The 56699-nt window shown below is 66.7% G+C and carries 48 protein-coding genes, 1 tRNA gene and 1 pseudogene; 35 read left to right on the forward strand and 15 right to left on the reverse strand.

Annotated elements, in window-relative coordinates; all coding sequences use genetic code 11:
- Nucleotides 1–6: 6 nt before the first annotated feature.
- The 5 genes from ACE3P6_RS07785 to ACE3P6_RS07805 all read left to right on the forward strand — a co-directional run bounded on the left by ACE3P6_RS07785 (nucleotide 7) and on the right by ACE3P6_RS07805 (nucleotide 16582).
- Nucleotides 7–83: transfer RNA gene (locus ACE3P6_RS07785), tRNA-Met, on the forward strand.
- Nucleotides 84–653: 570 nt separating this feature from the next.
- Entirely contained in the window at nucleotides 654–3698 is a 3045-nt protein-coding gene (locus ACE3P6_RS07790) for a hypothetical protein (RefSeq protein ID WP_374393476.1), read from the forward strand.
- Nucleotides 3699–3708: 10 nt separating this feature from the next.
- Nucleotides 3709–9723: a DEAD/DEAH box helicase gene (locus tag ACE3P6_RS07795; RefSeq protein ID WP_374393479.1), complete on the forward strand. Its 6015-nt coding sequence runs from the start codon at nucleotides 3709–3711 to the stop codon at nucleotides 9721–9723.
- Nucleotides 9724–9737: 14 nt separating this feature from the next.
- The gene (locus tag ACE3P6_RS07800) at nucleotides 9738–15572 is read left to right on the forward strand and encodes an AAA family ATPase (protein ID WP_374393481.1); all 5835 of its coding nucleotides are present in this window, start codon (nucleotides 9738–9740) and stop codon (nucleotides 15570–15572) included.
- Nucleotides 15569–16582, forward strand: a complete 1014-nt coding sequence (locus tag ACE3P6_RS07805) for a hypothetical protein (protein WP_374393484.1) — start codon at nucleotides 15569–15571, stop codon at nucleotides 16580–16582. The genes ACE3P6_RS07800 and ACE3P6_RS07805 overlap by 4 nt, the downstream gene beginning before the upstream one ends.
- A 157-nt stretch (nucleotides 16583–16739) precedes the next feature.
- Here ACE3P6_RS07805 and betA read toward each other — a convergent pair whose 3' ends face one another.
- The 7 genes from betA to speB all read right to left on the reverse strand — a co-directional run bounded on the left by betA (nucleotide 16740) and on the right by speB (nucleotide 23555).
- Entirely contained in the window at nucleotides 16740–18425 is a 1686-nt protein-coding gene (gene betA, locus ACE3P6_RS07810; RefSeq protein ID WP_374393486.1) for a choline dehydrogenase, read from the reverse strand.
- A gap of 79 nt (nucleotides 18426–18504) precedes the next feature.
- Nucleotides 18505–19962 carry a cytosine permease gene (locus tag ACE3P6_RS07815; RefSeq protein ID WP_374393489.1) on the reverse strand — a complete coding sequence of 486 codons (1458 nt, stop codon included), beginning with the start codon at nucleotides 19960–19962 and terminating at the stop codon, nucleotides 18505–18507.
- A 1-nt stretch (nucleotide 19963) separates the two neighbouring features.
- On the reverse strand, nucleotides 19964–20134 hold the full coding sequence (locus ACE3P6_RS07820) for a hypothetical protein (RefSeq protein WP_374393491.1): 171 nt from the start codon (nucleotides 20132–20134) through the stop codon (nucleotides 19964–19966).
- A 66-nt stretch (nucleotides 20135–20200) separates the two neighbouring features.
- A complete protein-coding gene (locus ACE3P6_RS07825; protein ID WP_374393494.1) occupies nucleotides 20201–21091 on the reverse strand; it encodes a polysaccharide deacetylase in 891 nt (296 codons plus the stop codon).
- Nucleotides 21088–21822 (reverse strand): SDR family NAD(P)-dependent oxidoreductase, encoded by a 735-nt coding sequence (locus ACE3P6_RS07830; protein ID WP_374393496.1) that lies wholly within the window; start codon nucleotides 21820–21822, stop codon nucleotides 21088–21090. Before ACE3P6_RS07830 ends, ACE3P6_RS07825 begins: the two co-directional genes overlap by 4 nt.
- Nucleotides 21819–22580: an SDR family NAD(P)-dependent oxidoreductase gene (locus tag ACE3P6_RS07835; RefSeq protein WP_374393500.1), complete on the reverse strand. Its 762-nt coding sequence runs from the start codon at nucleotides 22578–22580 to the stop codon at nucleotides 21819–21821. The genes ACE3P6_RS07830 and ACE3P6_RS07835 overlap by 4 nt, the downstream gene beginning before the upstream one ends.
- Nucleotides 22581–22583: 3 nt before the next feature.
- Nucleotides 22584–23555: an agmatinase gene (gene speB, locus ACE3P6_RS07840; protein WP_374393560.1), complete on the reverse strand. Its 972-nt coding sequence runs from the start codon at nucleotides 23553–23555 to the stop codon at nucleotides 22584–22586.
- Between the two features lie 97 nt (nucleotides 23556–23652).
- Here speB and ACE3P6_RS07845 point away from each other — a divergent pair, with 97 nt between their 5' ends.
- Nucleotides 23653–24585, forward strand: a complete 933-nt coding sequence (locus ACE3P6_RS07845) for a LysR family transcriptional regulator (RefSeq protein WP_374393502.1) — start codon at nucleotides 23653–23655, stop codon at nucleotides 24583–24585.
- Nucleotides 24586–24624: 39 nt separating this feature from the next.
- Here the strand turns inward: ACE3P6_RS07845 and ACE3P6_RS07850 are convergent, their stop codons facing one another.
- Both ACE3P6_RS07850 and ACE3P6_RS07855 read right to left on the reverse strand, forming a co-directional pair.
- On the reverse strand, nucleotides 24625–25920 hold the full coding sequence (locus ACE3P6_RS07850) for a PLP-dependent aminotransferase family protein (RefSeq protein ID WP_374393504.1): 1296 nt from the start codon (nucleotides 25918–25920) through the stop codon (nucleotides 24625–24627).
- Nucleotide 25921: 1 nt separating this feature from the next.
- Nucleotides 25922–26242: a DUF1330 domain-containing protein gene (locus ACE3P6_RS07855; protein WP_374393506.1), complete on the reverse strand. Its 321-nt coding sequence runs from the start codon at nucleotides 26240–26242 to the stop codon at nucleotides 25922–25924.
- Between the two features lie 131 nt (nucleotides 26243–26373).
- On the opposite strand from ACE3P6_RS07855, the gene ACE3P6_RS07860 reads away from it, so the two are divergent.
- Nucleotides 26374–26832 (forward strand): Lrp/AsnC family transcriptional regulator, encoded by a 459-nt coding sequence (locus ACE3P6_RS07860; protein WP_374371347.1) that lies wholly within the window; start codon nucleotides 26374–26376, stop codon nucleotides 26830–26832.
- Here ACE3P6_RS07860 and ACE3P6_RS07865 read toward each other — a convergent pair.
- The 5 genes and pseudogenes from ACE3P6_RS07865 to ACE3P6_RS07885 all read right to left on the reverse strand — a co-directional run.
- Nucleotides 26829–29177: a transketolase gene (locus tag ACE3P6_RS07865; RefSeq protein WP_374393509.1), complete on the reverse strand. Its 2349-nt coding sequence runs from the start codon at nucleotides 29175–29177 to the stop codon at nucleotides 26829–26831. The two genes, ACE3P6_RS07860 and ACE3P6_RS07865, sit on opposite strands and share 4 nt — an antisense overlap.
- Before the next feature lie 127 nt (nucleotides 29178–29304).
- Nucleotides 29305–30075 (reverse strand): hypothetical protein, encoded by a 771-nt coding sequence (locus ACE3P6_RS07870; protein WP_374393511.1) that lies wholly within the window; start codon nucleotides 30073–30075, stop codon nucleotides 29305–29307.
- 33 nt (nucleotides 30076–30108) lie between these two features.
- Nucleotides 30109–30273, reverse strand: a complete 165-nt coding sequence (locus ACE3P6_RS07875) for a hypothetical protein (protein ID WP_374393513.1) — start codon at nucleotides 30271–30273, stop codon at nucleotides 30109–30111.
- Nucleotides 30263–30997, reverse strand: coding sequence for a hypothetical protein (locus ACE3P6_RS07880; protein ID WP_374393515.1), 735 nt, complete (start codon nucleotides 30995–30997; stop codon nucleotides 30263–30265). The genes ACE3P6_RS07875 and ACE3P6_RS07880 overlap by 11 nt, the downstream gene beginning before the upstream one ends.
- A 97-nt stretch (nucleotides 30998–31094) precedes the next feature.
- Nucleotides 31095–31199 (reverse strand): annotated as a pseudogene (locus ACE3P6_RS07885) (glycosyltransferase family 2 protein); the annotation flags it as partial.
- A 267-nt stretch (nucleotides 31200–31466) separates the two neighbouring features.
- Here ACE3P6_RS07885 and ACE3P6_RS07890 point away from each other — a divergent pair.
- From ACE3P6_RS07890 to ACE3P6_RS08025, 28 genes are all read left to right on the forward strand, one after another.
- Complete coding sequence (locus ACE3P6_RS07890) at nucleotides 31467–32171, forward strand: SDR family oxidoreductase (protein WP_374393562.1); 705 nt, start codon at nucleotides 31467–31469, stop codon at nucleotides 32169–32171.
- Nucleotides 32172–32225: 54 nt separating this feature from the next.
- Complete coding sequence (gene fabD / locus ACE3P6_RS07895; RefSeq protein ID WP_374393517.1) at nucleotides 32226–33155, forward strand: ACP S-malonyltransferase; 930 nt, start codon at nucleotides 32226–32228, stop codon at nucleotides 33153–33155.
- A gap of 11 nt (nucleotides 33156–33166) precedes the next feature.
- Complete coding sequence (gene fabG / locus ACE3P6_RS07900; RefSeq protein WP_374393519.1) at nucleotides 33167–33904, forward strand: 3-oxoacyl-[acyl-carrier-protein] reductase; 738 nt, start codon at nucleotides 33167–33169, stop codon at nucleotides 33902–33904.
- A gap of 150 nt (nucleotides 33905–34054) precedes the next feature.
- The gene (locus ACE3P6_RS07905; protein WP_128515501.1) at nucleotides 34055–34288 is read left to right on the forward strand and encodes an acyl carrier protein; all 234 of its coding nucleotides are present in this window, start codon (nucleotides 34055–34057) and stop codon (nucleotides 34286–34288) included.
- Between the two features lie 254 nt (nucleotides 34289–34542).
- On the forward strand, nucleotides 34543–35490 hold the full coding sequence (locus ACE3P6_RS07910) for an arginase family protein (RefSeq protein WP_374393521.1): 948 nt from the start codon (nucleotides 34543–34545) through the stop codon (nucleotides 35488–35490).
- A 169-nt stretch (nucleotides 35491–35659) separates the two neighbouring features.
- Nucleotides 35660–36919 carry a beta-ketoacyl-ACP synthase II gene (gene fabF / locus ACE3P6_RS07915; protein ID WP_374393523.1) on the forward strand — a complete coding sequence of 420 codons (1260 nt, stop codon included), beginning with the start codon at nucleotides 35660–35662 and terminating at the stop codon, nucleotides 36917–36919.
- Nucleotides 36920–36921: 2 nt separating this feature from the next.
- On the forward strand, nucleotides 36922–38100 hold the full coding sequence (mltG, locus tag ACE3P6_RS07920; protein WP_374393525.1) for an endolytic transglycosylase MltG: 1179 nt from the start codon (nucleotides 36922–36924) through the stop codon (nucleotides 38098–38100).
- A 193-nt stretch (nucleotides 38101–38293) separates the two neighbouring features.
- Nucleotides 38294–38623, forward strand: coding sequence for a hypothetical protein (locus ACE3P6_RS07925; RefSeq protein ID WP_374393527.1), 330 nt, complete (start codon nucleotides 38294–38296; stop codon nucleotides 38621–38623).
- On the forward strand, nucleotides 38616–39911 hold the full coding sequence (locus ACE3P6_RS07930; protein WP_374393564.1) for a DNA-packaging protein: 1296 nt from the start codon (nucleotides 38616–38618) through the stop codon (nucleotides 39909–39911). The genes ACE3P6_RS07925 and ACE3P6_RS07930 overlap by 8 nt, the downstream gene beginning before the upstream one ends.
- 90 nt (nucleotides 39912–40001) lie before the next feature.
- Nucleotides 40002–41180, forward strand: coding sequence for a phage portal protein (locus ACE3P6_RS07935; RefSeq protein ID WP_374393529.1), 1179 nt, complete (start codon nucleotides 40002–40004; stop codon nucleotides 41178–41180).
- Entirely contained in the window at nucleotides 41177–41422 is a 246-nt protein-coding gene (locus ACE3P6_RS07940) for a hypothetical protein (protein WP_374376883.1), read from the forward strand. Before ACE3P6_RS07935 ends, ACE3P6_RS07940 begins: the two co-directional genes overlap by 4 nt.
- A gap of 4 nt (nucleotides 41423–41426) precedes the next feature.
- Nucleotides 41427–41987 (forward strand): HK97 family phage prohead protease, encoded by a 561-nt coding sequence (locus tag ACE3P6_RS07945; protein WP_374393531.1) that lies wholly within the window; start codon nucleotides 41427–41429, stop codon nucleotides 41985–41987.
- A gap of 91 nt (nucleotides 41988–42078) precedes the next feature.
- Nucleotides 42079–43275 carry a phage major capsid protein gene (locus ACE3P6_RS07950; RefSeq protein WP_374393533.1) on the forward strand — a complete coding sequence of 399 codons (1197 nt, stop codon included), beginning with the start codon at nucleotides 42079–42081 and terminating at the stop codon, nucleotides 43273–43275.
- An 82-nt stretch (nucleotides 43276–43357) separates the two neighbouring features.
- Entirely contained in the window at nucleotides 43358–43954 is a 597-nt protein-coding gene (locus ACE3P6_RS07955) for a hypothetical protein (protein WP_374393534.1), read from the forward strand.
- Nucleotides 43951–44289 (forward strand): head-tail adaptor protein, encoded by a 339-nt coding sequence (locus tag ACE3P6_RS07960; RefSeq protein WP_374393536.1) that lies wholly within the window; start codon nucleotides 43951–43953, stop codon nucleotides 44287–44289. The genes ACE3P6_RS07955 and ACE3P6_RS07960 overlap by 4 nt, the downstream gene beginning before the upstream one ends.
- A complete protein-coding gene (locus ACE3P6_RS07965) occupies nucleotides 44286–44681 on the forward strand; it encodes a DUF3168 domain-containing protein (protein ID WP_374376878.1) in 396 nt (131 codons plus the stop codon). Before ACE3P6_RS07960 ends, ACE3P6_RS07965 begins: the two co-directional genes overlap by 4 nt.
- Nucleotides 44682–44715: 34 nt before the next feature.
- Complete coding sequence (locus ACE3P6_RS07970; protein ID WP_197645748.1) at nucleotides 44716–45129, forward strand: phage major tail protein, TP901-1 family; 414 nt, start codon at nucleotides 44716–44718, stop codon at nucleotides 45127–45129.
- The gene (locus ACE3P6_RS07975) at nucleotides 45129–45449 is read left to right on the forward strand and encodes a gene transfer agent family protein (protein WP_374393539.1); all 321 of its coding nucleotides are present in this window, start codon (nucleotides 45129–45131) and stop codon (nucleotides 45447–45449) included. Before ACE3P6_RS07970 ends, ACE3P6_RS07975 begins: the two co-directional genes overlap by 1 nt.
- On the forward strand, nucleotides 45446–45685 hold the full coding sequence (locus ACE3P6_RS07980) for a rcc01693 family protein (protein ID WP_374393541.1): 240 nt from the start codon (nucleotides 45446–45448) through the stop codon (nucleotides 45683–45685). The genes ACE3P6_RS07975 and ACE3P6_RS07980 overlap by 4 nt, the downstream gene beginning before the upstream one ends.
- A complete protein-coding gene (locus ACE3P6_RS07985; protein WP_374393543.1) occupies nucleotides 45642–46292 on the forward strand; it encodes a phage tail tape measure protein in 651 nt (216 codons plus the stop codon). The genes ACE3P6_RS07980 and ACE3P6_RS07985 overlap by 44 nt, the downstream gene beginning before the upstream one ends.
- A 10-nt stretch (nucleotides 46293–46302) precedes the next feature.
- Nucleotides 46303–46935 (forward strand): TIGR02217 family protein, encoded by a 633-nt coding sequence (locus ACE3P6_RS07990; protein ID WP_374393544.1) that lies wholly within the window; start codon nucleotides 46303–46305, stop codon nucleotides 46933–46935.
- The gene (locus tag ACE3P6_RS07995; protein WP_374393546.1) at nucleotides 46932–47828 is read left to right on the forward strand and encodes a DUF2163 domain-containing protein; all 897 of its coding nucleotides are present in this window, start codon (nucleotides 46932–46934) and stop codon (nucleotides 47826–47828) included. Before ACE3P6_RS07990 ends, ACE3P6_RS07995 begins: the two co-directional genes overlap by 4 nt.
- A complete protein-coding gene (locus ACE3P6_RS08000) occupies nucleotides 47825–48268 on the forward strand; it encodes an NlpC/P60 family protein (protein ID WP_374393548.1) in 444 nt (147 codons plus the stop codon). The genes ACE3P6_RS07995 and ACE3P6_RS08000 overlap by 4 nt, the downstream gene beginning before the upstream one ends.
- Nucleotides 48269–52162, forward strand: coding sequence for a glycoside hydrolase TIM-barrel-like domain-containing protein (locus ACE3P6_RS08005; RefSeq protein ID WP_374393550.1), 3894 nt, complete (start codon nucleotides 48269–48271; stop codon nucleotides 52160–52162).
- Between the two features lie 239 nt (nucleotides 52163–52401).
- Complete coding sequence (gene cysE, locus ACE3P6_RS08010) at nucleotides 52402–53208, forward strand: serine O-acetyltransferase (protein WP_374371059.1); 807 nt, start codon at nucleotides 52402–52404, stop codon at nucleotides 53206–53208.
- Between the two features lie 10 nt (nucleotides 53209–53218).
- On the forward strand, nucleotides 53219–53860 hold the full coding sequence (locus ACE3P6_RS08015; RefSeq protein WP_374393552.1) for a lysophospholipid acyltransferase family protein: 642 nt from the start codon (nucleotides 53219–53221) through the stop codon (nucleotides 53858–53860).
- Entirely contained in the window at nucleotides 53857–54801 is a 945-nt protein-coding gene (locus ACE3P6_RS08020; RefSeq protein WP_374393554.1) for a phosphatidate cytidylyltransferase, read from the forward strand. The genes ACE3P6_RS08015 and ACE3P6_RS08020 overlap by 4 nt, the downstream gene beginning before the upstream one ends.
- The gene (locus ACE3P6_RS08025) at nucleotides 54798–55433 is read left to right on the forward strand and encodes a CDP-alcohol phosphatidyltransferase family protein (RefSeq protein WP_374393556.1); all 636 of its coding nucleotides are present in this window, start codon (nucleotides 54798–54800) and stop codon (nucleotides 55431–55433) included. Before ACE3P6_RS08020 ends, ACE3P6_RS08025 begins: the two co-directional genes overlap by 4 nt.
- An 84-nt stretch (nucleotides 55434–55517) precedes the next feature.
- Here the strand turns inward: ACE3P6_RS08025 and ACE3P6_RS08030 are convergent.
- A partial coding sequence (locus tag ACE3P6_RS08030) for a 2-oxo acid dehydrogenase subunit E2 (protein ID WP_374393558.1) occupies nucleotides 55518–56699 on the reverse strand: 1182 nt, incomplete at its 5' end.

The raw sequence follows: 56699 nt of genomic DNA on the forward strand, positions 1-56699 counted from the left end.
CCCTGGCGCGGGGTGGAGCAGCCCGGTAGCTCGTCAGGCTCATAACCTGAAGGTCACAGGTTCAAATCCTGTCCCCGCAACCAATACCGCAGCCCGTCCGACCTACAAACTCTCCGCTGAAGAGTTCGCTTCACGGTCGAACCTCGTCAGGCTCATAACCTGAAGGCCGCAGGTTCAAATCCTGCTCCCGCAACCAAAAAGCCACGCGTTGTCAAACGCTTATACGCCGCCCGCCAAGGGCGGCGTTTGCGTTTGCTGCCATCCCGCCGCAACCTTGCAGGATGAAGACGGAGTCGGACGGGACGGGCCTGACCGGCGCTTCCGGCACCAAGCGGGGGTTCCGCACCATGCGGTCAACAACGAGCGCCGTGCTTAGCGCCCTGCCTGATCGCAGACGCCTAGGTCTCCGCGGAGAGCGGGAATGGGATCGAACGGCATGGCATCGTCAGCGAGAGGCAAGCGAAATCCGACCGCAAGGGTGGCAGTTTTTGTCACCCAATTGGCCTATGACCTGAGGAACCAAGCCATGTCCTGGAAGGCAGCCGCTTTTGGGTCTGGATTGCCGGTGACTGAATGGATAAATCTTAGGTAGAGTGAGGAAAAGTCATGCAATTAGAGATTGTTGTTCGGGAAGATTCCGGAAGTTGGCCCGCTTGATCGACCTCCTCCTGGCGCGCCATCACCTTTCCGCCCCGGATGGTCGCCCCTTGCATTCCTATGGCGCCACAGACGCGGAATTTGCTGCGCTGGCGGCGGCCATCGCCCCTGAGACGGGTCGCCTGCACACGGCACCGCTTTTCGTGCTTTGGGCAGTCGAGCAAATTCGGCGCAACTACGGGTCCGGTAGCCTGACGTGGGACTTCCTGCTGTGCCGAATGGACCTGTCGGGACGTCGCGACCTTGGCATCAAATGGGTTGCCGATGGCCTGGCCTTCTGGAAGCGCCCGGTCCGGCGACGCGCAAGCGACAATACCACCCTGTATCTCTACTCCCTCTTGGCCGAGGGTGGATTGCCCGATGCGTTCCTGGCCCGGGGCAGCGGCTATGCCTCGGCCGTCCTGGGGGCCATCGGCGATATCGAGCGGGAGGCCCTGGAGCCGGGGGATATCGGAGCGCTCGACCGGATCGCGGCCTTTCGGGGCACTGGCTTGCCGGCGGCCTTGCAGGGAAAGGATTCGGTCGACCTGCTGCGTGATCTCGCCATAGCCTTTGTCGAGTTGCGTCGCGAGTTGCCGGATTTGCTCGACATCGAGGCGGCACAACTCTGGCTGGACCGCAACCGTCAAGGCTGGGGGGATCGCCTTCCCTTGCGCCTGTCGCAGGAGGCACGCCAAGCCATTCTTCTGCCGGCCCTGTCGCGGCAGATCGAGCGTCCCCGTGGAGGTGTCCTTGCCCAGAGGCTCTTGATGCCCACGGCTGGCGGGCGGGCCTGGGCCGGGGTCCTGCGGATTCTGCGGGGGGGCCTCTTGCCCTTCGGTCTCTTGCCCGGGGCGGATCGGACCCTGGTACTGCGCCTTGTGGCGGCGGACGGTTCGAGCTTTCGGGCCAGTCCCGACCTCGGCGGTTGGCGGGTCGAAGCCGCACGCGATCTTCTTCTGGCGCTGGAGCCTTGGGTGCCCGCCATGCTTGCGGCCTATGCCGATGGCGTGGCTTTGGGCGACGCCGTGATCGACCCCGGCCTGCCGGAGCCCGGCGAATGTCCGGTGTTGTGGCGTCGCGAGAGGCCCGGGTCGGATCAGGCCCTGGTCCCGGCGGTGGGTGGGTCGAGCCGCGGCGACCGGCTTTGGCTCTTGACCGCGGTTCGACCGGTCGGTGACGCGGGGGTCACGCTCCACGACCCGTTGCCAGGGCCCGGGGGGCAGGTCTGGCCAGTGTCGGGGACGGGCAAGGTCGGGATGTTGTCGATCGCTACCGGGGCCGATGAGGACGCACCCGAGGCCCGCCTTCTCATTCTGGCAGAAACCGCGCGCGCGGGGCGGGTGGACAACGGCCTCCCCGCTTATGTCGGCTCGCCGCGCATCCTGGGCGCGCGCGGGGACCTGCCGCTGCGCGATGTCACGGCGGAGGTTCGCGTGACCTCGGGACGCGGGCTTGCAGTTCAGCGGTTCGACTGGGTCGATGCAGGTGAGGTCATCGCCTCGACCCTGGCGGTGTTCCTTCCGTCCGACCTTTCGGTGGCCTTGCGTGAAGACCCGGCGGGCCTTGATGTCGCGGTGCGCGGACTGCCCCGGGACTGGCGGCTGGCCGTGCATTCGGGGCGTGGTCGGTATGTCCTGCCTCTGGGCCATGATCGCATGCCGGCGGGCTTGGCCGAGGCCGACCAGGGCGAAATCACCCTTGAATTCTTTGATGCCCAGGGTCGAAGCTTGCGCTTGATCAAGCCACGGCCGACCCTGGACCCCATGCTGCTGGACGCGGCGGGGCAACGCGTGACCGCTTCGCGCCAGGTGTCGCTGCGCAGTCTGCTCGGTTGGCGTGGCGTGCTGCCCCGAAAGGGAGTCATCGAGCTGCGAATGCCCAAGGCCAGCCATCCCGTCGCGTTCGGAGAAGGCGGCACGCTGCGGCTTGCGGCCTGGCGGCCCTTGTTGGCGCAGGTGCAGGCCCTGAGCGGAGCGGACGGGCAGGTTGACTTGCGCCTGCTGACCGATCGCTCCTCGCCCCAGCTCAAGATCTCACGCCATGATTGGCAGCCAACGCGACAGGGCAACTGTTTCGACCTTGGCCCGGTGCCGGTCGATCTGCATGCCTCGACGGTCCGGACCCCGGTGACGACCCGGCAGACGACGGCGTCGGGAATGTTCGATCCCTCGGCCTGGTTGGCTGATGTTGCCGATCTCTGGTTCGTGCAAGGCCGGTCCGAACACGGCGTGATGCGCCCCTTTCCCTATGGTTCCGGGCCTGTCGCACCATCGACGCGCGATGCAAGGATTGCGACATATCTTGCAGCCATGAGCCGGATGATGGCGGAACCCCGGAATGCCGGCTGGACCGATCTGGTCGAAGTCCTGGCGGCGGCCCGCGCGGGTGGGGATTGCGGCTCGCTCGACCAGGCCCAGGCCTTGGGCTCGGCTCCCGAGGTCGCCGTGGCACTGCTGTTCCGTGCCGCGCCGTTCGACATCGCCGCAGCGCTTGCACTGGAGACCGAAGTCCCGATCTGGTGGCCTGCGGTCCCGGTGACGGCTTGGGCCAAGGGCATGGGCGCCGGGTTGGCGCTGGTCGAGGGTGCGCTGGTCGAGGCGGGGCTCGACCCAGCCACCATCCGCCCGCTTGCCGCCAATCACCTGGCGCGAACGGCCGGAACGGTGCAGGACCTGCGTCCAGAGCTTTCCGGCCACCTGGGCCTTGGCATGCGGGCCATTGGCCTTGACCCTCTTGCTCTTGGAAGCGACGGGCAGGCCCGCCCGCTGGGTGCCCCGAGGGATCCCAGGCGTCTTGCCGACGCGGCAAGGCAATTGGCGGCCCGCAGTCCGTATGTGCCACAAGGCGCGACGACGCTGCCGCTCCGTCATCTGGCCCAGCCTCTGGGCTTTTTCGAGGGGCTGAACCCCCTGTTGGCCGCTCCTCTCGTCGTGGCCGAGGTTGCCTTGGGGCTGCGGCCAGCCCTGACCGCGACCGAGATCCTGGACCTCCTGGCACTGCGCCACGCGGACCCGCAATGGTTCGACACGGCCTTGCCGCTTGGCCTGTCCCTCGCCTGAAAGGACCAGCATGACCGCCTCCCATCTTGCCGAAGCGCTCCTGCAACTCGCCCGTCGCGGCGCCTCTGCGGTGACGTCGCGCGCCCGGGTGGCGAGCCCGGGGTTCAATGCGACACTGAACAGGTTGCTTTCGGCGCCTCCGGGGCGGGCAGGCTCGCTATTGGCCGATCCGGTTTTCGAGGCGGCGAAGGCCTGGGCGCCGGGCCCGAAGACCATGGGAGCGTTGTCCGGCGACCTGCTGGAACCCGACCTTGTTGCCGCGCTGGCCGGCGCCACGGACTACCGGATGGCGCGCGACATGACTCCCTGGTGGCATCAGCACCGGGCCTGGGAGGCCAGTCTGCGCGAGGAAAAGTCGGTTCTCGTGACTTCGGGAACGGGCTCGGGCAAGACCGAGTGCTTCCTGATCCCGATCCTGAACGACATCTTGCGTCATCGCCGTTCCGGGGGCGGGGTTCAGGCGATCCTGCTCTACCCGTTGAACGCCCTGATCGAAAGCCAGCGCGAACGGCTGTCCGCCTGGGCTGCGGGACTGGACGGCAGGGTGCGTTTCGCACTCTACAACGGCGACACGCCCCAGACGGCGTTCAAGGCGGGCGGCAGGAAATCTTCCAAGGTCGAATTGACCAACCGCGCTGATATCCGCGCCAATCCGCCCGATATCCTGGTGACCAACATCACCATGCTGGAATACCTGCTCTTGCGCGAGGGCGACCGGTCGATCCTTCAGGCAAGCCAGGGGGCGCTGCGCTGGATGGTCCTGGACGAGGCGCATGGCTATGTCGGATCGCAAGCCGCCGAAATGGCACTGCTCTTGCGCCGCGTGCGAAAGGCCTTCGGCGTCTCGGCCACGGATATGCGCCTCATGGCTACCTCGGCCACAATCGGCGGTGGCGCCGATGCCACCGAGAAGCTTGCCGTTTTCGCCGCGGCCCTCGCGGGGCAGGACCTGGCCCGCATCGAGGTTGTGGCGGGTGTCGAACATGCCTTGGAGCTTGGGCCTCCAGGCCCTGACCTGTCCCTTGACGCTGGTGCGCTTGCGGGGCTTGACCCTGCGGCGCTTTGGTCGCGCCTTGCCCCGCACCCGCGGATCCAGGGCTTGAGGCGCGCGCTGTCGGCCGGACCCGTCTCCCTCGGGGCAGCGGCGCATCACCTTTGGGCCGATGCGTCGCGGGACGATGAGGCGCAGCGGGTTCTCGATGCCGCCGCCTTGGCCGAACACGACGGTCAGCGCCTGTTGCCGTGGCGAGCGCATTTCTTTCACCGGGCGCAAGGCGGGGTCTGGGCCTGCCTGGACGCGGCATGCCCTGCACGCGGTGCCGAGTTGTTGGCGGAGGGGGCGGCTTGGCCCTTTGGAGCCCTGTCCACGGCGCCCAGCACGTCCTGCGTGTGCGGAGCGCCCGTGGCCGAAGTCGTGTCCTGTCGTGGCTGCGGGACGCCACATTTGCGCAGCGAGGTCGTCCCGGGCGCCGAGCCGCGCCTGGCCGCCGCCCAGCCAGGCGAGAGCGACGATTTCGCGCTCGATGCCGAGCCGGAGGGGCCCCTGGTCGGTTCCGAGGCCGCGCTGATCGCGCCTGCCGGAGCGGCAGGCGCCCAGGTCTGGATTGGCCGCAATCTGAGGATCTTCGACAATGCCCCGCCGAAGGAGGAGCCAACAGTGGCGGTCACCCTTCTGGAGAACCCGCAAACCCGCCGGTGCTGCGCCGAAGCGCAGGAGCACGCGCTGCAGGATCTGCGTTTCGGTCCGGCGTTCTTTCTGGCAAATGCATTGCCGCAGGCGCTGGAGGACCTGGCGCCGCCCGAAGACAAGCCCGGCCTTCCCGCCGGGGGGCGCAAGGCGATCAGCTTCACCGACAGCCGCCAGGGCGTCGCCCGCCTGGCCGCAAAGCTGCAACAGGATGCTGAACGCAACCTGGCCCGTGCCTTTCTGTATCACGCGGTCCAGGAGGTCCAGCCAGGTGGCGACCCTGGGAAGTTGGCGGATGTCGAGGCCAATATCGCCAAGCTCGAGGCCCTGCCGCCCGAGATGCAGGCGCTGGTCGCCGGGCCCCTGTCCACGTTCAGGGCCGACAGAAAGCAGCTGCTTTCCCAGTCGGACCGCCCGTTGCCCTGGCCCCAGGCCGTCCGACGCCTGTCCGAGCACACTGACCTCACGACCTTGGCGGGCGTGGTCTGGCGGCCCCGGGCGCAGGGCACCCGGCTCTGGGACCAGCCGGAGAACCTGGCCCGCACCTTTCTCTTCCGCGAGATGTTCCGCCGTCCCAAGGTGCAGAACAACCCCGAGACCATGGGCCTTGTCCGCCTGGTCTTCCCCGCACTCGAAGCCAGGATCCAAGCAGAGGTGCGGCCCGAGGGGCTGACTGTCGAGACCGCCTTGGGTCTGGCGATGACGGCCATCGACATGGTCTTCCGTGACACTCTGGCCGTGGATATCCCCGAATGGATGGTCGCGATCGTCTCGCCGCGCTTCGGCAAGGTGAACACGATCCATTCCCCCGACACCCCGGTCGAGGCGCGCCGCACGCTCTCGCGGATATGGCCGACCGCTCAGCCCGACAATCGGCGTTTCGCGCGGCTTGTGGCCCATGTCTACAAGGCCATCGGTGGCGACCCTGCCCAGCCGCTGCACCAGGATCGTGCGGCCGAGGTGCTGGATTGGCTGTGGCGTCGCATCACGGGCGCGGCCTGCCGGCCCGACGGCAGCGGCTACCGGCTGGATTTCTCCAAGGCTGCCTTCGCGCGGGTCGAGGAGGCCTGGTTCTGCCCGCTGACCCGCCGTCCCATCGCCCACGCCATCGCCGGACGCTCGCCGTTTGATCCAGAGCGGACCATGACACGGATCACTTTCCCGCGCCTGCCCCTGGCGCGGGCCTCTGGCCTGGGGCCGACCGAGCGCCAGACTTTGAGCGATTGGGCCGAGACCGACCCGGTCCTGGCGGACCTTCGAAGGCGCGGGCTATGGAGCGACCTTCATGACCGCATCGTCACCTTTCCGGTCTTCATCCGGGCCCAGGAGCATTCGGCCCAGATCGCCCGAGCCGTGCTCAAGAGCTATGAAGCCCGCTTCAACGCGGGCGAGATCAACCTCTTGAACTGCTCGACCACGATGGAGATGGGGGTCGACCTTGCCGCCGTGCGCCTGGTGGTCAATGCCAATGTGCCACCGGCCCTGTCGAACTACCGTCAACGTATCGGACGGGCAGGGCGGCGGCGCGAGCCCTGGGCCTTCGGCCTGACCTTCTGTCGTGATTTGCCCTTGGACGCCAAGGCCTTCCAGGACCCCGGCGGCTTCCTTCGCCGCCCAATCGCCGCGCCCAGGGTCTGGCTGGACTCCGCCGCGCTGGTGCAGCGCCACGTGAACGCGGCGCTGCTTGGCCGCTGGATTGCCGAACGCGGAGGGATGAACCTGAAGTCCAGTGCCGGGGACTTCCTCGGCGCGGTCGTCGACGGCCCACCGCGTGAAACTCAGGCTCCGGTTTCGGCCTTTCTGGCGGACCTTGGTGGAGATTGGGCCAGCAGTTCCGAATTGGCTGCCTTTCTTGGCGACCTTGTCCAAGGAACCGGGCTTCAGGGTCGATCCAGCCGGGACCTGGTCTCGTGCAGTGCTATGGCCCTGGAGATGCTGGTGTCCGCCTGGCGGCGCGAGTTTGACGAATTGATCCTGCGCCGTGACGGGTCAGGCGAAGAGGCGGCCCAGGCGTTCACCTTCCGCGCCAAGCGCATGGCAGGGGAGTTCCTGCTTGGAGAGCTTGCCCGGCGCGGCTTTACCCCGGCCTATGGTTTCCCCACCGATGTCGTCAGCTTCACTCCGGCCCGTTTCGCGCGGGACGGCGACGATGACACGCCAAGTTTCGCCGCCACAGGGGCATCGCGTGAGTTGCACCAGGCGATCCGAGAATATGCGCCGGGGGCTGATGTGGTGATCGACGGCCTTGTCTGGCAATCCGAAGGGGTAATGCCGGCCTGGGGCGCCGACAAGGATGCCTCGAAGCTTGAGGACCTGCGGACACTTTGGGATTGCCAGTCCTGCCACGGGTTCGGCGTGGTCACTTCGGAGCCCGCGTCCACCTGTCCCGATTGCGGCGCCCTGACGGTGACATCGGTCAGGATCCTGCGTCCGGCCGGATTCCTGACGTCCAAGGCACCGCACACCGGCTACGAGTCCTTGGCGCACAGCCCGTTCAGCGCCCCCAAGGTCAGTGCTGGCAGGGCTGCCTGGACCGCATTGCCTGACGCAAGGGCCGGGCGCTTCCGTCATCACCCGGAGGGAACAGTCGTTTCCAGATCGAGCGGCAAACAGGGCGGCGGTTTCGCAATCTGCCTGGACTGCGGCCGGGCCGAGCCGATGGAGCAACCCCAAGCCGGGGCGGACGCGCCCCTGCCCAGCGGGATGAAACGCCACTTCCCCTTGGCGCGCTCACACAAGACGCGCCCGACGCAGGACGGCTACTGCCCGGGGGGCTATACGGCACCGCATCGGGTGCAGCGCCATGTCCATCTGGCGCAATCCTCGCGAACCGATGTCTTCGAATTGCAGTTGCCCGATACTCAACCCCCTGCTGCCCTTGCCCTGGCGGCCGCATTGCGCGAAAGCCTGGCCGAGACGCTTGGCGTGGAAAGCGACGAGATCGGCGTCAGCGCCGGGATTTCCGGCCTTGCGGTGGCGGGAAAGCGGGCTCCGGTGTCGCTGTGGCTGCATGATCGGGCCGCCGGAGGCGCGGGCCTGGTGGCGCGCCTGGGCGAGGCCGATGTCCTGGCGGAGCTTCTTGGACTGGCGGCCAACCGCCTGGCCTGTCCCGAAGAGTGTGCTTCGGGCTGCCCGGCCTGCATCCTGCAGCCTGATCTCAGCCAGAAGGATCTCAGGATCGACCGGGTGGGAGGTCTGAACCTGGCTCTTTCACTTGTCGGACTGCTGTGCTTGCCGACGGCACTCAGGGTTTGGGGCGAGGGATCGCGCTATCTGGGGGGCGGCCTCGTGCAGATGATCGACGACCTGCGCCGCGCCGGGAGCCTGTCGCGTGTCACCCTTTTCCTGCATGGCGCGCCTTCCGATTGGGACCTGCCGGGCTGGTCCATCGCAGGGCGGCTCGCCACGTTGGCGGAGGCCGGGGTGGCAGTCGATATCGCGCTGACCGATTCCGCCTTGACCGATGCGGGCTTCGATCTGTCGGTAAAGCTCTCCCTGCACCGGTTGGCAGGTCATGCGCGGCTGATCCGGCTGGCCCGCCTGCCATTTGCCGCGGATCTGCCGATCTTGTCGCAGCTCGAGGGCAGGACCGGTACCTGGCGCGGCGTCGCCCAGGCTGGGGGGACGGAAACCCTGGCCGGCGCCGATTGGGGAGCGGGGGCGACCGCACCGCTGATTATCGGTCCGATGCAGGCACCGGTCCAGGGCGTGCCGATCTCGACGGACAGGTTGTTGGAGCTTGGCACCGGAACCGGTCATGTTTTGACGCCAGGGGCCAGGCTGGATGGATTGGCCACGGGCTTCGGTCAACGCTTCTGGGAGTGGATCGAAAAGACCCTTCCCCTTGAGACGGCCGCGATGCGCAAGCTGGGGGTGGCCGAGATCACCTATTCCGACCGCTATCTCCTGACCCCAGTGGCGGTCCTGCTGCTGGCCGGGGTGGTGGCAGGGATGCCGGGGGCCGGGTCGGCCAGAGTCAGGATCGATCTTGCGCCTTCAGGCACAAGGGGCGGCGACCCTTGGCGCGTGTTCGACGGCTTCGAGCATGACCGCGACCGGGTAGCCGTCCTGGCGGCGCTGCTGCCCACCGCCCGGGTCACTTTGGCCGAACGGAAGACTGATCTTCCCCATCGTCGCGAGTTCGCCTTCACCTTGAAAGATGGGCGGCGCTATCGCCTCTTGTTCGACCAGGGCTTCGGGGCCTGGCGCGCAATCGGGTCAGAAATTCGCCATGATTTCCAAGCACTACCGGATTCTCAGGCCCGAAAGCTGTTGCGGGCGCTGTTCCGGGTCGAAGGGGGCGATGAGCCGCTGGTCTGGGATGGAGGAAAGATTTGAACGGGAGCATTATCATGAAACATGAACCATCGATTGCCGAGGTTCATCTGACCTGGGAGATTTTCGCGGAAATCTGGCAATTGGCCGTCAGTGACCGCAAGCGCCTCGCCCTGCATTTCCGGTTCATCGACAAGGCGGGGCTGCGCGAAGATGCGGTTTTCTATTCCGCAGTCCTGGAACGGATGCGGTCTGATGCCGCGTGGTGCAAGGCGCTTTTCGCTGCCTTTCAAGCCTTTCCCAAGCCCAAGGACCAGCAACGTTCTTTCGGATGCAGATCATGGAGATGGCTGAAAGGTCGGATCGACGGGATGGCATGGGACAGGGAAACCCGGACCATGCAGCCTGCTCTCGAAACCTGGCCGCCCCTGGAGCGGGAAGTCTACGATCTTTGGGCCGCATCCTTGGCGGTCGAGGATGCGCCGTCACCGGACGGCGACGAGGTGGCTTCCGAAGGTCATGACTGGAAGGCCCTTGTCCAACGCATGCAGGCAGTGCTCGACGGCATGACCCGGCCCGACCCCGAAACGGCGCAAGCCCTGGTCGCCTTGGCGGAAGACCTTGTGGTGGCCTGCGAAATCGAGGTGGCCGAGGACGAGCTGGCCGCCGCTCTCGCGCACCGCCGGGAGGAGCTGGGTCAGTCCCTCGCCGCGCTGGACTTGGCTGGGGACATAGCCGCGGTCCTGGAGGGGTTGGACAGCCCCGAGGCCATGACCGATGCCGAAGGCCTGGTGGCCGACCTGTTGCTGTTGCAGCACGCCAGTGCGCAGGCTCAGGATGCCTTCGCCAAGGCAGAAGCGCGAGATCGCGCGGTCGGTGCCGATCCTGCGGCCACGCGGCCCGAGAAGCGTGCGGCTCTTGATGCAGCCGATGCGGCCGAAGCGGCAGCAACGACCGCTCGCGACGCTTTGCGCGTGGCTGTCGCAGGGCTTCTGGCCGCGCTGAAAGGGTTGGGCGGCGATCGGGGCCCGGGCGAGACAGGCAGCCTCGAAGCTGAAGCTGGCGGACCCCAGCCCGCGGCCACGAAAACTCATGACTCTCGCGCCCCCGAACCCGAGATGACAGTTTCCATCGAGTCCCCCGTCGACGACACGGCACTCACCCCGATTGACATCAACCAGCACGGTGTTCACGCAGTCGTCCCGTCCGAGGGCAGTGCCTCGCCCTCGCCGCGCGTGTTGCCGTCCGTCCCTGCCACGGATCCGACAGACGCACCGGCGGCCATCTCGATCCAGCCCGCCCCGACCCCCGACGCGGACCCGGATAGTGATCTGCTCGATGGTCGTGCTGAGGCGGTTTCGGTCTCGCAAGTGGCCGACCCCGAGCCAGAGGAGATTGCCGCCACCTGGACCGGACGCCAGTCCCTGGACGAGGTGATGACGCAATTGCTTGATCAAGGGGAACTGGCCCTGGCCTGGCACTTGACCGACCTGGCCGAGGAAAACGGCCTGGTTCCGCCGGTGCCCTCGGGCCTTCTGAAATCCCTGGTCGCCAGCGAGGTCTTGACCGGGCCCTATGACGCTGCGGCGCAGAACCTGGGCGAATGGCTGGCAGCGTCCGTGGCCGAGGTTGAAACGGCGGAAGCGCGCGGTACGGCTGCGGGTCTCAGGGCGCGGTCGGTGGCCCTTGCGGCACTCTTGCGCCCGGCGCTGATGGCGCGCGACACCAATGCGCGCGACCACCTGCGCGCCCTTTCCCTTTCGGATGGGTTGCAGGTCTTTGCCCCGGTCGTCGTGCTGCTGCGGGAACTCCGGCGCGATCTTCAGCCCAGCCTGTCCGACCTGACTGAACTCGCGGGCGGAGAGAAGAAGCGGCGCCTGCCTGCGGCGCTGGCTGCCATCCGCGAATGGCTTCCCGGCGCGCGAAAGGCGCAGACGATGCACGCGCCCAGCGGAGTCATCCTGCACAAGTTCCTGGATGTTCATGGTGACCTCGGGCAGCTTTTCGAAGCGGCGCTGGAGGGGGATATTGCCGCTGTCGAGGCGGGTTTTGGCCGGCTTCATTCCCTTTCGACAGACAAGGAGGCCGCCGAAGACATGGTGGCGGTGGCCGAGAAGGAGATCGGCCGACCCAAACGCGATGCGATCAGGGGCATGGCCCTGGAATGGATCGTGCGCAAGTTGCGCGAGGGGGCAAACCTCTTGCTGGACTGGCGCTCCGCCTACCATGAAGACCAGGGCGGCGACACGCGGCGCAAGGCGACCCTGGAGCCGCAGGTCAACGCGCTGAAGAAGGAATTGGCGCGGGCAAGGCGCAGCGGGATGGACGACGCCGGGATAGACGCCGCCGTCCAGCGTGTCCTGGATCGGGCGGTGACCGATTTCCTGGACGTGGTGGAAGGCCGGGCGGACCAGAGGGCCATCCGCCCGACCGAAGCCCTCGATGCGGCGCTTTTGCGCTTGCCGGGTCATTGCCAACCCTACGCACCCGAGGATCCGGCGTTCAATCTTGAACGTCGGGCGCAGCGGCACGCGCTTTTCCTTGCCCTGCAGCAACCCGACAGCTTCGAGCGGGAGGAGCGCCTGGCCCTGACCACGCATCTCGCACACAACGCGATCTTGCCTGCCCAGGTCCTTGTCGAACGGCTCGAGCGCCAGGGACGCCTGACCCAGGCCGAAGTGCAGGCGCTTCGTATCGACCTCGAGAACACGCGCTATACCGCCCGTGAGACCGCCCGGATCGAGATCACCGGCCTGCGCCATGACCTGGAGCCCCTGCAAAGCATCGACCTTGCCACCTCGCCGGAGATCCAGCTTTGGCTTGACCGCCTCGGCCTGATTGATCGTGCCCTTGACGCGGCCGGAGACTACGCCCTGCCGATGAAAGAGGGTCACCGCAGCCCGGCGATCCCGCCGGATTTCCCGCATCTGGCCCGGCTCTTGTCCGAGGCCCGCCATCTGCGCGATCGGGTCCGCAACGGCATCCGCTTGGGACAACGGAGCAGGTTGGAGGACCTGGCGCGCAAACTGCGGGCCGCCGGGGCTGCCGAGCTGTCCCACGAGGCGATGCTCGTCGCCGAGAGCCTCGAGTCCCGCGACCCGATCACCGTCGAAGACATCCTGATCCGACTGCAGAACGGCCAGAGCTTTTCCCTGGCCGGCGAGGCGCAAGAAGATCACTTCAGCGCCTTCTATCCGGGCTTCGTCTCGGCCCTGACGTCGGAAGTCGATGCGACGGCGATCCAGTCCGCGATGGAATCGGGCGGTGCTGCCGGTCCGCTGGATTTCCAGGGTCTCGAAGAACATGAGATCAAGCGGGCGGTCGAACTGGACGCGAATTGGCGTGCCGTCGTCAACGCCTTCCAGCGGAGCCGCGACATCGGCATGGCCCTGCGCTCTTTCATGGAGCGGCTGGGCTTCACGTCGGTCCTCATCGAGCGGGAAACCCAGCTTTCGGCACAATTGCGCTGGATGTGGATGAAGGCTGATCGCCTTTCGGCGCAAGACTGGTTCCTGCCGCCGGTGTTCGGCTCGGAGGCGAATGGCAGCTATCCGGTCTTCCTTGCCCATCGGCATGTCGAGGATGCGCAGCTGGTCGCCGAGATGGCAAAGATCGGCCGCGATGCACCTTGCATCCTTCTGGTGCTCGGTCGCCTGTCCAAGACCCGGCGCGAAAGTTTCGGCCTGGCCATGCGCAGGGCCAAGCAGACCGTTCTTCTGATCGACGAAGCCCAGGTCCTGTACCTGACCGTCGGGGGGAACGGGATGCAGCGGCTTTTTGCCTGCGCCACTCCCTTCGGATATCTGCAGCCCTATACGACCAGCGCGGGAAATATTCCGGTCGAGATGTTCTTTGGTCGTGAAACCGAGATTGCCAAGATCGAGGGGGCGACGGCGGACGGGTGCCTGGTCTACGGCGGCCGCCAGCTGGGCAAGTCGGCGCTCTTGCATCATGTGCGTAAGCGGTTCCACCAGCCTGCAACCGGGCGCCATGCCTATTACCTGAAGATCGACGAGTTCGGCGGCCCGGTCCAGCCGGCCGCGCAGATCTGGGCGTCCATCCGGCGACATCTGATCGAGGATCAGATCCTTCCCAAGTCGGTCGAGACCCCGGAGGACATCCGCTCTGCGATCCTGGCCTGGCTTGGAAAGAGTGGCGAGCGGCGGATCCTTCTCCTGGTGGACGAGGCCGACCTTTTCCTGAGCTCCGAGTCGCGCAACGGGTTTCCGAACCTGAATCCGTTGAAGGACCTGATGGAAGAGACCGCCCGACGTTTCAAGGTTGTCTTTGCCGGCTTGCACAACGTGCGTCGCATGGCCAAGGCGCCGAATTCGCCGCTGGTGCATTTGTCCGAACCGATCTGCATCGGTCCGCTGAACACCACGCCTGACAGCAGTCAGCAGGCCCGGCGCCTTGTGGTCGAACCGATGAAGGCCGCCGGATTCTACTACGAAAATCCCGAACTGATCCACTCTCTCCTGACCCGGGTGAACTTCTACCCCTCATTGATGCAGGTCTTCCTCAAGGCCTTGCTGGAAGGTCTCTCGAACCAGTCCAAACTGCAGGGCGCCGGTCCCCGTTGGGTCCTGAAGGAAGAGCAACTCTTCCGCGGCCCATCCTCCGAGGGGATCAACAACCAGATCCGCGAACGCTTCCAGTGGACCCTGAACCTCGACCCGCGATACGAGTTGATCGCCAAGGTCCTGGCGCGACATCGCATCCTGTCGGCAGATGCGGAGGGCGGCGCGATGGCGGCAAGTGCCGTGCAGCACGAGGCCGAGATGTACTGGCCCAAGGGGCAGGAGAAACTCGGGCGTCTCGATTTCCCGGCCTTCCTAGACGAGATGGTCGATCTCGGCGTCCTGATCCGCCTGCCCGGGCCGCCGGTGCTTTACGGGCTACGGGGCGCGCAGGTGGCGCAGATGCTGGGTCAGCTGGACCAACTCGAGGACGAGATCCTGAAGATCGCCGACAAGGAGCCTCGCGTCGACTACGATCCGAACCACTACCGTCGCCGTGTTGGCCCCGATCCGCACGTCGACCGCCGTGCCCCCTTGCCTGACCAGGGCATGGCGGCCCTGTTCGATGCCAGGGGGCAAGGCGTCCGGCTGGTGATTGCCGCCGCTGCCGTTCTGGGGGGCGACCAGGCGCAGATCCTGGCCGACATGGCGGATGGGTGGACTGACGGCAAGGGGCGCTTGTCGGGCGAGGTCTTCCGCGGCCAGGATGCCGACTTGCGCCGAATCGTGGATCGGGTCGTCGGGCGCAAGGTCCTGGTCTTGCAGGCCCAGGGGCTGAAGCCCGATTGGGTCAACTGGTTGGCGGCCCATACCAATGTGCGCGAGGGGCGCCTCCTGCCGGTTGTCGTCGGGGCACCAGACGCTGTGGCCCGGCTTTGGCCGCGCGGGCTTCCGACCGATCTGGATATCTTCCGTGCCGGACCCTGGGAACGCACGATGCTGCGGGCGTGGCTTTCAGACAGCGGCCTGCAGCTCCTGGACACGTCAGAGGCCCGCGAGGTCCTGCTGGAAGTGTCTGGTGGCGCGCCGGCTGTCCTGAGCCAGATGCGCCAGGGTCTGGATGCCCTGGTCGCAGGCGGGCGCCGTGACGATATCGTCGGGCGCCTGCGCGAACTGGGGCGCGACGTCGCCTTCACGCCCGCGCAGGTCGGCCTGCCCGAGCGTCTCGTGCCGCTGTTCTGCAACGCGGCCGAACTGGTTCACGGGGATGGCCAGCAGGAAGAAGAAACCCTGGTCGATCTTCTGACACCCGACAATCCGAATGCGCGGCGCGAGATCGGGCAGATGACGGATTTGGGGCTGTTCCAGACGCCCGAACCTGCCGCCATCGGGCTTTCCCCGCTGGGCGCCCTGCTGTTTCGTGCCTGCAACCAGCCCGGGCGCCCCCGATGAGGGGTGCCGACCCCTGGTCTTTGCCCGCCGCCCGACAATTCCTGACCGAGATCGAACCTCTGGTCTGGAAGGGCGGCGCGGTCATCTGCTGTGATGCGTCGACCCCGCCAGGCCTTGCCGCCCGACTGATTACCCACCTGCGCGAGACGGTGCCGGTCGAACGCGTGAATCCGGCACCAGGTCAACTGCCTCTCGCGGTGCTTGGCGAAGCTTGTGGCCTGCCGGGCGCCACGACGGCTCGGATCGTGGCCTCTGGCCGGGTCCTGCTGATCGAGGCGCAAGAGTTGCCGGTGGCGGATCTTGCGCGCTGGGCCCATGTCCTGACGGAATTCGCCGCCTGCTTTGGCAAGGCGGACGACGGGGGGGCGCTGCTGTTTCTTGGTGACGCGGGCGTCCCGGGGTTTGGACGACTGGAGTGGAGCAGGAGGCTGCGGCGGGTCGATGCCATGATCTGGGCCGAATTTGCCGTTCCCTCGGGGCGCAATGACCTGTTGCAGCGGTTGGCGGTTGACCTGGCCGTGGAACTCTGTGGTTGGCGGCTGGACCTTGTCGCTGACCTGGTCAGCCAGCGGGTAGAGGATATCCTGAATCCGATGGGCTGGCTGCAGCGTCATGCCGACCAGGCGATCTCGGCACAGATCAGCTTCGGCCTGACCGCTTTTGCCTGCCCGCTGCATCTTCTGGCTCGTGGCGATCAGGTCGAGCTTCGCCGCCGCATATGGACGGCGCAACTGTCGGTGCTTTTTCCCTGGATCGAGGGGCACCGCCAGAGGCTGATCAAGCGCCATCGCAAGCATCTGTACCTGGACGAACATCTGAAGGCCCTCGGCGTCGCAAGCGTAGAGGATATCGAACTGGGTGGATTGCGACGCCAGTTGGGACGGGTACTGGTCCGCGATGAGGCCGAACAGGTCGCAGCCCTGGCGAACTTGCGAAATGATCTGGCGCATCGCAAGCCCATCGCGGTGGAAGACTTTCACCTTGCCATCCAGATGCGAGGCGAAGACTAGATCCGGCGGCGAAGGCCTCTGTCGAGGTTTCATCCCAGGATCCCGGGGCGAAGGGCCAGGCGATCAAACCGGCCGGGCGGAACCGTCGGCATGCGGTTGCCTTGGCCGCGACAGGACCAACAAGATCGGCAAGCGGTGATCGGCCCAGAAGCCGCACCTAGTAGACCACCGCCCGCACCGGCGCTCCGCTGCGCTGGGTCAGTCCGACGCCCGGCGCCTGACCGACCGGCGCATTCGACGGCGGCAACAGCGGCTTGCCGCGCACCATGTCGGCGGCGCGTTCGGCCAGCATGATCGTCGGCGCGTTCAGGTTGGCGTTCGGCTCGCTGGGGAAGACCGAGCTGTCGATGACGCGCAGCCCCTCCAGCCCGCGCACCTTCAGCTCGCTGTCCACCACCGCCATCGCATCTTCGCCCATCCGGCAGGAACCGCAGGGGTGGTAGGTGCTTTCCATCGTCTCGCGCACCCAGGCGTCGATCTCGTCGTCCGATCGCACGTCCTTGCCCGGGGCCATCTCCTCGCCGCGGAAACGGTCGAAGGCGGGCTGGGCGATGATCTCGCGCGTGAGGCGCAGGCAGCGGCGGAAGCCCTCGCGGTCCTCCTCGCGGTCGAGGTAGTTGAACAGGATGTCGGGCTGTTCGAACGGGTCGGCCGAGCGCAGGCGGACATGGCCCCGGCTTTTCGGCTTGTTCGGGCCGGTCAGCACCATGAAGCCGTGGCCCTTCAAGGGCTTCTTGCCGTCATAACGCATGGCGGCAGGCAGGAAGTGGAACTGGATGTCGGGCGAGCCGAGCGCGGCGTCCGAGCGGATGAAGCCGCCGCTTTCGAAATGGTTCGTGACCGAAAGTCCGCGCTTGAACAGCACCCATTCGGCGCCGATCAGGAAGCGGCTGAAAAGGCCCATCTTGCCGTTCAGCGTGATCGGCTCCTTGCAGGCATACTGGATATAGACCTCGGAATGGTCTTGCAGGTTCTCGCCCACGCCCGGCAGATCATGCAGGACTTCGACGCCCGCCTTTTGCAGCACCGCCCCCGGCCCGATGCCCGAGCGCTGCAACAGGTGCGGCGCGGCGATGGGACCGGCGGAGACCAGCACCTCGCGCCGGGCCTTGGCCACCTGGCGCTGGCCCTGATGGTCGTATTCTACCCCCACGGCGCGCTTGCCCTCCAGCAGGATGCGCCGGGTCATGGCATGGGTGATCACGGTCAGGTTCGGGCGGCTCATCGCGGGTTTCAGATAGGCGTTCGCCGTCGACCAGCGCACGCCGTCCTTCACCGTCATGTGCATCGGGCCGAAGCCCTCCTGCATGAAGCCATTGGGATCATCGGTGCCGATGTAGCCCGCTTCCTTCCCGGCCTCGACGAAGGCGCGGTAGAGCGGGTTCTTCATCTCGTTCCCGGCATTGGTCGACAGCGGTCCCTTGGCCCCGCGATAGCTGTCGCTGCCGCCCTTCCAGCTTTCGGCGCGCTGGAAGTAGGGCAGGCAGTTGGCATAGCCCCAGTTGCGGGCACCCAAGGATTCCCATTCGTCGAAATCGCTGGCATGGCCGCGCATGTAGACCAGCCCGTTGATCGAGGACGACCCGCCCAGCACCTTGCCGCGCGGGCAGTGCACCTGCCGCCCGTCCAGTCCCGGCTCCGGCTGGGTCATGTATTTCCAGTTGTACTTGGTGCCGTTCATCGGGATCGACAGCGCGGTCGGCATCTGGATGAAGATCGACTTGTCGCTGCCGCCGTATTCCAGCACCAGCACGCGCGTCGCCGGGTCCTCGCTGAGGCGGTTGGCCAGAACGCAACCGGCGGAACCGGCACCGATGATGATGTAGTCGAAGTCCCGGGACATGTGGGGTCCTCCCTGTGGCGGGTAAAGGAAAGGGTGGCGGGGATCGAGGGACCCCCGCCGAAGGGGGCGGCCGGAAGGGTCAGCCGCGGGGGTAGTCGCCCCAGCCGTCGCCCCTGGCGAAGATCCGGGTCAGGACATAGTGGACCAGCCCGGCGGCCAGGCAGGACGGCAGCGAGGCCGTGAGGTATTTGAACACCGGCGCGCTTTCCAGCGTCTGCGGGTTGAAGACCGCGATGTAGACGACGAAGCCGACCACCAGCGCGACGATGCCGATCGGGTTGAAGCCACCGGCGAAACGGTAGGCCGAGGTCTTCGGGTCGCCGTGCAGGGCGCGCAGGTCAAGCTTCTGGCGGCGCAGGAAGAAGTAGTCGGCGATCCCGATCCCGGCCAGCGCCGAGTTCAGCGCCGAGGTCCAGACCAGGAAGATGAAGAAGCCGTCATACATCGTCGGGTAGAACACCACGAGGATCAGCGGCACCACGCAGAACAGGAACAGGAGCACATCCCAGCGGACCCTGCGGATCGCGCCGGTGCCGATCTGCCGCAGGCCCACGACCGAGGTGTAGAGGATGTTCGCCATCGAGGTGACATTGGCGAAGGCCACGAAACCAAGCGCGATGACGCCCACCGTGATGCCCCCGACCTGCGCCATCCAGATCGTCGGGTCGCTGTTGCCAAGCGCGACCGAGCCGAGGAGGCCGACCACCTCGCCCAGGGCCGCCGCGCCGAAGATGCCGATGATGTTCGGCCAGAAGGCGGTGCGCTCGTTCTTGGTCAGGCGACCGAGGTTGCCGATATAGGGCCACCAGGAGAATCCGGCGGCCAGGTTGACCTCGACCGCGATGATGAAGTTCAGCGTGTTGTCCTCGAAGGGCGGGGCCAGCGCCTTCATCGCCAGAAGATCGGAAAGCGAATGGTGCGACAGGATGAGATACATCATCCAGCCCATCAACAGGACCAGCGCGGGCGAGATCACCATGTTGAAGAACTTGATCGAGGTCGGCCCCTTGGCCACCACGAACCAGGTCAGGAGGATCGCCCCGATGGCCGCCACCATGACCTTCGGCCCCAGCGGCGTGGCCTCGCCCCCCGACACGAGCGCGGTCAGCCCGTCGATGGACCGCCCGAACATCATGCTGAGCACGGCAAGCCAGCCCATCGTGAGGAACACGACGGCGAGGAAATAGACCAGGCGGCTGCCGTTCGGCCCGAACTGGCTGCGGAGATAGGTGAACTGCTCGACGCCGTATTTCCCGGCCGGAACGCAGGTGGGCAGGGCGGTCAGGATGACGCCGATGATGTTGCCGATGACGATGGCGGCGATGCCTTCGCGCGGGCCGACGAAAAGGCCGACCGCGCCGCCGATCAGGAAGGCCCAGGTGGCGATGGCCAGCGCCGCATTGGCATAGGTGAATTCCCAGAAGCCCCAGAGCCGTTCGCGCGGCAGAAGCGGCAGGTCGCCGCGTTCGGCGGCCTCGATATATTCCAGGCTGCCGCTCTTGGGCGTGCCGGTGAGGGTGGTTTCCGCGTTCGCCATCTCAGACCCCCCAGACCCAGAAGCCCGCGACCAGAAGGACGGCCAGTCCCAGCAGGCCGAGGTAGTCGGCGGCGGTCATCCGGCCCTCCCAGCTGTCCCTGGCCTCGATCTGGTCGTAGATCTCGATGCGGCGCTCCACTTCCCGCGCCCAGGGCTTGTCCATCTCGGTCATCGCTCTCCCCCCTTTTGACCCGCCTCCCGCGGGTGGTGTCATGGGCCTCCCCGGCCCGGTCGTCGCTCAGGCCACCCGCACCGGGGCGGCGTAGTAGGGCAGCCGGTCGATGCGGGGCGTCCAGCCGCCGGTGGCGACCAGATGCTGCACATGGGCTGCGATTTCCTCCATCGGCGCGAACCAGACATCGCCGCGCGCGACGGCGGTTTCCAGGAACCGGTGCCAGGCATGCCAGCGCGCCAGCCGCCCGGTGGCAAAGGGATGCACCACCGGCACCCAGAGCCCGCCATGCACCCGTGCCGCCTCCAGCTCCTGCGCGAAGGGCAGGAGCCCCTGTTCCGGCGCGCGGATCGGCATCATGTAGTCGAGGTCCATCGACTGGACGTATTGCGGCCAGTCGTCCATGCCCCAGTGCGAGGGCAGTTCCACCAGCCGCCCCTTGGCGCTTTCCAGCAGATAGGGCAGGTCGTCGCCCATCAGCGAGGCGTCGTAGCTGAAGCCGCGTTCGGCCAAGAGGTCGGCGGAGCGGTGCGAGAAGTTGTAGAGCGGCGCGCGCCAGCCGCGCGGGCGTTGGCCGGTAGCCCGAGCGATCACCTCGATGCCACTGTCGAGCCAGTGGGCTTCCTCACCGTCGGTCAGTTCGCGCGGGTGTTCGTGCAGGAAGCCGTGGTGGGCGATCTCGTGGCCGCCGTTCAGGATGGCGTCCACCGCCTCCGGGTAGGTCTCGATGCACCAGGCCGGGATGAAGAAGGTCTGCCTGATGCCAAGCTGGCGGTAGCTTTCGACGATGCGGGGGATGGCGACGCGCGGCCCGTATTGCAGCATGGAAATTGCCGAGACCCGGCTGTGGCCGTCGGTCGGATGGGCGATATGGACCAGACTGTCGGCGTCCATGTCGAAGGTCACGCAGGCCGCGCATTTCGCGCCGTTGGGCCAGGGGATCGGGTTCAGGATCATGGCATGACGCTCCCGCCGTTGGGACCAAGTCCCTGCCCGGTGAAGTAGCGCCCGCCCTCGCCTGCAAGGAACAGGGCCAGCGCGGCAATCTCATGCGGCTGGCCGAAGCGGGCGAGGGGGATCGCCAGTTCGCGCGCCCGCCATTCGGCGCTCATATGGGCGGCGCCCAGCATTTCGGTGTCAATCGGACCGGGGCAAATCGCGTTGACCAGGATGCGCGGCGCGAATTCCTTGGCCCAGCTGCGGACGAGGCCGAGGACGCCGTGCTTGGAGGCGACATAGGGCGAAAAGGTCTCGCGCCCGTAATAGGCCATGTCCGAGGCGATCAGGATCGCGCGGGCGGGGTCTTCCGGTGTCGCCGCCATCTGGGCAATGGCCATCTGGCCGACAAGGAAACTGCCGCGCAGGTTGATGGCGATGACCCGGTCGAAATCGGCGACGGGGGTGTCCAGCAAGGGGGCTTCGTGGATGACGCCCGCGCAATGGACCAGAACGTCAAGGCCGCCGAAGGCGGCGTCGATGGCCTGACCCAGCGCGCTGACTGAACCTTCGTCAGAGACATCGCAGGCAAGGCTCAGAACTTCGGCAGCACCCGCAGCGCGTGCTGCCTGTGCTGTTTCCTCGGGATTGCGGATATCGGCCAGCACAAGCCGCGCCCCCGCGCTTGCATAGGCCAGCGCGCAGGCCGCACCGATGCCGCGGTAGGCGCCGGTGACCAGAACGCGGCTCATGCCATCACCTCGCCCCGGTCCAGCATCAGCGCCTGCCCGGTCATGTCGCGCGCGCCCTCCGAGGCGAGCCACAGGTAGGGCGCGGCCAGATCGTCCGGTTCCAGCAGCCCCGGCAGCACCTGTGCGCCGACGATCTCGGCCAGCAGGTCCTCCTCACTGCGCCCGGTGCGCTTCGACATATTGGCCAGCGACAGCATCGCCGCCTCGGTCCTGACCCAGCCGGGACAGACGGCGTTGACGCGGATGCCACGGGGCCCCAGCTCCTTCGCCATCACCCGCATGAAGCCGAGGTTGGCGTGTTTCGAGGTGACGTAGGCGGCGAATTCCGGCACCGCGACCCGGCTCCAGATCGAGGCGGTGACGATGATCCGGCCACCGGCGGCCATCTTCGGCACCGCATGGCGGGTGACGTAGAAGGTGCCGTTGGTGTTGATGTCGGTGATCCGGCGGAAGGTGTCCTCCACCTCGTCCGGGCCACCCAAGGGGGTGATCCGCTCCAGCCCGGCGTTGTTGACCAGCACGTCGATCCGGTCGATCCCCGCCAGCGCCGCCTTCACCGCCGCGCTGTCGGTGATGTCGCATTCCAGCGCCCGCGCGCCGATCCGGGCCGCCGCCGCATGGATGCCCGCGCCCGAGGACAGCACGGTCACCTCGGCCCCGGCTGCGGCAAACGCCCGCGCCACGGCGAAACCGATGCCCCGGCTGGCCCCGGTGACCAGCACGCTCTCGCCCGAGAAATCGTAGCGCAGGCTGCCCATCGCTCAGGCGCCCTTCGCGTGCATGATCCGGCCGATCAGGTTCATCAGCACCTGCGCGGCAAGGATCGTCGTCGTGCCGCTGTGGTCATAGTCCGGCGCGACCTCGACCAGATCGACGCCAACCACCGTACCGCGCTGGCAGAGGCCAGCCAGCAGTTCCAGCACCTCGTAATAGATGAAGCCGCCGTGCGACGGCGTCCCGGTGCCCGGCGCGATCGAAGGATCGAAGCCGTCGATGTCGATGGTCACATAATAGCGCGCGCCCTGCGGCACCCGCGCCAGCACCGCCTCGACCCCCAGCTTGCGGATCTGGCGGACCGACAGGATGTCGGACCCCATCTTGCGCGCATCCTCATAACCGTCGCGGGCGGTGGAGGAGACGTTGCGGATGCCAAGCTGCGTCAGGCCCGAAACATAGGGCTTTTCCGCCGCCCGGCGCATCGGGCTGCCGTGGCCGTTGCGGACGCCGTGGCGCACATCGACGAAATCCAGATGCGCGTCGATCTGCACGACATGGATCGGGCCCTTGGCCGCGCAATCCTCGGCAAAGGCATTGATGCAGGGGATGTTGACCGAATGATCGCCCCCGATCACCACCGGCAGCGCGCCCGCCTTCAGGATCTTGCGCACGCCGAATTCGATGTTGGCATGGCTGCGCTCGGTATCGGTGTGGATGATGTCGGCATCGCCCAGATCGACGATCCGCACCTTGTCGGCGGGCAGGTAGGTGACGTCATCCTCATGGTCATAGGCCCCGCCGTGGCCGAAGGAGAAGAGGGTCGAGGCCTCGCGCACGCCACGCGGCCCGAACCGGGCGCCCGACCGCCACTGGGTGCCAAAGTCGAAGGGCGCGCCAAGGATCGCCACATCGGCGTCGATGGCGTCCCAGTCCGGTTGGTAGGGATATTTGCCGAAGGTGCAGATGCCGACGAAGGGCAGGTTCAGCCGCCCGGTGTCATAGGAATTGTCGGCCATCTGGTCCCCCCGCTTGCTGCCTTCCGCCAAGTCAGCCATCAGGAGATGATTTCTGGAATATCTATCTTTCCATGTTCACTTATGAAAATATCAATGCATGACCCGCCCCGCCCGCCCGCTCGAACGCCTGTCCCTTGGCGATATCGACCTGCGCCTCTTGCGGGTCTTCATGACCATCGTGCAGTGCAACGGCTTCTCGGCGGCGCAGGCCAGCCTCGGGATGACCCAGGCCACCATCTCGACCCACATGCGCCATCTGGAAGAACGTCTGCGGGTGCGCCTTTGCGAACGCGGCCGGGCCGGCTTCTTCCTGACCGACGAGGGGCACCAGATCCATGCCGCCTGCCGTGATCTCTTCGGTTCCATCGACCGCTTCCGGGCCACGGTCGGCGACACGGCGGGCGAGTTGAGCGGACAGCTTTCCTTCGGCACTGTCGATGCGATGGTGACCAATCCGGCGCTGAACCTCGACCGCGCGATTGGCGCCTTTCACCGCATGGCGCCAAGGGTGACGCTGGAGTTCAACGTGGCCGCGCCGCAGGTGCTTTCGCAGGGGCTGCTCAGCGGCACCTATCATGTCGTGCTGATGCCCGCGCCCGAACGGCCGGTGAACACCCATTCGCAACCTCTGTTCCTTGAAACCCAGAAGCTTTACTGCGGATCGCTGCATCCGCTGTTTGCCGTCCCCGACGTGGCGCTGACCCCTGAAAGGCTGGCAGCCCAGGCCTTCGCCGGGCGCACCTACATGCAGCGCTTGCCGATCTGCGGCCTGGATTTCGACTGGCAGGCGGCGACCCCGCATATGGAGGGGACGCTGATCCTGCTCCTTTCCGGCGCCTATATCGGCTTCCTGCCCGACCACTATGCCACAGCCGAGGTCGAGCGCGGTCGGTTGCGGGCGCTTGCCCCGGACCGGGTAAGCTTCGAGGACCTGTTCCAGATCGTCTATGCCCGGCAATCGCCGTCACGCGCGGCGCAGGCGCTGGCGAAGGCGATTGCCGATCATTGCACCGCCAAACCGGCAGGGTAGGGCGCCCTTCCGGCGGGTCTGACGGGATGTCGGGCCGTCCTATCCGGCAAGCGCCAGCGTTGCACGGGTGGCGGCGGAAAGCCGTTTGACCCCCTCGGCCAGTTTCGCGGCATCGTTCAGCGTGAAGTTGATGCGGATCGCGCGACGGTTCTTGCCCTCGGGATCGAAGACGCTGGACGGCGTGATGCAGACGCCGTGGGCCAGGCCCCGGCGCAGCAGAAGGTCGGTGTCCAGCCTTTCGTCCAGCGCGGTTGCCCAGACGAACATGCCGCCCGCCGGGACGTCCCAGCGGAAAAGGTCGCCGAGATGTTCGCTCATGGCGGCGCAAAGCGCGTCCCGGCGCGCGCGATACAGCGCCAGGGTGGCGGGCAGGATGCGCTCGGTCAGGCCCGCGGCGAAGGCGTCGAGCGTGATGCGCTGCGACAGGCCCGGGGTGCTCATGTCGGAGCCCTGCTTCGCGGTCACCAGCGCGCGGATCATCTCGGGGGCCGCGATGACCCAGCCGACGCGAAGGCCGGGAGCCAGCTCCTTGGACAGCGTTCCAAGGTAGATGACCCGTCCGTCGTAGGGGCCGCTTCCGGTCGCCGACAGATCCAGCATGCGCGGCAGGGGCGATCCATCATAGTAGAGCGTGCCGTAGGGGTCGTCCTCGACCAGCCAGGTGCCGGTCGCCCGGGCGGCATCGACCAGGTCGCGGCGCTGGCCCAGGTCGACCAGCCGCCCGGTCGGGTTCGAGAAGTTCGGCACGGTATAGGCGAATTGCGCGTCCCGCAGGGCAGGTGCGGCAGCGAAGTCCGGGTCTTCCAGCCGCATCGGCCGGTAGGCGGGGCGGCGCGGCTTCCACGCATCCAGCGCGCCCAGGTAGGCGGGGCTTTGCGCGGCGATCACCTGACCCTCCTCGAGAAGCACCTTGCCGATCAGGTCCAGCCCCTGCATCCCCCCCGTGGTGATCAGCACGTTCTCGCGCGTCAGGGCCAGGCCGGGGGCCGCGAAGCGCGCGGCGATCATGTCGCGCAGGGCGGGCAGTCCCTCGATGGGCGGGTAGGCCAGGGCATCGCCAGGATGGTTCGCAACCGCCGCCCGGGCCAGTTCGGCCAGGTCCTCGACCGGCCAGGTGGACGGGTCCGGCAAGCCGCCCGCCATGTTGATCAGGCCCGGAATCTGCCCGGCCGACAGGAAGGTCTGCGTCACGTCATTGGTGTCGGACAGCCAGCCAGCGAAAGCCGGGGGCCGGGCGCTCGTCGCCTCCGGCCGGTCCGGGATGCCACCCGACGGGGCCGATGCCGGCGCAGGGGATACGGGCCGCGCGGGTCGAAAGCTGTCGACCTTGTCCATGTCACACCTTCGGATCGGGATCGGCAGAGTTGTCCCGGCCCGCCTGCAGGATCATCCGGCCCTTCGACGCCAGGCGGCGGAACTGCGACGCGCTCTGGTAGTCGGCGTCGTGATACCAGGCGAGGGCGCGTTCCCGGTCGGGGAATTCCAGGATCACCATCCGCTCGGCAAAGTCCGGGCCGCCCTCGACCGTTTCCACCGCATCCCCCCGGGTCAGGAAGCGGCCACCGTGGCGCGCCAGCGTTGCCGGGGTCAGCGCGGTATACTTGCGGTAGGTTTCCGGGTCATGGATGGTCATCGTGCAGATGAAATAGGCGGGCATCGGTTCTCTCTTGCAGGTTTGCGCAGAGGATATCCTCGCACCGGAAGTGAATCCCTGCATTTCCTTGAAGTATTTGCAGGATCATTGCAGTCTTTCCCTACCCTTTCCGGGGGTTCCTGGGGATTTCGGCCATGCTTGACCTCGACTCGATTGACCACCGCATCCTTGCGGTCCTGCGCCGGGACGGCAGGGTTTCGATGCTGGACCTTGCCGACCGGGTCGGGCTGTCGCCGACGCCGTGCGGGCGGCGGGTCAAGCGGATGGAGGAGGCGGGGATCATCACCGGCTATGCCGCGCAGATCGATCCGGTCGCGCTGGGGCTGAACGTCAGCGTCCTGGTGTCCGTCCGGCTGGCCCGGCATGGCACCGTGGGGACGGAGCAGTTCCTGACGGCGATCTCGAAGCATCCCGAGATCACCGAATGCCTGCTGGTCACCGGCAACATCGACTATGTGCTGCGCATCTGGGTCCGGGATATCGACGCCCTCGGCACTTTCATCCGCGATGTCCTGCAATCCATCCCGGCCGTGACCGAAACCACCACGATGGTCATCCTGAAGCAGGACAAGGAATGGAAACGCCCGCGCTAGCGGGCGCCGTGGGTCAGTCCCTTTGCGCGGTCGACGATGGTGGCGGCGTCGATGCCGAAGTGGCGGTAGAGGTCGCCGATGGTACCGGTCTGGCCGAAGTGCTCGACGCCAAGGCTGACGGTGCGGTGGCCCTGTACGCCACCCAGCCAGGCAAGCGTCGCCGGGTGGCCGTCGATGACGGTCACCAGCGTGCAATGCGGCGGCAGACCTTGCAGCAGCCGCTCGACATGGGACAGGGCCGCCGCATTCCCGCGCGAGCGGGCCCGCTGCGCCGCCGTCCAACCCGCGTTCAGCCGGTCGGCAGAGGTCACCGCCAGCACGCCGATGTCGCGCCGCGCCTCGGACAGGGCGCCTGCCGCCTTGATCGCCTCGGGCGCGATGGCGCCCTGGTAGGCGATGACCACCTCGCAGTTCGGCCCCGGCGGGCGCAACCAGTAGGCCCCGTCGATGGCTCCCTGGCGAAAGGCATCATCCTGCCGCTTGCCCGGCTGCTCGATCGGGTTGGTGGTCAGGCGCAGGTAGACCGAACCGCCGGTCTCGTCGCGAAGCCAGGTGCGTTCGTCCGGGTCGCCCTCGCCGTCGCGCTGGAGGTAGTCGAAGGCCCAGCCCATGATCACCGCCAGTTCATCGGCAAAGGCGGGCTCGAAAGCCGCAAGCCCGTCCTGTGCCATGCCGATCAGCGGCGTGCCGATGGATTGATGCGCGCCGCCTTCCGGCGCCAGCGTCACCCCCGAAGGCGTGCCCACGATCATGAACCGCGCATCCTGGTAGCAGGCGTAGTTCAGCGCATCGAGACCCCGGCAGACGAAGGGATCATAGACCGTGCCGATGGGGATCAGCCGTTTGCCGAACAGGCTGTGGCTCAGCCCTGCCGCCGCCAGCAGCAGGAAGAGGTTCATCTCGGCAATCCCCAGCTCGACATGCTGGCCTTCCGGGGTGAATTCCCATTTCGCGGTCGACGGGATGCGATGCTCGATGAAGGCATCGGCCTGCGGCTTGCGGGCAAAGAGCTTCCGCCGGTTGACCCAGGGCCCAAGGTTCGTGGTGCCGGTCACGTCGGGCGATGTGGTGAGGATGCGCGCAGCCAGCGCGCTGTCGCCCTTGGACAGATCGTCGAGGATCTTTCCGAAGGCGCCTTGGGTGGAAATCTCGCGCTCCGTGTCGAAACCGATCTGCGGCACGGCCAGCCGGGCGTCGTGCAGGCGGCGGGGACCCTTGGCGAAAAAGGGGACCTCAGCCAGAAAGGCCTTCAGCTCCGCCACCTCCGCGACGGTGGCGAAGGGCTCCCATTCCTGCCCCACTTCGACGCCCATGTGCTTCTGCCAGGCCGCGAACTGCGTCGGGTTCATCAGCCCGCCGTGATTGTCCTTGTGACCGGCAATCGGCGTGCCCCAGCCCTTGATGGTGTAGGCAAGGAAACAGGTCGGCCGGTCGTGATCCACCGAGGCGAAGACTTCGGCCATCGTCTCGACGCAGTTGCCGCCAAGGTTCTCCATCAGGGCGGCCAGTTCCGCATCGCTGCGCCGCTCGATCAGCGCCGAAACCTCGCCCTGATCGCCCAGGTCGTCGGTCAGGCGCTTGCGCCAGGTGGCGCCGCCCATGAAGGTCAGCGCGGCATAGTCCTGGTTCGGACAGTGGTCGATCCAGTCGCGCAAGGCGCTTCCGCCCGGCTCGGCAAATGCCGCCCGTTGCAGCGCGCCATATTTGACGCGGATCACCTCCCAGCCGAAGGCACCGAAGATCTTCTCGATCCGGCCAAACAAGCCTTCCCGCACGATCCCGTCCAGCGACTGCCGGTTGTAGTCGATGATCCACCAGCAGTTCCGCAGATCGTTCTTCCAGCCCTCCTGCAGGGCTTCGTAGACATTGCCCTCGTCCAGTTCCGCGTCGCCGACCAGCGCCACCATGCGCCCCAACGGCAGGCCAGCCCCCCAGCGCTTTGCGGCGATGTAGTCCTGGACCAGGGAGGCGAAGGCCGTGATCGCCACCCCAAGCCCCACCGACCCGGTCGAGAAGTCGACATCGTCGCTGTCCTTGGTCCGGCTCGGGTAGCTTTGCACCCCGTGCAGCCCACGGAAGTTCTCCATCTTCGCGCGGGTCTGCTGGCCCATGAGATACTGGATCGCGTGGAACACCGGCGAGGCATGCGGCTTGACCGCCACCCGATCCTCGGGCCGCAGCGCCGAGAAATAGAGCGCGGTCAGGATCGACACCATCGACGCGGACGAGGCCTGATGCCCGCCGATCTTGATCCCGTCGACCTTGGGCCGGACATGGTTGGCGTGGTGGATCATCCAGTGCGAAAGCCACAGGAGCCGCTGTTCGAGGGTCTTGAGATGCGTCATGAAAGGTCGGTCCTGCCGGAAGATGTGCGTGGCAGTGTATCTGGCCTCTGGAAGCGAAACTCGCCAATTTTCCGCAGCCCGCGTCGTGTTTGGCAGTGGATTTCTCTACGAAGATTTCGCCTGGCGATCAAGTTCGCCTGGCCGTCGCCGTCGTCTCGTGGCAGATCGGCAGAGGGTCCTCGGGTGTCGGGCCTTTCGTCTTCGGCCTGTAGCGGGAGCTGATGGCGAAGGCCGTGAGGTCGCCCAGGACGCAGATGATCCGGTGCAGCAGGGCCGCCGTCAGCGCAGGGCCCTCGCCAAGGGTCGCCCCTAGGCCAAGAACGATCACGCCTTCGCGCACCCCTATCCCGCCCGGCGCGCCGGGGAGCAGGAAGCCGGTGGTCCAGGCGACGACGAAGACCGGGATGGACAGCAGGAAGGCTCCGTTCCCGGCCGTGGCAATCGCCTGGGTCACGCAGCCAAGCGACAGGCAAAGCGCCAGGAAGTTCACGGCGTGCAGCGCAAGCGGTTTCGCCGCCCTGGCCGGGTCCAGCCGCGTCATGGCCGACCTGCGGCGGATCATCCGGGCCAGATGCCAGATGCCGATGCCGATCCCTGCGGCCAGTGCGCCCCCAAGCGGCAGCGACAGGCCGGCAAGGGACGCGGCGATTCCGGGTGGCAAGAGCGACAGCGTAAGTTCGGGGACAAGCAGCAGGAAGGCCAGGAACAGGAAGCCACCCGCAGTCAGCAAAAGGCCGACTTCCAGCAGTATGGCCAGTCCGGCCACCGAAGCGAAGACTCCATCCGCCCGCGCCAGCGCCAGGCGCCCGAGGAGATGGGCCACATTGCCCGGGATGTACTTGGCCACCTGCGACACCAGAAGCTGCGTCTCGGCCCGGCCCGGCGGCAGCCGGACCATGAACACCGCCAGCGTGCCCGACCAGGCTCAGGATCAGAAATCGTCCCAGTTGATGTTGCGAGGGAAGGGCATCGGAAGCAGGAGGACAAGACAGGCCGCCACCGAGGCCGTCAGCACGGTGTCCAGCATGACGCGCCGAGTGTCCTGCAGCGCAGGCGCAAGGCGCTGAAGCTCTTCAGGTTTGCCTTCAGCCAGCACTGACGACTTCCAGCGCAGGTTTCTCCCGCGAGCCGGCTTCGTCGCGTGGCGGCGTGCGCGACAGGTCGCGGGCACGGATATCTTCAAGCAGGCTGCGGTCGGCGGCAATGAGGTCGGCCAGGATGCCCACGGCAAAGCGGATGGTCGCCACCGCAAGCAGCATGGCCGACAGGACCAGCGACTGGATGTGGCCGCCGCCGCCGTCGGTCGCATGGAAATAGAGGAATCGCCTGATCCCGGCGAAACCGGGCAGGGCGCAACAGGCCGCCAGCGTGAAGAAGAACCGAAGCGGGGCATAGATCACGAAGACGCGCAGAATGGTCTTGGCCGAGCGGCTGACATATTCGCCGATCCCCCGGAACAGCCGCGACGGCCGCGTGACGCGGTTCACCCGCACCGGAACCGCTGCCATCGGGATGCGCTTGCGCCCGGCCTGGATGATCGTCTCAAGCGTATAGGTATAGGTGTTGATCACGCAAAGCCGGGCTGCCGCATCGCGGGAATAGGCGCGAAAACCGCTCGGTGCATTGGGAATGTCGCTACCGCTGGCCTTGCGGACAACCCAGCTTCCCAGCCGTTGCAGAGCCTTCTTCAGCGGCGAGAAGCTGTCGATCTCGCCGATCGGCCGGCAGCCGATGACGATCTGCGCGCGGCGTTGCAGGATGGGCTGGCACAGCGCCGGAATGTCGTCGGCGCAGTACTGGTTGTCGGCGTCGGTGTTCACGATGACATCGGCGCCACGCGCCAAGGCTTCCTCGATCCGCGTCGGCCTCGCGCGCGACCCTCACTGTGTCGTCGGTGCTGCCATCGTCGATCACCAGTATCTCGACCCGGGAAATCCCGGGAATCCGTCTCGGGATGGCCGCGATCGTCTCGGCGATGGTCTGCTCCTCGTTGAGGGCAGGGATCTGGACAATCAGCTTCATCGGCGCCTCGTTGCTGCGATCACGGGAACAATGCTTTCCCAATTGGGCCGAACTGTGACCTGTGGGCGGAAGAGTATTGGAAAACGGGGACCAGGCAACCGGCGCCCTGCCGTCGGCTGTTTTCCGAGCCGAAACCGGACGCGGATGGCAGCGGAAGGCCGCAACGATCGGCCGATTTCCGCATGGCGGGGGCTGCGGCCGGGTGCTATCCCGTCGGAACGTGGCGCGTGCAAGGCAGCGTCGGTGCGGCAGATCGGAGAGAACGCGATGACGACGAAGAAGGTGGCGCTGGTGACGGCGGGCGGGTCGGGGATGGGGGCGGCGGCAGCGCGGCGGCTTGCGGCGGACGGCTACCTGGTCGGCATCCTGTCCTCCTCGGGCAAGGGCGAGGCGCTGGCGGCGGACCTCGGCGGGGTGGGCGTGACGGGCTCGAACCAGAACCCGGACGACGTGGCCCGCGTGGTCGATGCGGTGATGGCGAAATGGGGCCGGATCGACGTGCTGGTCAACAGCGCCGGTCACGGGCCGCGCAAGCAGATCCTGGAACTGACCGACGCCGACTGGCAGGGCGGCATGGACGTCTATTTCCTGTCCGCCATCCGCCCGATCCGGCTGGTCACGCCGATCATGCAGGCGCAGAAGGGCGGCGCGATCGTCAACATTTCCACCGCCTGGGCCTTCGAACCCGCGCCGATGTTCCCGACCTCGGCGGTCGCCCGCGCGGGCCTTGCGGCCTTCACCAAGATCTATGCCGACACCTATGCGCCGGACAACATCCGCATCAACAACGTCCTGCCCGGCTGGATCGACAGCCTGCCCGCCACCGAGGAACGCCGCCAGGGCGTGCCGATGGGTCGCTACGGCCGCAGCGAGGAGATCGCGGCGACGGTCGCCTTCCTCGCCTCCGACGGCGCGGGCTACATCACCGGCCAGAACCTGCGGGTCGACGGCGGCATCACCCGCAGCGTCTGAGCGATTGCGAAAGCCGCCCTGCCGCGCTATCCCCGTGATAACCAAGGGGGGAACATGAGCCGCGCATTCGTCTTTCCGGGGCAGGGCGCCCAGACCATCGGCATGGGCAAGGCCCTGGCCGAGGCCTATCCGGCGGCGAAAGCCGTCTTCGACGAGGTCGATGCGGCGCTTGGCGAAAAGCTCTCCGCCCTGATCTGGGAGGGTGACATCGCCGAGCTGACGCTGACGCAGAACGCCCAGCCCGCGCTGATGGCCACCTCCATCGCCGCCCTGCGCGCCCTTGAAAGCGAAGGCTTCGGCCTCGACCAGGCCGACTTCGTCGCCGGGCACTCGCTTGGCGAATACTCCGCCCTCTGTGCCGCCGGGTCGCTGACGCTCTCCGACACCGCGCGGCTTCTGCGCATCCGCGGCCAGGCGATGCAAGAGGCCGTCCCGGTCGGCGAAGGCGCGATGGCCGCGCTTCTCGGCCTCGACTTCGAGACCGCCATCGCGGTCGCCTCCGAGGCCGCGCAGGGCGAGGTCTGCCAGGCCGCGAACGACAACGACCCGGCGCAGGTCGTCGTCTCGGGCCACAAGGCCGCCGTCGAACGCGCGGTCGAGATCGCCAAGGCCAAGGGCGCCAAGCGCGCGCTCCTCCTGCCGGTCTCCGCCCCGTTCCACTGCGCCCTGATGCAACCCGCCGCGCATGTCATGGCGGAAGCCCTGGCGGCAGTGCCGATCGCCAAGCCGCAGGTGCCGGTCGTGGTCAACGTCCGCGCCGAGGCGGTGATGGAGCCGGACCGGATCATGGACCTGCTGATCGCCCAGGTCACCGGCTCGGTCCGCTGGCGCGAAAGCGTGCTTTGGATGGAAAAGGCGGGCGTCACCGAATTCTGGGAAATCGGCGCCGGCAAGGCGCTGTCGGGCATGATCAAGCGCACCGCCGCCAATGCCACCCCCCGCGCCATCGGCTCGCCCGATGATATTGCTGCCCTCAAGGCCTGAAAGGACCGTCCATGTTCGACCTGACCGGCAAATCCGCCCTCGTCACCGGGGCCTCGGGCGGCATCGGCGCCGACATCGCCCGGACGCTGCACAAGGCCGGGGCCACGGTGGGGCTTTCGGGTACCCGGGTGGAGCCGCTTGAGGCGCTTGCGAAGGAGCTTGGGTCGCGCGCCCATGTGCTGCCCTGCAACCTCTCGAACCCCGAAGACGTGGAAGGCCTGGTGAAGCGCGCGACCGAGGCGATGGGCGCGGTCGACATCCTGGTCAACAACGCCGGGATCACCAAGGACGGCCTCGCGATGCGCATGTCGGACGAAGACTGGCAGTCGGTGATCGACGTCAACCTGACGGCGACCTTCCGCCTGTGCCGCGCGGCGATCCGGGGGATGATGAAGGCGCGCTGGGGGCGGATCGTCAACATCTCCTCGGTCGTCGGCACCACGGGCAATGCGGGGCAGGTGAACTATGCCGCCTCCAAGGCCGGGATGGTCGGCCTGTCGAAATCGCTGGCCGCCGAAGTGGCCAGCCGGGGCATCACGGTGAACTGCGTGGCTCCGGGGTTCATCGAGACCGCGATGACCGGCAAGCTGAACGAGGCGCAGCGGGCGGCGATCCTGGGTGCGGTTCCTGCGGGCCGGATGGGCGCGCCGGAAGAGATCGCCGCCGCCGTCCTTTACCTCGCCTCGCCGGAGGCCGCTTACGTCACCGGCGCCACGCTGCACGTCAACGGCGGCATGGACATGGTTTGACGGCGGATTGACGGAACCGACCGGCACAAGTCAGGTTAAAGCGTTTGCCATGAGCGCGGACCCTTGCTATAGGCGCGCAGGATTGTTGACCCGCAAACGGGTTGAGTGAAAATGGCAGGGAAAACCGCTGCCGCAGATAGAGGAACGGACATGAGCGACATCGCTGATCGCGTGAAGAAGATCGTCGTCGAGCACCTGGGCGTCGAAGCCGACAAGGTGACGGAATCGGCCTCGTTCATCGACGACCTGGGCGCGGATTCGCTCGACACGGTCGAGCTGGTCATGGCTTTCGAGGAAGAGTTCGGCATCGAGATCCCGGACGACGCCGCCGAAACCATCCAGACCTTCGGCGACGCGGTGAAGTTCATCTCGGAAGCCGCCTGAGGGCATTCGTCCTTCGCGGGACAGCAGGGCACCCTTCGGGGTGCCTTTTGCGTTTCTGCCTCGACTGTCATCCCCGCGAAAGCGGGGACCCACCTGCGCCGCCTGGGTCCCCGCTTTCGCGGGGATGACAGTCATGCATGCACGGGCAAGCTGCCCCCTTGCACCCTCGGCAATCCCTCGCCGCAGCGTCGCCGATCGGCCTTGCCAGCCCGCCTTCCGCCCGCCACTCTGATCCCATTCCTCAGGAGGCACCCATGTCCGGCAACACCGCCCTTGGCACCATGTTCGGCGCGGCCTCCGTGGACACCTTCATGGGCCTGCCGCGCTGCCGCGACCTGTCGCGCCTGACCGCGCAGATGGCGCTGATCGGGGCGGATGGCTGCACGCCTTACCCTTCCGTCGGCTTCTACTGCGCCGGTGGCCCGGCGGCGATCCGCGCGGCGGGGGCGGCCTATGCGGCCAACCTTGCGCATATGAACTTCGACCTCGGCGGGCCGGTGTTTCCCGGCGGCGTCTCGGCGGTGGATGCGGGCGACCTGGAGCAGACCGAGGCCGATCCGGCCGGGAACCGGGCGCGCATCTTCGGCGCGGTCAGCCAGATTCTCGACCGCGGCGGGGTGCCGATGCTGATCGGCGGCGACGACAGCCTGCCGATCCCGATGCTGGAGGCCTATGGCGCGCGGGGGCGCGGCTTTACCATCCTGCAGATCGACGCCCATATCGACTGGCGCGACGAGGTGCAGGGCGAACGGCTGGGTCTGTCCTCGACCATGCGCAGGGCGTCCGAGATGGACCATGTGGACGCCATCATCCAGGTCGGCCAGCGAGGGATTGGCAGCGCCCGGGTGCAGGATGTGGCGGATGCGGAAAGCTGGGGCGTGGGCTTCGTTCCGGCAGGCGAGGTGGCGCGCTACGGGATCGACCGGGCTCTGGACCTGGTCGCCGAGGGGGCGGAGGTGATCGTTTGCCTCGACCTCGACGCGCTGGACCCTGCCGTCATGCCTGCGGTGATCGGGCGGACGGCGGGGGGCCTTGGCTACTGGCAGGTGCTGGAGCTGATCGCGGGCGTGTCCGAGAAGGCGCGGATCGTAGGGTTCGACATGGTGGAGTTCATGCCCGACCGCGACATCGACGGCCAGGGCGCGGCGGTGGCGGCGCAGCTGCTGGCGGCAGTGATGGGCATCGTGGCGAGGCAGGGGTAGACGTTAAGATTTGATGAATGTCCGCGACCAAGGGGTTGATTTCATTGGCTCCGAAAATCTGTCCACCGTGGACAGCCTCTGCGGTCCGCCGAAGAGCCTCCCCCAAGGTTGCGCGGCCTCTGGGGGCCGTGTATCACCCTGAAAAGCCTGATCCTGAAGGGAGAGCAGAATGCGGCGTGTCGTGGTCACCGGACTTGGGATGGTCACCCCTCTGGCCTGCGGTGTCGAGGAGACCTGGTCCCGCCTGCTGGCCGGCCAGTCCGGGGCGGGCACGATCACCCGGTTCGACTCGTCGGCCGTCGTGACCCAGTACGCCTGCGAGATCCCGATGGGCGACGGCTCGGACGGCACCTTCAACCCCGACGACTGGATGGAACCGAAAGAGCAGCGCAAGGTCGACGACTTCATCATCTACGGGATGGCCGCCGCCGTGCAGGCCGTCCGGGATGCCGGGTGGGACAACCCCTCCGAAGAGGAGAAGCTGCGGACCGGGGTGATGATCGGCTCGGGCATCGGGGGCCTCAATTCCATCGCCGAGACTGCGGTGCTGATCAAGGAGAAGGGCCCGAAGCGGGTCTCGCCCTTCTTCATCCCGGGGGCGCTGATCAACCTCGTCTCGGGGCAGGTCTCGATCCGCTTCGGTTTCAAGGGGCCGAACCATGCGGTCGTGACGGCCTGTTCGACCGGCGCGCATGCCATCGGTGATGCGGCGCGGCTGATCATGTGGGGGGACGCCGACGTGATGGTCGCGGGCGGGACGGAAAGCCCGATCTCGGAGATCGGGATCGCCGGGTTCAACGCCTGCAAGGCCCTGTCGACGAAGCGGGCCGACGCGCCGGAGAAGGCCAGCCGCCCCTATGACGCCGACCGCGACGGCTTCGTGATGGGCGAGGGGGCCGGGGTCGTCGTGCTGGAGGAATACGAACACGCCAAGGCCCGCGGCGCGAAGATCTACTGCGAGGTGCTGGGCTACGGGCTGTCGGGCGACGCCTACCACATCACCGCGCCGTCCGAGGACGGGGACGGCGGGTTCCGGTCGATGTCGGCGGCCTTGAAGCGGGCTGGGCTGGAGCCGAAGGACATCGACTATATCAACGCCCACGGGACCTCGACGATGGCCGACACCATCGAACTGGGGGCGGTGGAGCGGCTTCTGGGCGACCATGCCCCGAACGCGACCATGTCCTCGACCAAGTCGTCCATCGGGCACCTTCTGGGGGCGGCGGGGGCGGTGGAGGCGATCTTCTGCGTGCTGGCGCTGCGCGATCAGGTTGCGCCGCCGACGATCAACCTGGACAACCCAGCGGTGCAGCCGAAGCTGGACCTGGCCCCGAACAAGGCGGTGAAGCGCAAGATCGACGTGGCGCTGTCGAACAGCTTCGGCTTCGGCGGCACCAACGCGAGCCTCGTCCTCGGCAAGGTGCGCTAGGGATGTGGCGGTCCGTCGCCTCGAACGCGCTGACGTTCTTCATCGTGCTTCTGATCGCGATGGCGGCGCTGGTCGCCTGGGGGCGGAATGAGTTCTTCGCGGCAGGACCGCTGGCCGAACCGATCTGCCTGGAGGTGGAGAAGGGGGCCAGCCTGTCGGCGGTCAGCCGGAACCTGGAGGAGCGCGGGGCGATCACCGATGCGCGGATCTTCCGGATCGGGGCGGAATATGCCGACCGGGCGGAGGCGCTGAAGTTCGGGAGCTACATGGTGCCCGCCAAGGCCAGCATGTCGGAAGTGCTGGAAGCGATCACGGCCACGGGCAAGTCGACCTGCGGGCGCGACCTGAACTACCGGATCGGGGTGACGAAGTCCGATGTCGTGCTGAGCGAGCTGGACCTGGCCTCGAACAGCCTGACCGAGGTGACGCGGTTCGATGCCGGGGTCGAGCCCCTGCCGCCGGAGTATCTGAAAGTCTCGGACGACCCGGCGCTGGTGTTCCGGGTCACGGTGGCCGAGGGAGTGACCAGCTGGCAGATCGTGGATGCGCTGAAGAAGGCGGATTTCCTGCAGGGCGCGCTGGAGACAGTGCCGCCGGAGGGCTCGCTTGCGCCGGGCGGCTATGAGGTCGAACGCGGGACCGAGCGCGGCGCCCTGATCGCCGAGATGACCGAGAAGCAGGCGAAGATCCTGGCCGACGCCTGGGCGGGGCGGTCGGAAGGCCTGCCCTACGACACGCCGGAAGAGGCGCTGATCATGGCGTCCATCGTCGAGAAGGAAACCGGCATCCCCGAAGAGCGGGGCCGGGTGGCGAGTGTCTTCATCAACCGCTTGCAGCAGGGGATGCGGCTGCAAACCGACCCGACGGTGATCTACGGCATCACCAAGGGCGAGGGCGTGCTGGGCCGGGGCTTGCGGCAGAGCGAGTTGCGGCGCGAGACGCCCTACAACACCTATGTCATCGACGGGTTGCCGCCGACGCCTATCGCGAACCCCGGAGCCGAAGCGATCAAGGCGGCGGTGAACCCGGACCAGACCGACGATCTGTTCTTCGTCGCGGACGGCAGTGGCGGGCATGCCTTTGCCGAGACGCTGGAAGAGCACAACCAGAACGTCGCCAAGTGGCGGGCCATCGAGGCGCAGCAGGGGACGGCCGACGAAGGCGGGGTGCAGGGGCAGTGACGGTTAACAAGCCGTAAAGCCTGCGTGCAGCAAGCCTTTGATAGTGTTGTGTTTTATGCTTGACTTGCCGCGCGGTCCGATGTAGACATTGTGGCATGCTAGAAGAAGTGTCGAAGCGGCCCGGGGTGCCTCCCCGCTGGCCGCTTTTTCATTTCTCTCGTGCGGGGGCGGCATGAGGGGGTGTCGGGACTAGATGACGATCATGTTTTCGGGGGACGCGCCCAGGCCAGAAGATGTTCTGGGGAGCGCGGAGAAGTTTTACGGCATGGCGGTGCTGGAGCTGGAACGCACCATCGACGCGATCAGTGCCGGGGAATTCAACGAAGTGAAGGCAGCACAGACGGCGATCCGCGATCTTCGCGCGACGGCGCAACTGGTGTTGCAGGAAAGGGGAAAAGTTGACCAACTCCGCAAGCAGATTGCCGGACATGTCGGATCCGGCGGGGCTCTCGACCTTGACGAGGCCCGAGCTGAAATCGGGCGCCGCCTGGCTTGCCTCCGCAGCGCCGGAGGAGGTGGATGAGTTCCTGTCGGGCCTGAGCCAGAATGCGCTTCTGGCCTTGCCCTGGGTGTTCGAGTTCTGGGCGCTGCCGCATCAGCTGCCGCCGAGGGGGGCCTGGAAGACCTGGGTGATCATGGGCGGGCGCGGGGCGGGCAAGACCCGGGCCGGGGCGGAGTGGGTGCGGGCTCAGGTGGAGGCGGCGGGGCCGTTGGACCCCGGCAAGTGCAAGCGGGTGGCGTTGGTCGGCGAGACGGTGGACCAGGTGCGCGAGGTGATGGTGCTGGGCGAGAGCGGGATCATCGCCTGCTCGCCGCCGGACCGGAAGCCGGAGTGGCTGGCGTCGAAGAACCAGCTTCTGTGGCCGAACGGGGCAGTGGCGCAGGTGTTCTCGGCGCATGAGCCCGAGGCGATGCGGGGGCCGCAGTTCGATGCGGCCTGGGCGGATGAGCTGGGCAAGTGGAAGAAGGGGGGCGACGCCTGGGACCAGTTGCAGTTCGCGCTTCGCTTAGGGAAGAGCCCGCAGGCGGTGGTGACGACGACCCCGCGCAACGTGGGGGTGCTGAAGGCGATATTGAAGAACCCGTCGTCGGTGGTGACACATGCGCCGACCGAGGCGAACCGGGCCTATCTGGCGGAAAGCTTCCTGGCGGAAGTGCAGGCGCGCTATGGCGGGACCAAGTTCGGTCGGCAGGAGCTGGAAGGCGTGCTCGTCGAGGAGGCGGAGGGGGCGCTGTGGACCGCCGCGATGCTGGAGGCGGCGCGGGTGGACGAGGTGCCGGTCTTCAACCGGGTGGTGGTGGCGGTGGATCCTCCGGTGACCTCGATGAAGTCGAGCGACGAATGCGGCATCGTGGTCGTCGGCGCGGATACCCGGGGCGAGCCGAAGGATTGGCGCGCGGTGGTGCTGGAGGATGCCTCGGTGAAGGGCGCCACGCCCGAGGGCTGGGCGCGGGCGGCCTTGGCAGCGATGGAGCGGCACGGGGCGGAGCGGTTGGTGGCAGAAGTGAACCAGGGCGGCGATCTGGTGGAGCGGCTGGTCAGGATGATCGACCCGCTGGTGCCCTATCGCGGGGTCCATGCGACGCGGTCGAAGATGTTGCGGGCCGAGCCGGTGGCAGCCTTGTACGAGCAGGGCAGGGTCAGCCATGTCCGGGGCCTTGGCGCTTTGGAAGAGCAGCTGGGCAAGATGACAGCGGTGGGCTGGCAGGGGGCGGGGTCGCCCGACCGGCTGGATGCGCTGGTCTGGGCGCTGACCGATCTGATGCTGGGGGCGTTGCACGGGCAGCGACCCAGCGTGCGGTCGCTTTAGCGGATCTAGGGATTTGGCAGGTCATATGGCCGGGCGCATCAGGCAGCCCGGACAGTCGGGCACGGCCCCGGGGCATGAAGGAGTGCGAGGATGGTCTTCGATTTTCTGCGGAAGGTGCCGGTTGAGGTGGTGCCAGAGCGCAAGGCCAGTGCGGTGGGCCGGGTGATCGCCTGGGGCAATGCGGGCCGGGTGGCCTGGAGCCCCAGGGATGCCGCCAGCCTGACGCGGACGGGGTTCCAGGGCAATCCGGTGGGGTTCCGGGTGGTGCGGCTGATCGCCGAGGCGGCGGCGGCGCTGCCGTTGGTGTGCCAGACTGCGGACCAGCGGTTCGATACGCATCCGGTGCTGGACCTGATCAGCCGCCCGAATGGCGCGCAGGGGCGGGCGGAGTTCCTGGAGGCGGTCTACGGCTACCTGCTGCTGGCGGGGAATGCCTATGTCGAGGCGGTGCCGGGGGCGGGCGCGGTGCCGGGTGAGCTGCATGTGCTGCGGTCGGACCGGATGAACCTGGTGCCGGGGGCGGATGGCTGGCCGGTGGCCTATGACTACACGGTCGGCGGGCGGACGCATCGGTACGATGTGACGGGCGAGATGAGCCCGATCTGTCACCTCAAGACCTTCCACCCGCAGGACGATCACTATGGCTTTTCGCCGATGCAGGCGGCGGCGGTGGCGGTGGATGTGCATAACTCGGCGTCCTCCTGGTCGAAGGCGCTGCTGGACAATGCGGCGCGGCCTTCGGGGGCCATCGTCTACAAGGGCGCGGACGGGGCGGCCTCGCTGTCGTCGGACCAGTATGACCGGCTGGTGAGCGAGATGGAGGCGCATCATCAGGGCGCGCGGAATGCCGGGCGGCCGATGTTGCTGGAGGGAGGGCTGGACTGGAAGCCGATGGGCTTCTCGCCCAGCGACATGGAGTTCCAGAAGACCAAGGAAGCGGCGGCGCGGGAGATCGCGATCGCCTTCGGGGTGCCGCCGATGCTGCTGGGGATCCCGGGCGATGCGACCTATTCCAACTATCAGGAGGCGAACCGGGCGTTCTACCGGCTGACGGTGCTGCCCCTGGCGACCAAGGTGCTGGCGGACCTGGCGCATTGGCTATCGGGCTTCGCGGGCGAGGCGGTGGAGCTGAAGCCCGATCTCGACCAGGTGCCGGCGCTGGCGTCGGAGCGGGACCAGCAATGGGCGCGGGTGGCGGCGGCGGAGTTCCTGACGGTGGCGGAGAAGCGGATGCTCTTGGGCCTGCCGAAGCTGGCGGAGGAGGAATGACAGCGCGGCGGTCGGAAGGGGGCTCGCGGTTCCTGTACGAGAGCTTCGACGCGGCGGCGGCGCGGATCGAGGCGAACGAGCGGGTCGCGGATGAGCGCTGGGCGGGGCTGGAATATCGGCTGGGGCTGATCGAGGCGACGCTGGAGCGGTTGGAGAAACGGATCTGGGTCGGCGTCTACGGCGTGGCGGCGTTCCTGTTGGCACAGATGGCCGAGACGGTCATGCAGGCGGCGATGAGGTGAGGGAATGAGCGAGTTTGGAGCACCCGAGCGCAAGTTCCATCGGCCCGAGGCGGGGCTGGTGGTGAGCGAGGGGCATGTGGTCGAGGGCTATGCCTCGCTGTTCGGCAAGACCGACCAGGGCGGCGACGTCGTGCAGAAGGGCGCCTATGCGGCGAGCCTGAAGCGGCTGGGCGTGCGGGGTGGCCGGGTCAAGATGCTGTGGCAGCACGATCCGGGCCAGCCGATCGGGGTCTGGGACGAGGTGAAGGAGGACGCCGCGGGCCTTTGGGTCAAGGGGCGCATCCTTACCGAGGTGGAGAAGGGCCGCGAGGTGGCGGCGCTGGTCCAGGCGGGGGCCATCGACGGGCTGTCCATCGGCTATCGCACGGTCAGGGCGGAACGCGACGGCAAGGGCCAGCGCCTGTTGTCGGAACTGGAGCTTTGGGAGGTGTCGCTGGTGACCTTCCCGATGCTGCCCGAAGCGCGGGTCGCGGCCAAGGCCGAGGCCCTGGACGATGGCTGGCGTCACATTGCGGCGGTCTTCGAGGACGCGCGCCGCAGCCTGGCCGACCACCGGACGGGCTGAACAGCCCCCCACCCCCATCCCCTCCCCACGAGGGGGAGGGGAGGCGCGGGTGACGACCGCGCTCTCGATACTGAAACGGAAGGGAAGAAAGATGACCGAGACCAAGTCTCGGGCCGGGGAAGGTCTGTCCCCTGCCCATTCGCCGGCCGAAGAGGCCAAGGCCGCGATGGCCGGTTTCCTGAAAGAATTCAGCAGCTTTCAGGACGAAGTGAAATCCACGCTGAAACATCAGGAAGAGCGACTGACCATGCTGAACGCAAAGACGATGGCCTATGGCCGCCCCGCACTTTCGGCCCGCGCGGAGGTGGAAGCCCCGCATCAGAAGGCGTTCAACGCCTATCTGCGGTCGGGCGACGATGACGGCCTGCGCGGCCTGACCCTGGAAGGCAAGGCGATGTCCAGCGCCGTGGCCGCCGATGGCGGCTATCTGGTCGACCCGCAGACCTCGGATCGCATCCAGTCGCTGCTTCTGTCCACCTCCAGCTTGCGGTCGGTGGCGAACGTGGTGCAGGTCGAGGCGACCTCGTTCGACGTGATCGTGGACCGCAGCGAAGTGGGGTCGGGCTGGGCGACCGAGGCCGCGGCCACGACCGAGACCGCGACGCCGGTGATCGAGCGCATCTCGATCAAGCTGCACGAGTTGGCGGCGATGCCGAAGGCCTCGCAGCGCCTGCTGGATGACAGCGCCTTCGATGTGGAAGGCTGGCTGGCCGAGAAGATCGCCACCCGCTTCATCCGTGCGGAAGCTGCGGCCTTCATCAACGGCGATGGCGTGGACAAGCCGAAGGGCATCCTGCTGCCGACCAAGGTGGCGAACGCGTCCTGGACCTGGGGCAACATCGGCTACATCCCCACAGGGGCGGCGGCGGATTTCGCCACCACCAACGCGGCGGATTGCATCATCAACCTGGTCTATGCGCTGGGCGCGGACTACCGGGCAAACGGCAGCTTCGTGATGAACTCGAAGACCGTGGGCGCAGTGCGCAAGATGAAGGATGCCGATGGCCGCTTCCTGTGGTCGGACGGTCTGGCGGCGGGCGAGCCGTCGCGGCTGATGGGCTATCCGGTCGTCGTTTCGGAAGACATGCCCGACATCGCGGCGGGTGCCTATGCCGTGGCCTTCGGCGACTTCCGCGCGGCCTATACCATCGCGGAACGCCCGGACCTGCGCATCCTGCGCGATCCGTTCTCGGCAAAGCCCAATGTCCTCTTCTACGCCAACAAGCGCGTGGGCGGCGACATCACCGACTATGCGGCGATCAAGCTGTTGAAGATCGCGGTGTCGTGACGTTCCGGCCCGGTCCCTGCGGGGGCCGGGCCTTTCCTGCCCTCGCGTATCGCAACGGCCCGGCCCGGGCGGAGACCTGATCATGATGTTGACCGAAGAGACCCCGGTGCCGTCGCTGGCGCTGCCGGTGGAAGAGATGAAGGACCATCTGCGGATGGGCAGCGGCTTTGCCGACGACGGGCTGCAGGACGGGCTGATCGAGACCCACCTTCGCGCCGCGCTCGCGGCCATCGAGGGGCGGATCGGCAAGATGCTGTTCCAGCGTCGGTTCCTCTGGGCGCTGGAGTGCTGGCGGGACGAGGAACAGGCGCTGCCGGTGGCGCCGGTGTCGAGTGTGGTGAGCGTGACGCTTGTCGACGCGGTGGGGGGCGAGGTCTTGGTGCCCGCGGGCGCCTATCGGCTGGTGAAGGATCTGCATCGCCCGCGGCTGGCGGGGAAGGGTGGGGCGCTGCCGACCATTCCGGGTGAGGGGCTGGTCAAGGTGGTGTTCGATGCGGGCTTCGGCGCGGCCTGGACCGACATTCCGGTCGATCTGCGGCAGGCGGTGTTGCTGCTGGCCGGGGAGTTCTACGAGCACCGGCACGACGATGGTGCGCAGGCGGCGGGGCTGCCCTTCGGGGTGGTGACGCTGATCGAGCGCTGGCGGACGGTACGCATCCTGGGCGGGGGCAGGAAATGAACGCGCCCCATTTGAACCGGGCGCTGGTGCTGGAGGGGGTCGTCAGGACCCCGGACGGCGCGGGCGGTTTCACTTCGGCCTGGACGGCTCTGGGGACGCTCTGGGCCGAGGTGTTGCCGGGGTCCGGCAGCGACACCTTGGGCGAGGAGCGGATGCTGTCGGCGGTGCCCTATCGGGTGACGATCCGGGGGGCGGCAGTCGGATCGCCCTCGCGCCCGAAGGCTGGACAGCGGTTTCGTGAGGGAACCCGGCTGTTCCTGATCCAGGCGGTGACCGAGCGTGATCCTCAGGGCCGCTACCTGACCTGTTTCGCCCGCGAGGAGGTGCCGAAATGAGCTATGGTGCAGCACCCGCCCTGCAAACGGCGGTGTTCCAGCGGCTGTCGGGCTGGCCCGCGCTGGCGGGCGTGGCGATCTACGACGCGGTGCCGCCGAACGTGACCGGAACCTTCGTGCTGATCGGACCAGAGGAGGCGCGGGACCAGTCCGACAAGTCGGGCGCGGGGGCCGAGCATCAGCTGGTGATCAGCGTGATCACCGACGCGACAGGCTTTCTGTCCATAAAGACGATTGCCGCCGACATCTCGGACGCGCTGATCGGGGCTCCCCTGACGCTGTCGCGGGGCACGCTGGTCAGCCTGTTCTTCGTCCGGGCCTCGGCGCGCCGGATCGAAGAGGGCGAGACGCGGCGGATCGACCTGACTTTCCGGGCGCGCGTGCAACTGTAGCGCCCGCCCAACACCCTTCACACGGAGAGCGAACATGGCTGTGCAAAGCGGCAAGGATCTGCTGATCAAGATCGACCAGACGGGGGACGGCCAGTTCGTCACCATCGCGGGCCTGCGGGCAACCCGGATCAGCTTCAACACGGAATCGGTGGATGTCACCAGCCTGGAAAGCCAGGGCGGCTGGCGTGAGCTGCTGGCGGGGGCGGGGGTGAAGTCGGCCGCGATCTCGGGCTCGGGCGTGTTCCGGGACGAGAATACGGATGAACGCGCCCGGCAGGTGTTCTTCAACGGCGAGATCCCGGATTTCCAGGTGGTGATCCCGAGCTTCGGGGTGATCGAGGGACCGTTCCAGATCACCAGCATCGAATATTCGGGGAGCCACAACGACGAAGCGAGCTACGAGATGGCGATGGCCTCGGCGGGCGCCCTGACCTTCACGGCCCTCTGATGGCGAACCCCTGGGCAGGCGAGGTGGCGATCTGGTTGGACGGGCAGCGTCATGTGGCGAAGCTGACTTTGGGCGCGCTGGCCGAGCTGGAGGAGGCGCTGGAGACGGGGTCGCTTCTGGATTTGGTGCAGCGGTTCGAGGAGCGGCGATTTTCGACGCGGGACGTGTTGGCGCTGATCGTCGCGGGGCTTCGCGGGGGCGGGTGGCAGGGTTCGGCTGCGGACCTCCTCCGGGTCGAGATCGGCGGCGGGCCGGTCGAGGCGGCGCGGGCGGCGGCTGAGTTGCTGGCGCGGGCCTTCGCGCTGCCGGAAGAGCCATGAGCGGCATCGACTGGTCCGGGCTGATGCAGGCGGGCCTGCATGGGCTGGGGCTGGAACCGGCGGTCTTCTGGCGGCTCACGCCGGTGGAGTTGAAGATCATGCTGGGGCGGGAGGGACTGGTCCCGCCCCTGACGCGCGCGCGGCTGGCGGAACTGGCGGCGGCGTTCCCGGATGTGAGGAAGGATCAGGACGATGGCGGATATCGGAACGATGCAGGAGCAGCTTCAGGCGCTTGAGGCGCAGATGGGGTCGTCGGTGTCGATGGTGGCGGCGTTCGACGGTGAGCTTTCGCGGATGCGGGAGACGATGATCTTCACCGGTCGTGAGGTGAACACTCTGTCGAGCGGGATCAGCGGCGGGCTGCGGAAGGCGTTCGACGGGCTGGTCTTCGACGGAATGAAGCTGAACGACGCGCTGAAGTCGGTGGCGAGTACCATCGTCGACACGGTCTATTCCATCGCGATCAAGCCGGTGACGGGTGCGCTGGGCGGTTTGCTGGCGCAGGGTGTGGCGGGGGTGATGGGGGCGGGGATGCCCTTTGCCAATGGCGGGGCCTTCAGCCAGGGCAAGGTGATGCCCTTCGCCAAGGGCGGGATCGTCGGCGCGCCGACCACCTTTCCGATGCGCGGCGGGCGCGGGTTGATGGGCGAGGCAGGCCCGGAGGCGATCATGCCGCTGGCACGCGGACCGGACGGTCGGCTGGGGGTGCAGGCGGGCGGGGGCAGGGCGGTCAATGTGGTGATGAACATCACGACGCCCGACGTCCAGGGCTTCCAGTGCAGCCAGTCGCAGGTGGCGGCACAGGTCAGCCGTGCCCTGGCGCGCGGCCAACGCAATCGGTGAGGTGAGAGCAATGGCATTTCACGAAATACGCTTCCCGGCCAACCTGAGCTTCGGATCGGTCGGTGGTCCTGAACGCAGGACCGAGATCGTCACCCTGGCGAACGGGTTCGAAGAGCGGAACACCCCCTGGGCGCATTCGCGGCGGCGCTACGATGCCGGGGTCGGCCTGCGTTCGCTGAATGACGTCGAGACGCTGATCGCCTTTTTCGAGGCGCGCGCCGGGCAGCTGCATGGATTTCGCTGGAAGGACTGGTCGGACTTCAAGTCCTGCGCTCCGCTGGCGACCCCGGCACCCGATGACCAGCTGATCGGAACCGGCGATGGAGAGACGAAGGTCTTTCCGTTGCGGAAGACCTATGTGTCGGGCTTGCAGGACTATTCCCGACCGATCCGCAAGCCGGTTCTGGGCACGGTGGTGATCGCCGTGGCCGGAGACCAGAAGATCGAGTTGCAGGAGTTCACGGTGAACACCGAAACCGGCGAGGTGACATTCACCCTCGCACCGGACCTGGGCACCCGTGTCACGGCAGGATTCGAGTTCGACGTGCCGGTCCGCTTCGACACGGATGCGATCCAGACCTCGGTCGCGTCGTTCCGCGCTGGGGACGTTCCCAATGTTCCCATCGTGGAGGTGCGGCTGTGAGCAAGGAAGCGCTGTATTCTCATCTTGCGAGCGGTTCTACGACGGTTTGCCGCGCCTGGACCGTGCGGCGCCGGGACGGTCTGGTGCTTGGATTCACCGACCACGACCGGGACCTTCTGGTCGACGGAGTGTCCTGTCGCGCCGATACGGGCATGACGGCGCGGGCGCTGCAGCAGACGACCGGGCTGTCGGTGGACAACAGCGAGGCTTTCGGCGCCCTCAGTGCGGCGGCGATCACCGAGGCAGACCTGACCGCAGGGCGCTTTGACGGCGCGGAGGTTCAGGCCTATCTGGTCAACTGGGCGGCGCCGGAAGATTTCCTGCTTCAGTTCCGGGGTAGTCTTGGCGAGATTTCTCGCGCGGATGGCAGTTTCAAGGCCGAGCTGCGTGGCCTGACCGAGCTTCTGAACCGACCGCATGGCATGGCCTACACGCCGGGATGCTCTGCCGTGCTTGGCGATGGACGATGCCGCTTCGACCTGCGGCAACCGGGCTATTTTGCCGATGTTGCGGTGAACGCGGCCGATGACGGCAGGATATTCACCTTCCACGATTTCGCGAGTTTTGATGAGCGCTGGTTCGAGGGAGGGCGTTTCACGCCTATCTCCGGCGCCGCATCCGGGCTGGTCGGTGTCGTGAAGATCGACCGTCAGACCGGCAGAGAACGCAGGATCGAGTTGTGGCAGTCGTTGCGTGCCCCGATCACTGCCGGTGACATGGTTCGCATTGAAGCGGGGTGCGACAAGTCTGCGACCACCTGCCGGGTAAAGTATTCGAACTTCCCGAACTTTCGGGGATTTCCTCACATTCCCGGAGAGGATTGGCTTGCCTCGTATCCGGTTCCGGGCCGCCCGAATGGTGGGCTGCGCCGGTCCGGCGGCGGTGGCGCATGACGCTCGGGTTGGAAGTCATTGCAGAAGCGCGCCGTTGGATTGGCACGCCCTATCTGCACCAGGCGAGTGTTCGGGGGGCGGGGACGGATTGCCTTGGGTTGCTGCGTGGCGTGTGGCGGGCGGTCCTGGGCGATGAGCCGGAGCCGATGCCCGCCTACACGGAGGATTGGGCCGAACCGTCGAAGGACGAAGTCCTGCTTGCAGCGGCGCGGAGATGGCTTCGAGAGAAGCCCGACGGCCAGCCTGCAGTCGGTGATGTGCTCCTGTTCCGCATGCGGGAGGGGAGCATCGCCAAGCATCTGGGGCTTCTGTCCGAGATTGGGCCGCATCATCGGTTCATCCATGCCTACACGGGTCATGGCGTGATCGAAAGCTCGCTTTCTGTCCCGTGGGAGCGCCGGATTGCGGCGCGTTTTGCCTTTCCAGAAGGAACCAAGTGAATGGCCACTTTGCTGCTTTCGGCCGCTGGCGCAATGATCGGTGGCGGCGTCGGCGGAACTGTCCTGGGCCTCTCCGGCGCAGTGATCGGGCGCGCCATCGGGGCCACGATTGGCCGGGCAATCGACCAGCGCATTCTGGGCAGCGGGTCGGATCCGGTGGACATCGGCCGGATTGACCGGTTGCGCCTTACCGGGGCGAGCGAGGGGGCTGCCATCGGCCAAGTCTGGGGCAGGATGCGGGTCGGTGGACAGATCATCTGGGCCACGGAGTTCACGGAAACCGTGCGCCGTCGCCGGACCGGGAAAGGCGCGCCGAAGCCCAAGGTCAACGAATACAGCTATTCGGTCAGCCTGGCGATCGGGCTTTGTGAAGGCGAGATCCTTCGGGTCGGCAGGATCTGGGCGGATGGAAACGAGATTTCGGCCAGTGATCTCAACATGCGGGTCTACAGCGGAAGCGAAGACCAGTTGCCCGATCCGTTGATCGAGGCGGTTGAAGGCTTCGGCAAGGCGCCGGCCTATCGCGGCCTGGCATATGTGGTCATCGAGGATCTGGAGCTTGCCGCCTACGGGAACCGTGTCCCGCAGTTCAGTTTTGAAGTCGTCCGGGCAGCCCAAGGCCCGGCAGTCGATCCGGCGGATACGCTGGCTGGTGCCGTGCGCGGGGTAGCGCTTATCCCTGGAACCGGCGAATACGGGCTGGCCACGACCCCGGTCCACTATGCCGAGGCGTTGGGCCGGAATCGGACGGCCAATGTCCATTCGCCATCGGGAAAGACCGACTTCGCAACCAGCCTGGAACAGCTTGCGCAAGAGCTGCCCCAGTCGGGTGCCGTGTCGCTTGTCGTATCCTGGTTCGGCGATGACCTTCGGTGTTCGTCCTGCTCGATCCGCCCGAAGGTGGAGCAGAAACTGCGCGATGGGGTCGCCATGCCTTGGCGCGCGGGCGGAATCAATCGGTCGGCGGCACGGGAGGTCCCGAAGGTCGATGATGCGTCGATCTATGGCGGCACTCCGGCGGATGCGTCCGTGGTGGAAGCCATCCGCGCGCTTCGGACCGCCGGAAAGGACGTGATGTTCTACCCGTTCATTCTGATGGATCAGGTTGCAGGCAACCTGCTGCCCGATCCCTGGTCGGGCGGGGTCCCCCAATCTGTACTACCCTGGCGCGGCCGCATTACGCTGGATGTTGCGCCGGGGCGACCGGGCACGGCGGATCGGACCGCGGGCGCCGCTGCCGAGGTCGCCAGCTTCTTCGGAGTCGCGGAGCCCGGGCATTTTTCGGTCAACGGCGAGACGATCAGCTATGCCGGGCCTGCAGACTGGGGCTATCGCAAGTTCATCTTGCACTATGCTCATTTGTGTGCGGCTGCCGGGGGCGTCGAATCCTTCTGCATCGGCTCCGAGCTTCGGTCGTTGACGCAGGTTCGCGGTGCTGGCGACAGTTTTCCCGCAGTCCTAGAATTGATGCGGCTCGCAGCCGATGTCCGAACGATCCTTGGGCCACAGGTCAAGATCAGCTATGCGGCTGATTGGTCCGAGTATTTCGGCTACCATGTCGACGGGAACGTCTACTTCCATCTCGACCCTCTGTGGTCACATCCCGAAATCGATTTCATCGGGATCGACAACTACATGCCGGTGTCGGACTGGCGCGACGGCGAAGCCCATGCAGATTCTGCATTCGGCTCGGTCTACAACCCGCAATACCTGACTGCGAATATCGCCGGGGGTGAAGGGTTTGACTGGTACTACGACAGTCCCGAGGGCGCGCTTGCGCAGCGACGCTTGCCGATTTCCGACATGGCGTATGGAGAGGATTGGATCTTCCGCTACAAGGACTTGAAATCCTGGTGGTCGAAATTGCATCATGGTCGACTTGGCGGTGTCAGGTCGGCGACGCCGACCGGTTGGATTCCCGGCTCGAAGCCGATCCGTTTCACCGAGTACGGTTGTGCCGCCGTCGACAAGGGGACCAATCAACCCAACCGTTTCATCGATGCAAAGTCTTCCGAGTCGGGACTGCCTGCATGGTCCAATGGTCGGCGCGACGACCTGATTCAGATGCAGTATCTTCTTGCGATGGCATCTCACTGGGCAGAAGCACAGAATAATCCGGTTTCTGACATCTATGGCGGTACGATGGTCGACATGGATCATGCCTATGTCTGGGCTTGGGACGCTCGACCGTTTCCTGAGTTCCCCGGTCAGACCGCGATCTGGAGCGATGGCCCGAGCTATTCGCGTGGGCACTGGCTCAACGGTCGAGCCTCGAACCAGCCGCTGTCCGCCATCGTTCGCGAGTTGTGCGGCAAATCCGGCGTCGACGCGATCGACGTCAGCGTCCTTTTCGGGTTGGTTCGAGGCTACCAGCAATCCGAAATCGCCACAGTTCGATCGGCCTTGCAGCCGCTCATGTTGGCCTTAGGGTTCGACGTCTTCGAGCGTGACGGCCTTTTGAGTTTCCGCAATCGCAAGGCTGACATCCTGGCTGAGATTTCCGAGGGGGAGGTTGCGCTCGCGCGGGAAATGGATGGCGGCATTGAGGTGGCCCGTAGCTCGGAAGCCGAATCGGCCGGGCAAATTCGCCTCGGCTACATTGATGCTCAATCCAGCTACGAGCTTCGCGCGGTGGAGACGCGCTTTCCCGACGAGGAGTCCGTCGGTGTTTCTCAGACCGATTTGCCGCTTGCCCTGACGAATTTGGAGGCGATGGCAGCCGTCGAGCGCTGGCTGGTAGAAGCCCGGGTTGCGCGGGATAGTGTGAGATTTGCGCTGCCGAAGTCCAGACTCTCGATTGGGGCGGGAGACGTGGTTCGCATTTCTGGCGGGCGCTACCGTGTGGATCGGGTTGAACAGGCGGAAAGCCAGCTTCTTGAGGCCATCCGGGTGGAGCCTGGCCTGTACCTGCCGTCGGAAAGGTCGGAGGAAATCGTATCCCTGCGGCCGTTCACTTCTCCGGTCCCGGTCGTTCCCGTGTTTCTCGATCTGCCTCTGCTGACGGGGCAGGAAGTTCCTCATGCACCTCATGTCGCGGTGGGGGCCGACCCTTGGCCAGGTTCGGTCGCAGTCTGGTCCTCTGGCGAGGATGCCGGCTATGAGCTGAACCGGCTTGTCGCCGCCCCGGCGGTCATCGGGGTTTCGGAAACGCCGATGACCCGGCACCGTCCCGGGCAGTGGGACCTGGGGCCGCCGCTTCGTGTCAGGATTTCCGGTGGGGAACTGGTGTCTGCAAGCCGGACTTCCGTGCTAAACGGGGCCAATGTCATGGCCATAGGGGACGGCAGTGCGGCCAACTGGGAGGTCTTCCAGTTCGCTGACGCGCAACTAGTCGCGCCAGACACCTACGAGATTTCAGTCCGGCTGCGCGGCCAACTTGGAACCGACGGCATCATGCCGGACATCTGGCCCGAAGGCAGTACCGTCGTGCTGCTTGACCTTGCATTGACGCAGATCGACATGGCGGCTTCCGCACGGGGTCTGGCGCGGTATTACCGGATTGGTGCAGCTTCGCGCGGCTATGACGACTCGAGTGTCGTGTTGCGAACCGAAGCCTTCGACGGGATCGGGCTGCGCCCCTATCCTGTTGCTCATCTTCGACAATCGGAAAGCGCGGGGGAAATCCAGCTGATGTGGCGGCGTCGGACGCGGCTGGATGGTGATAGTTGGCAGTCGGCTGAAGTGCCGCTTGCCGAAGAAGGTGAGGCCTATCTGGTCCGGGTGGCCACGTCCACCGGGATCAAAGCGGAATACACCCGCAACCAGCCGTCGTTTGCCTACACTGCGGCAATGCGGTCCGCTGATGGTATCAGCACGGAGTTCAATCTCGCCGTGGCCCAATTGTCTGCGAGCTTTGGCCCGGGCCCCTTCCGGCAGGTCGTCGTGGCACTATGACGCGACTGTCCTGTCCGTGCCCGGAACACGGTGGTTTCGCAAGTCTGGCTGGGTTCGACCTGAAACGGGTCGGACCCGCAGGCTTCGACGTTCCTGTCACTCAAGGTGTTTCATTTCCCGCGCGTCGACAATTCCTACTCCCTCCACACATTTCAACACCTGATGAATGACCGCACAGAAATGCGTGTCGCCACTCGTCCCGTATGTGGTATCAAGGCTGCGTATCTGGAGATGCGGTCATGCTTGAAACCAAACCCAAAGTCGCTGCCATCGACCCAGTCTGGCACCGGGTCTGCGAGGAAGCGGTGGAAGCGATCCGCAACGAGCCGCTGCTCGGCGGCCTGATCCATTCTGGCCTCCTGCACCATTCCAGCCTGGAACGCGCGCTGGCATACCGGTTCTCGCTGAAGCTCGCGTCGGGCGAAATGAGCGAGCAGATTCTCCGCGAGATTGCAGATCAGGCCTATGACAGTGACCCCACGATTGGCGCCGCTGCCCGGTCGGACCTGATGGCGGTCTATGAGCGTGACCCGGCCTGCCATCGCTTCCTCCAGCCGATCCTCTTCTTCAAAGGCTATCAGGCGGTGCAGGCCTACCGGATCGGCCATTGGCTCTGGCAGGCGGGCCGCATCGACCTATCCTATTTCGTCCAGATGCGGGTCTCCGAAGTCTTCGGCGTTGACATCCACCCTGCCGCCCGCGTCGGCAAGGGGATCATGATCGACCATGCCCATTCCATCGTGATCGGCGAGACCGCCGTTGTCGGCGACAACGTCTCGATGCTGCATTCGGTCACTCTCGGGGGGACCGGAAAGGAGGACGGCGACCGGCATCCGAAGATCGGCGACGGTGTCCTGATCGGGGCAGGGGCCAAGGTCCTGGGCAACATCCACGTCGGTCACTGCTCACGCATCGCGGCCGGCTCTGTCGTGCTGGAGGACGTACCACCGAACTCCACCGTTGCCGGTGTTCCGGCGCGTGTCGTCGGCAAGGCCGGTTGCGCCCAGCCTGCCCTCACAATGGACCAGATCCTGAAATCGGAATGACCGGCCCCGCATGACCTCCGTCCTCCGTGCCTTCGCCGCCCGGGCCACCGGGCTGACGATCTCGACCTTCGCCCGCTTCATGACCGCCCCCCGCGCCATCTGGCAGGGGATCGAGCCGGTGCCGCACCAGCGCATCTACTTCGCCAACCACTCGTCGAACGGCGACTTCGTCCTTCTGTGGACCGCGCTCCCCACCCCCCTTCGCCGCAAGACGCGCCCGGTCGCCGCGCTGGACTACTGGCTCAAATCCCCCCTCCGGGCCTTCATTGGGCGCGAGGTCTTCAACGCCGTCCTCATCGACCGCCGCCCCGAGGCGCGGACCGAGGATCCGGTCGCCCAGATGGTCACGGCCTTGGACCAGGGGTCTTCGCTGATCATCTTCCCGGAAGGTCAGCGCAACAGCTCGGACGCCCAGCTTCTTCCCTTCAAGTCCGGGCTTTACCACCTTGCCAAGGCCCGCCCCGGCGTCGACCTTGTCCCGGTCTGGATCGCCAACCTGAACCGTGTCATGCCGAAAGGTGAAGTCATCCCCGTGCCGCTGATCTGCACCTTGACCTTCGGCGCCCCCCTCCACCTCGCCGCAGACGAGACGAAGGACGCATTCCTCGCCCGCGCCACCCAGGCGCTCCTCGCGCTGAAGGCCCCGGCATGACCTCCCCGCATCTCCTCTGGCTCCTCGCGGGCGTCGGCACCATCCTCGTCCTCGCCTCCATCATCGGTGAAATCCTCCGAGGCCGTCTCTCGCCCGCAGGCGAGAACCCGGTGATCGAGAACCTGAACGCCCGCATCAATGCCTGGTGGGTGATGGTGATCTGCCTCGCGCTCGCCTTCATCGCGGGCAAGCCCGGCGTCGTCTTTCTCTTCGCGCTCTGCTCCTTTGCCGGCTTGCGCGAATTCCTCACCCTCACCACCCACAACCGTGCCGACCACTGGTCGCTCGTCGCCTGCTTCTTCCTGGTGCTGCCGCTGCAGTACTGGTTCCTCGCGACCGACTGGTACGGGATGTATTCGATCTTCATCCCGGTCTACGCCTTCCTCCTTCTCCCCGTCGTCTCAGCACTCCGGGGCTCCACCAAGGACTTCCTGATCCGCGTCTCGGAAACCCAATGGGCGCTGATGATCTGCGTCTATTGCGCCAGCCATGTCCCCGCGCTTCTCTACCTGCAGATCCCCGGGTTCGAGGGGCGCAATGTCATCCTCATCGCCTACCTGATCTTCGTCGTGCAACTGTCGGACGTGATGCAATACGTCTGGGGCAAGCTCGTCGGCCGCACCAAGGTCGCCCCGAACCTCTCGCCCTCGAAGACCTGGGAAGGGCTGATCGGCGGCGCCCTCACCGCCACTGCCATCGGCACCGCGCTTTACTGGATGACGCCATTCTCGCCGCTTCAGGCTGCGGGCATGTGCCTCCTCATCACGCTGATGGGCTTCTTCGGCGGCCTCGTGATGTCAGCCATCAAGCGCGACCGCGGGATCAAGGACTGGGGTCACCTGATCGCCGGGCACGGCGGCTTCCTCGACCGGCTTGACTCGGTGATCTTCGCCGCGCCCATCTTCTTCCACGTCACCCGCTGGCTCTGGTCCACGACATGAGCGCCCCCGAAACTTCGGAAAACCGCCGCCCCCTCACCTCGCGCAACTCCGCCTGGGCCGCGCGCCTCGCCTCCTGGGCCGTGGCGCGCGAGATCACGCCCAACCAGATTTCCCAGGCCTCTATGGTCTTCGCGGCGCTCGGTTTCCTGCTCTTCTGGCTCTCCACAAACGGTGGCATCCTGCAGTTCCTCTGCCTGATCCTCGCCGCCGCCACCGTGCAAGCCCGGCTCGTCTGCAACCTGATCGACGGCATGGTCGCCATCGAGGGCGGCAAGGGCGCCAAGGACGGCCCCTTCTGGAACGAGGCCCCGGACCGCGTCTCCGACCTCCTCTTCTTCGCTGGCGCCGGCCTCGCCGCCGGCCGCCCGGACCTCGGTCTTCTCGCCGCCGCCCTCGCCGTCGCCACCGCCTACATCCGCGAGCTGGGCCGGGCCGAAGGTTTCGCGCCCGACTTCTCCGGCCCCCTCGCCAAGCCGCAGCGCATGGCCGTCCTGACCGCAGGCACCATCCTGGCCGCCCTCTACGCGACCGGATGGACCCTCACCGCTACGCTCTGGATCATCGTCGTTGGCACCGCGATCACGATCCTCCGCCGCTCCCTCACTCTGATCGGCAAGTTGAAATCCAGATAGAAAAAGGGAGGCCGAAGCCCCCCTTTCATCTTTGCACAAGTATCCCACGGGGGTGCGGGGGCGTGAAACCCCCGCTCCGACAGATCAAGCCAGCATCACCATCGGGTTCTCCAGCGCCTCGATCACCGCCTTCAGGAACTCCGCCCCCAAGGCCCCATCGATCACCCGGTGATCCACCGACAGCGTCATCGACATGACCGTCGCCACCCCGATGGTCCCGTCCGCCAGCACCACCGGCTTCTTCACCCCCGCGCCCACGGCGAGGATCGAGCCATGCGGCGGGTTGATCACCGCGTCGAAGTTCTCGATCCCCATCATGCCAAGGTTGGAAATCGCAAACGACCCGCCCTGATACTCGTGCGGCGCCAGCTTCTTTGTCTTCGCCCGGGTGGCCAGGTCCTTCATCTCCGCCGACAGCGCCGAGAGCGACTTCTTGTCGGCATCGCGCAGCACCGGGGTGAACAGGCCCCCCTCGACGGCAACCGCCACCGCCACGTCCGAGGGCTTCAGCCGCAGGATCCGGTCGCCCGCCCAGACGGCATTGGCATTCGGCACCGCCTGCAGCGCCACCGCGCAGGCCTTGATGATGAAGTCGTTGACGCTGAGCTTCACCCCGCGCCCCTCAAGCTGCTTGTTCAGCTGCTCGCGGAAGGCCATCAGCGCGTCCAGCTTCACGTCCCGACGCAGGTAGAAATGCGGGATGGTCTGCTTGGCCTCGGTCAGCCGCGCCGCAATCGTCCGGCGCATCCCGTCCAGCGCCACTTCCTCATAGGCGCGGTCGGCATACATCTTCAGCACGGTTTCCGCCGCCATGCCCGTGGGCATCGCCGCCGCTGCCGCCGGGGCAGGGGCGGCTTTCGGGGCCTCCGCCGCGACCGGGGCCGCCGCAGGCTTCACTGCTACCGGCTGCACGCCTTCGACATCCGCCCGCACGATCCGGCCATGCGGACCCGAGCCGGTCACGGCCGCGAGGTCCAGACCCTTCTCCTTGGCGATCCGCCGCGCCAGGGGCGAGGCGAAAACCCGCGCGCCGCCCGACACCGGCGCAGCGGCCGCCGCAACGCGCGCAACCTCCGTAGGTCGGGGTTCACCCCGACTCTCCGCCGCAACCGGAGCCGCCACCACCGGAGCTGCAACCGGAGCCGCCGCCACCGGAGCCGCCACCGCCCCCGCATCCTCGCCCTCGTCCAAGAGCACCGCGATGGGCGTGTTCACCTTCACCCCCGCCGTCCCCTCGGCGATCAGGATCTTGCCGACGACCCCCTC

Origin of the sequence: Tabrizicola sp., assembly GCF_041911175.1 — a bacterium.
GTDB lineage: Bacteria > Pseudomonadota > Alphaproteobacteria > Rhodobacterales > Rhodobacteraceae > Tabrizicola.

Coding starts and splice junctions, on each gene's coding strand:
- ACE3P6_RS07845 (WP_374393502.1), top strand. CDS start 23,653: ATGACCCGCCCCGCCCGCCCGCTCGAACGCCTGTCCCTTGGCGATATC.
- ACE3P6_RS07910 (WP_374393521.1), top strand. CDS start 34,543: ATGTCCGGCAACACCGCCCTTGGCACCATGTTCGGCGCGGCCTCCGTG.
- ACE3P6_RS07855 (WP_374393506.1), bottom strand. CDS start 26,242: ATGCCCGCCTATTTCATCTGCACGATGACCATCCATGACCCGGAAACC.
- fabD (WP_374393517.1), top strand. CDS start 32,226: ATGAGCCGCGCATTCGTCTTTCCGGGGCAGGGCGCCCAGACCATCGGC.
- ACE3P6_RS07870 (WP_374393511.1), bottom strand. CDS start 30,075: ATGGTCCGGCTGCCGCCGGGCCGGGCCGAGACGCAGCTTCTGGTGTCG.
- speB (WP_374393560.1), bottom strand. CDS start 23,555: ATGGCCGACAATTCCTATGACACCGGGCGGCTGAACCTGCCCTTCGTC.
- ACE3P6_RS07990 (WP_374393544.1), top strand. CDS start 46,303: ATGGCATTTCACGAAATACGCTTCCCGGCCAACCTGAGCTTCGGATCG.
- ACE3P6_RS07965 (WP_374376878.1), top strand. CDS start 44,286: ATGAGCTATGGTGCAGCACCCGCCCTGCAAACGGCGGTGTTCCAGCGG.
- ACE3P6_RS07955 (WP_374393534.1), top strand. CDS start 43,358: ATGATGTTGACCGAAGAGACCCCGGTGCCGTCGCTGGCGCTGCCGGTG.
- ACE3P6_RS07860 (WP_374371347.1), top strand. CDS start 26,374: ATGCTTGACCTCGACTCGATTGACCACCGCATCCTTGCGGTCCTGCGC.
- ACE3P6_RS07985 (WP_374393543.1), top strand. CDS start 45,642: ATGGCGGATATCGGAACGATGCAGGAGCAGCTTCAGGCGCTTGAGGCG.
- cysE (WP_374371059.1), top strand. CDS start 52,402: ATGCTTGAAACCAAACCCAAAGTCGCTGCCATCGACCCAGTCTGGCAC.
- ACE3P6_RS07940 (WP_374376883.1), top strand. CDS start 41,177: ATGACAGCGCGGCGGTCGGAAGGGGGCTCGCGGTTCCTGTACGAGAGC.
- ACE3P6_RS07820 (WP_374393491.1), bottom strand. CDS start 20,134: ATGACCGAGATGGACAAGCCCTGGGCGCGGGAAGTGGAGCGCCGCATC.
- ACE3P6_RS07925 (WP_374393527.1), top strand. CDS start 38,294: ATGACGATCATGTTTTCGGGGGACGCGCCCAGGCCAGAAGATGTTCTG.
- ACE3P6_RS07835 (WP_374393500.1), bottom strand. CDS start 22,580: ATGGGCAGCCTGCGCTACGATTTCTCGGGCGAGAGCGTGCTGGTCACC.
- ACE3P6_RS07945 (WP_374393531.1), top strand. CDS start 41,427: ATGAGCGAGTTTGGAGCACCCGAGCGCAAGTTCCATCGGCCCGAGGCG.
- ACE3P6_RS07865 (WP_374393509.1), bottom strand. CDS start 29,177: ATGACGCATCTCAAGACCCTCGAACAGCGGCTCCTGTGGCTTTCGCAC.
- ACE3P6_RS08015 (WP_374393552.1), top strand. CDS start 53,219: ATGACCTCCGTCCTCCGTGCCTTCGCCGCCCGGGCCACCGGGCTGACG.
- ACE3P6_RS08005 (WP_374393550.1), top strand. CDS start 48,269: ATGGCCACTTTGCTGCTTTCGGCCGCTGGCGCAATGATCGGTGGCGGC.
- mltG (WP_374393525.1), top strand. CDS start 36,922: ATGTGGCGGTCCGTCGCCTCGAACGCGCTGACGTTCTTCATCGTGCTT.
- ACE3P6_RS07950 (WP_374393533.1), top strand. CDS start 42,079: ATGACCGAGACCAAGTCTCGGGCCGGGGAAGGTCTGTCCCCTGCCCAT.
- ACE3P6_RS07850 (WP_374393504.1), bottom strand. CDS start 25,920: ATGGACAAGGTCGACAGCTTTCGACCCGCGCGGCCCGTATCCCCTGCG.
- betA (WP_374393486.1), bottom strand. CDS start 18,425: ATGTCCCGGGACTTCGACTACATCATCATCGGTGCCGGTTCCGCCGGT.
- ACE3P6_RS08020 (WP_374393554.1), top strand. CDS start 53,857: ATGACCTCCCCGCATCTCCTCTGGCTCCTCGCGGGCGTCGGCACCATC.
- ACE3P6_RS07975 (WP_374393539.1), top strand. CDS start 45,129: ATGGCGAACCCCTGGGCAGGCGAGGTGGCGATCTGGTTGGACGGGCAG.
- ACE3P6_RS07800 (WP_374393481.1), top strand. CDS start 9,738: ATGAAACATGAACCATCGATTGCCGAGGTTCATCTGACCTGGGAGATT.
- ACE3P6_RS08025 (WP_374393556.1), top strand. CDS start 54,798: ATGAGCGCCCCCGAAACTTCGGAAAACCGCCGCCCCCTCACCTCGCGC.
- ACE3P6_RS08000 (WP_374393548.1), top strand. CDS start 47,825: ATGACGCTCGGGTTGGAAGTCATTGCAGAAGCGCGCCGTTGGATTGGC.
- ACE3P6_RS07905 (WP_128515501.1), top strand. CDS start 34,055: ATGAGCGACATCGCTGATCGCGTGAAGAAGATCGTCGTCGAGCACCTG.
- ACE3P6_RS07890 (WP_374393562.1), top strand. CDS start 31,467: ATGACGACGAAGAAGGTGGCGCTGGTGACGGCGGGCGGGTCGGGGATG.
- ACE3P6_RS07960 (WP_374393536.1), top strand. CDS start 43,951: ATGAACGCGCCCCATTTGAACCGGGCGCTGGTGCTGGAGGGGGTCGTC.
- ACE3P6_RS07805 (WP_374393484.1), top strand. CDS start 15,569: ATGAGGGGTGCCGACCCCTGGTCTTTGCCCGCCGCCCGACAATTCCTG.
- ACE3P6_RS07825 (WP_374393494.1), bottom strand. CDS start 21,091: ATGATCCTGAACCCGATCCCCTGGCCCAACGGCGCGAAATGCGCGGCC.
- ACE3P6_RS07830 (WP_374393496.1), bottom strand. CDS start 21,822: ATGAGCCGCGTTCTGGTCACCGGCGCCTACCGCGGCATCGGTGCGGCC.
- ACE3P6_RS07935 (WP_374393529.1), top strand. CDS start 40,002: ATGGTCTTCGATTTTCTGCGGAAGGTGCCGGTTGAGGTGGTGCCAGAG.
- ACE3P6_RS07795 (WP_374393479.1), top strand. CDS start 3,709: ATGACCGCCTCCCATCTTGCCGAAGCGCTCCTGCAACTCGCCCGTCGC.
- fabG (WP_374393519.1), top strand. CDS start 33,167: ATGTTCGACCTGACCGGCAAATCCGCCCTCGTCACCGGGGCCTCGGGC.
- ACE3P6_RS07815 (WP_374393489.1), bottom strand. CDS start 19,962: ATGGCGAACGCGGAAACCACCCTCACCGGCACGCCCAAGAGCGGCAGC.
- ACE3P6_RS07970 (WP_197645748.1), top strand. CDS start 44,716: ATGGCTGTGCAAAGCGGCAAGGATCTGCTGATCAAGATCGACCAGACG.
- fabF (WP_374393523.1), top strand. CDS start 35,660: ATGCGGCGTGTCGTGGTCACCGGACTTGGGATGGTCACCCCTCTGGCC.
- ACE3P6_RS07980 (WP_374393541.1), top strand. CDS start 45,446: ATGAGCGGCATCGACTGGTCCGGGCTGATGCAGGCGGGCCTGCATGGG.